Below are 57,671 nucleotides of genomic sequence, written 5' to 3'. Positions count from 1 at the left end.
CGTTCCGCACCGAGCGCTTCCCGGACTACAAGGGTGGGCGCGAGTCGACGCCCGAGCCCTTCAAGGGGCAGGTCCCGCTCATCCGTGAGGTGCTCGACGCGATGCGGATCACCCACTACGAGCGCGACATGATCGAGGCGGACGACATCCTCGCGACCTGGTCCAAGCAGGCCGGGGCGAAGGGTTGGCAGGTGCTCGTCTGCTCGGGTGACCGGGACTCGCTCCAGTTCGTGACCCCTGACGTCACGGTCCTCTACCCGGTCAAGGGCGTCTCCGAGCTCGCCCGGATGACCCCGGAGGCCGTCGAGGCGAAGTACGGCGTCACCCCGGAGCGGTACCCGGACCTCGCGGCGCTCGTCGGCGAGTCCGCCGACAACATCCCCGGCGTGCCGAAGGTCGGTCCGAAGACGGCCGCCAAGTGGCTGGCCCAGTACGGCGACCTCGACGGCGTCCTCGCTCACGCCGACGAGATCGGTGGGGTCGTCGGCCAGAACCTTCGCGACCACCTGGACCAGGTCCGGCTCAACCGTGAGATCAACCACCTCCTGACCGACCTCGACCTGCCGCACTCGCCCGAGGACCTCGCCGTCCAGCCGTGGGACCGTGAGGCGCTCCACCAGGTGTTCGACACGCTCCAGTTCCGGACGCTGCGCGACCGCCTGCTCGCGATGATGCCCGCGGAGGACCGCGAGGACGCACCCGCCGACGCGGCCGTCGTGGAGATCGACGTGCTCGCGCCCGGGACGCTCGGTGACTGGCTCGCGGCGCGCCGTGGCCAGCCGATCGGCCTCGAGGTCCGCGGCTCGTTCGTGCCCGGCGCCGGTGATGCCGACATGGTCGCCCTCGGCGACCTCGAGGGGCACGCCGTCGTCCTCGACCTCGCTCAGCTCGACCCCGCCGACGACACGGCCCTGGGGCAGTGGCTCGCCGCCGAGGACGCCCCCGTCGTCGCGCACGGCGGGAAGGCACGCGCCCATGCGCTGCGCGGGCGCGGCTACACGCTGCGCGGCGTCGTGCTCGACACGGAGCTCGCCGCATACCTGTGCCACCCCGACCAGCGCAGCTACGACCTCGAGGACCTCGCGGTGCGTAACCTGCACCGCGAGATCGGGGCGTCGGGCCCTGCCGGGGGGCAGGGCGCGCTCGAGCTCGACCTCGAGGGGGAGCCGGGAGCCGGCGCCGATCTTGCCGAGCGTGCCGCCGTGCTGCCGGTTCTCGCCGCGGCGCTCGAGAGCGACCTCAAGGACCGCGGGTCGTACGACCTGCTGACGACCCTCGAGCTGCCGCTCGCCGACGTGCTCGAGGGGATGGAGGCGCGCGGCGTCGCGGTCGACGTCGAGATGCTCCGCGAGCTCGAGTGCGAGTTCGGCCAGCAGGTCCAGGGAGCCGCGCAGGAGGCTTACCAGGTGATCGGCCGGGAGGTGAACCTCGGCTCGCCGAAGCAGCTCCAGGAGGTGCTCTTCGACCAGCTGGACATGCCGCGCACCAAGAAGATCAAGACGGGGTACACGACGGACGCCGCGTCGCTCGCGGACCTGTTCGCGAAGACGCAGCACCCGTTCCTCGAGCACCTGCTCGTGCACCGCGACGTCACGAAGCTGAGGCAGACGGTCGACACGCTCCTGCGCTACGTCGCGAGCGACGGCCGGATCCACACGACCTTCCAGCAGACGGTCGCGGCGACAGGGCGCCTCAGCTCGGCGGACCCGAACCTCCAGAACATCCCCATCCGGACCGCGGCTGGCCGCCGCATCCGTCAGGCGTTCCGCGTCGGGGAGGGCTACGAGACGCTCCTGACGGCGGACTACAGCCAGATCGAGATGCGGATCATGGCTCACCTCTCCGGCGACGAGGGGCTGATCGCGGCCTTCCGCTCCGGGGAGGACCTCCACAGCTACGTGGCGTCGCGGGTGTTCGGCGTCGCGACCGACGAGGTCTCCGCCGCGCAGCGCTCCAAGATCAAGGCGATGAGCTACGGCCTCGCGTACGGCCTCTCGGCGTTCGGCCTGTCGAAGCAGCTCAACGTCGCCGTCGGCGAGGCCCAGGCGCTCATGGACGACTACTTCACCCGTTTCGGTGGCGTGCGGACGTACCTCCACGAGGTCGTCGAGGAGGCGCGCGCGACCGGCTTCACCGAGACCATCCGCGGCCGTCGCCGGTATCTTCCCGACCTGACGAGCGACAACCGCCAGCGCCGCGAGATCGCCGAACGGGTCGCGCTGAACTCGCCGATCCAGGGCTCTGCCGCAGACATCATCAAGGACGCGATGCTCGGCGTGCAGCGCGAGCTCGACGCCCGGGGCCTCAGGTCCCGCATGCTCCTCCAGGTCCACGACGAGCTCGTCCTCGAGGTCGCGCCGGGCGAGCTCGAGACGGTCGAGGAGCTGCTGCGTACCCAGATGGCCGGGGCCGCGGACCTGTCTGTCCCGCTCGAGGTGTCCGTCGGCCGCGGTCAGACCTGGCACGACGCCGGCCACTGAGCCGCCCCGGACGCCGCGGCAGGCCTCGGCTCAGCGGCGCTCGCACACGAAGATCGCCGTGCCCGGGAGCAGCCGTCCGCGCAGGGGGCTCCAGCCGCCCCACGTCCGGTCGTGGCCCTCGGGCCACTCCGGCTCGACGACGTCGAGCAGCGTGAGGCCCGCGCCCACGACGTCGCGCACGTGGTCGCCGACGGTCCGGTGGAACTCCGCGTACGTCAGCCGGCCTGCCTCGTCACGCTCGGCGTATGGCGTCCGGTCGAAGTACGAGCGGTCCGCCGTGAGCCCGCGCTCCGACGGGTCGTCGGGGAACGACCAGCGGACCGGGTGCGTGACCGAGAAGACCCATCGGCCGCCCTGGCGCAGCACGCGCGCGACCTCGCGGTGGACCAGCTCCGCGTCCGCGACGAAAGGGATCGCGCCGTACGCCGTGAAGACGACGTCGAACGACGCGTCCGCGAAGGGGAGACGCCGGGCGTCGGCCTGGACACGGCTGGGGCCCGGCACGCCGACGGGCTGACGTGCCATGAGCATGGCTGCGCTGATGTCCGTCGCGACGACGTGTGCGCCCTGGCGGGCGAGCCATCGCGAGCACTGGGCCGCGCCGGCCCCGAGCTCGAGGGCCCGCGCCCCGGCGACGTCGCCGAGGAGGTGCGCGTCGGCCTCCCGCAGACCTTCGGGGCACCAGCAGAAGTCCTCGTCCCCGAGGAACTCGCCGTGCTCGGCGAGGTACTCGGCGGCGTTCTCGTCCCACCACGAGCGACCCGCACGGTGGGGAGCCTCGTCAGGGATGGGCTGGTATCCGGCGCGTCGAAGGTCCACGAGCCCCATTGTGCCGGGCGCCGTCCGCGCACCGGGAGCCCGCCCACGATGCCCGGGCAGGACCAACGGCTGAGACCGACGCGTGGACGGTCGGTAGGCTCATCGAGGTTTGTCGGTCAGGATGCAGACGCGAGACGTCTGCCGCACCGGCGGACCGCCGACAAGCGACGACGAGGGAGTGTAGGCATGCGCATCGGTCTTCTCACCGGCGGTGGGGACTGCCCGGGGCTCAACGCGGCGATCCGAGCGGTCGTCAAGCAGGGGCTGGGGGAGTACGGCCATTCGATCATCGGCTTCCGCAACGGCTGGAAGGGCGTCGTCGACGGCGACGTCATGCCCCTCGAGCGGCAGCACATCCGCAACGTCCTTCCCGTCGGTGGCACGCTCCTCGGCACCGCTCGGTTCCACCCGCGCGAGGAGGACGGCTCGATGGAGGCCGTGCTCGCGACCCTCGAGGCAGAGCGCATCGAGGCGCTCATCTGCATCGGCGGTGACGGCACGCTCCACGCCGCGAGCCGCGTCGCCGACGCGGGGGTCAAGATCGTCGCGATCCCGAAGACGATCGACAACGACGTCGCCGGGACCGACCTGTCCATCGGCTACCACACCGCGGTGAACATCGCCGCGGAGGCGATCGACCGCATCCACACGACGGCCGAGTCCCACAACCGCGTCATGGTCATCGAGGTCATGGGGCGCCACGCGGGCTGGATCGCGGTCAACGCGGGCATCGCGGGCGGCGCGGAGATCGTCCTCGCCCCCGAGGAGCCGTTCGACATGGACAAGATCATCAAGTTCCTCAAGCACCGGCACAAGGCGCACGCGAACTTCTCGATCGTCGTCGTCGCCGAGGGCGCGCACGCTGTCCCCGGCAGCTCCATGGAGTACGAGGTCCAGCTCGGCAAGTACGGCGAGATCGTCGCCGGTGCGATCGGTGAGCGCGTGGCGACCGAGATCCAGACCCGCACGGGCTTCGACACGCGCCTGACGGTGCTCGGTCACGTCCAGCGTGGCGGCAGCCCGACGACGACCGACCGCATCCTCGGCTCGCGCTTCGGCGTCGCCGCGGTCGACGCGATCACCCGTGGCGAGTCCAACGTGATGACCGCGCTGCGCGGCGAGGAGGTCGTGCTGGTGCCGCTGCCCGAGGTCGCGGGCAAGGTCAAGGCCGTCCCGGCCGACCTCCTGCGGACGGCTCGCGCGCTCGCCTGACGGCTTGCCCAGGCGCTCGGCTCCCGGGCGGGGCCCCACGGTCCCGCCCGGAGATCTTCTTTGCCCAGGCTCGGTGCATCGGATAGGGTGAACGCGGTGTGTCGTGGCGTCAGGACCGAACAGGTCGTGACCGACCGGCGACCGGCAGCACGGCCCAGCCCGTGTCCTGCCTGCAAGCCTTCCTGTTCGAACTACTTCCTGTCCGCATCGGAGCAACTGACTCAATGACCATCTCTACCCCCTCGAAGTCCACGCCGCAGGTCGCGATCAACGACATCGGCAACGAAGAGGACTTCCTCGCCGCCATCGACGCCACCATCAAGTACTTCAACGACGGTGACATCGTCGAAGGCACCATCGTCAAGGTGGACCGCGACGAGGTCCTTCTCGACATCGGCTACAAGACCGAGGGCGTCATCCCCTCCCGCGAGCTGTCCATCAAGCACGACGTCGACCCCGGTGAGGTCGTCAAGGTCGGCGACGCGGTCGAGGCCCTGGTTCTCCAGAAGGAGGACAAGGAAGGTCGCCTGATCCTGTCGAAGAAGCGCGCCCAGTACGAGCGCGCCTGGGGCACGATCGAGAAGGTCAAGGAGGAGGACGGCGTCGTCACCGGCACCGTCATCGAGGTCGTCAAGGGTGGCCTCATCCTCGACATCGGTCTGCGTGGCTTCCTGCCCGCGTCCCTCGTGGAGATGCGTCGCGTCCGCGACCTCCAGCCGTACGTCGGCAAGGAGATCGAGGCGAAGATCATCGAGCTCGACAAGAACCGCAACAACGTCGTCCTGTCGCGCCGTGCCTGGCTCGAGCAGACGCAGTCCGAGGTCCGCTCCACCTTCCTGCAGACGCTGCAGAAGGGCCAGGTCCGCCCCGGTGTCGTCTCCTCGATCGTCAACTTCGGTGCGTTCGTGGACCTCGGGGGTGTCGACGGTCTCGTCCACGTCTCCGAGCTGTCCTGGAAGCACATCGACCACCCGTCCGAGGTCGTCGAGGTCGGCCAGGAGGTCACCGTCGAGGTTCTCGACGTCGACTTCGACCGCGAGCGCGTCTCCCTGTCGCTCAAGGCGACGCAGGAGGACCCGTGGCAGGCCTTCGCCCGCACGCACGCCATCGGCCAGGTCGTGCCGGGCAAGGTCACGAAGCTCGTCCCGTTCGGTGCGTTCGTGCGCGTCGAGGACGGCATCGAGGGCCTCGTGCACATCTCCGAGCTCGCCGTGCGTCACGTCGACCTGCCTGAGCAGGTCGTCAACGTGGGCGACGACGTCTTCGTCAAGGTCATCGACATCGACCTCGAGCGTCGCCGCATCTCGCTGTCGCTGAAGCAGGCCAACGAGGGTGTGGACCCGGAGTCCGAGGACTTCGACCCCGCGCTCTACGGCATGGCTGCCGACTACGACGAGGCCGGCAACTACAAGTACCCGGACGGCTTCGACCCCGAGACGAACGAGTGGCTCGAGGGCTACGAGGCGCAGCGTGAGGAGTGGGAGGCGCAGTACGCCAAGGCCCACGCACGCTGGGAGGCGCACCGCAAGCAGGTCGCCGAGGCTCTCAAGGCCGACTCCGACGCTGCCACCGCGGGCGAGTCGAGCGGCTCGGCTCCGTCCACTTACTCCTCGACCCCGGTCCAGGAGGAGGTCGCGGGCACGCTGGCGTCCGACGAGGCTCTCGCTGCTCTGCGCGAGAAGCTCACGGGCAACTGATCCCGGCGCCGTCAGGCGCAACGGTCCGAAGGCCGGTCACCGCACGCGGTGGCCGGCCTTCGGCGTGCCCGGCCTGGCTTGGCGTGCCCGAGGTGCACTCGAGCTTCCCGAGGTGCGCTCGAGGCGCCCGAGGCGCACTCCCCGTGCCCGGGGGTGCGCTCGGCGTGCACGGTGTGCGGGCGACGTGGCCAGTGCACTCGACGCGCCCGGGGCACGTGGTCACGTGTCGCAGTGTCGGTGCGTGAGGGTCTAGCCCTCGGAGAACTGTCGACGGTACAGCTCGGCGTACAGGCCACCGTGACCGAGCAGCTCGTCGTGGGTGCCCTGTGCGACGACGCGTCCCGCCTCGAGGACGACGATGAGGTCCGCGTCGCGCACGGTCGACAGCCGGTGGGCGATGACGATCGCGGTGCGGCCGTCGAGAGCGGTGTCGAGCGCCGCCTGCACGGCCGCCTCCGACTCGGAGTCGAGGTGCGCGGTCGCCTCGTCGAGGATGACGACGGGTGGCGCCTTGAGCAGCAGCCGCGCGATCGCGAGGCGCTGGCGCTCCCCGCCCGACAAGCGGTACCCGCGGTCGCCGACGACGGTGTCGAGGCCGTCGGGCAGGCTCTCGACGAGGTCGAGGATGCGTGCGGAGCGCAGCGCCTCGACGATCTCCGCGTCGGTCGCGTCCGGGCGGGCGTAGCGTAGGTTTCCCGCGACCGTGTCGTGGAAGAGGTGCGCGTCCTGCGGGACGGAACCGACGACGTCGTGCACCGACTGCTGCGTGACGCCACGCAGGTCCCGACCCGCGATGCGAACCGCGCCGGCGGTCGGGTCGTAGAAGCGGGCCAGGAGGTGCCCGATCGTGGTCTTGCCGGCGCCCGACGGTCCGACGAGCGCGACCGTCGCGCCGGCGGGCACCGAGAACGTGACGTCGACGAGCGTGTCCTGCGGCTCGGTGTCGTCGAGTGTGGCAACCGACTCGAGCGACGCGAGCGACACCTCGCTCGCGGAGGGGTAGCGGAACGTCACGTGGTCGAGCTCGACGCTCGCACCGACCGCGGCGACGTGCTCGGTCAGGTTCGTCGCGTCGTCGGCGTCGCGCACCGTGGGCTCGAGGTCGAGGACCTCGAAGACCCGCTCGAAGCTGACGAGCGCCGTCATGACGTCGACCTGGACGTTCGAGATGGCCGTCAGGGGTCCGTACAGGCGGTTGAGGTATGCGGTGAGCGCGACGACGACGCCGACGCTCAGCCGGCCCTCGATCGAGGCGAGCCCGCCGAGCGCGTAGACGACCGCGACCGCGACCGCCGCGACCGTCGTCAGGGTCACCCGGAAGACGGTCGCGTACATGGCCTGGCGCACGCCGATGTCGCGCACGCGGGAGGCAGCGGCGACGTAGGTGCGGGACTCCTGCTCAGGTCGGCCGTAGGACTTCGCGAGCTGCGCCCCCGCGACGTTGAACCGCTCGTTCATGATCTGGGCCGTGTCCGCGTTGATCGCGTAGCTCTCTCGCGTGATGTGCGCGAGGCGCGGGCCGATCCACCGCGCGGGGAGCACGAACGCGGGCAGCAGAGCGAGAGCGACGAGGGTGAGCTGCCACGACATCGAGAACATCGCCGCGAGCACGAAGACGATCGTCAGCGCGTTCGAGAAGACGTTCGACAGTGTCGAGGTGAACGCCTGCTGCGCTCCGAGCACGTCGCCGTTGAGGCGCTGCACGAGCGAGCCGGTCCGGGTGCGGGAGAAGAACGCCAGCGGCATGCGCTGCACGTGGTCGAAGACCGCGGACCGCAGGTCGAGGATGAGGCCCTCGCCGACGCGTGCCGAGCACCAGCGCTGGCCGAGCGACAGCGCGCCCTGCGAGAGCGAGAGCAGCGCTGCGACGCCTGCGAGCTGCAGGACGACGTCCTTGCGCCCTTCCGCGATGCCGTCGTCGATGATCGCCCGGAAGAGCATCGGGATGGCCGCGCCGATCGCGGCGTCGATCGCGATCAGGAGCAGGAACACGGCGAGGGTGCGGCGGTACGGCTTGGCGAACGAGAGCACGCGGCGCATCGTGCCGCGGCCGAGGCGGTGACCGCGGACGCTCGGGTCCTGACGGAACGAGCGCAGTCCTGCCGGACCGCTCCCGCCGTGCATGCCTGCCATGCCTGACATCGTCATGCGTCCTCCCGGTCGTGCACGGTCGCGTCGGGTGCGCTCCGGCACCCAGGGCACCGAGCCTAGACCGGCCTAGGGGATACGGCCCGATTGCCGCCGTCGGGGGACGGGGGCAGGATGAGGCACATGCTTCGCATCGGGCTCACGGGTGGTATCGCGGCCGGCAAGTCGACCGTCGCCGCGATGCTGCGCGAGCGGGGAGCTGTCGTCATCGACCACGACGCGATCGCCCGCGAGGTGGTCGCCCCGGGGACGCTCGGCCTCGACCGGGTCGTGGAGCGCTTCGGCGAGGAGGTGCTCGCTGAGGACGGCTCGCTCGACCGCACGGCGCTCGGCCACATCGTGTTCAACGACCCTCAGGCGCGCGCCGACCTCGGTGCCCTGCTGCACCCCGAGATCGCCCGCGTCTCCGCAGAGCGCGAGGCCAAGGCGGTCGCGGCCGACGGCGACGCGCTCGTCGTGCACGACATCCCGCTGCTCGTGGAGACCGGTCAGGCGGAGGCCCACCACATCGTGGTGGTCGTCCACGCACCGGCAGACCTGCGGATCCGCCGCCTCGTGGAGGAGCGAGGGAGCTCGCTGCCCGACGCACGGCGTCGTGTCGCAGCGCAGGCGACGGACGAGGAGCGCGCGGCGGCGGCCGACGTCATCATCGACGGGTCCGGCTCGGTCGAGGGGCTGCGGGCGCAGGTCGACGAGCTCTGGACGCGGCTGCAGGCCGAGCTGGCCGAGCAGCACGGCTGACCCAGGTGCCGCCGGTGCGCCGGTGTCAGTGGGGCGGCCTATCGTGGACGCATGCGTCCAGTCACCGATCTGCAGCGAACCGTCGCCCCGTTCGAGGTCGTCTCGGAGTACACGCCCTCGGGTGACCAGCCCGCCGCGATCGCCGACCTGACGGCGCGCCTGAAGGCGGGGGAGAAGGACATCGTCCTGCTCGGCGCCACTGGGACGGGCAAGAGCGCCACGACCGCGTGGTTGATCGAGCAGGTGCAGCGCCCGACACTCGTCATGGCACCGAACAAGACGCTCGCAGCCCAGCTCGCGACCGAGTTCCGCGAGCTGCTGCCCAACAACGCCGTCGAGTACTTCGTCTCGTACTACGACTACTACCAGCCCGAGGCGTACATCGCGCAGACGGACACCTTCATCGAGAAGGACTCGTCCATCAACGACGAGGTCGAGCGCTTGCGCCACTCGGCGACGAGCAGCCTGCTCACCCGGCGCGACGTCGTGGTGGTGTCGTCTGTGTCCTGCATCTACGGGCTCGGGACGCCGCAGGAGTACGTCGACCGCATGCAGCGGCTCGACGTCGGGCAGATGATCAACCGCGACGACCTGCTCCGGCAGTTCGTGGGCATGCAGTACACCCGCAACGACATGGCGTTCACGCGCGGCACCTTCCGCGTGCGCGGCGACACGGTCGAGATCATCCCGGTCTACGAGGAGCTCGCGATCCGCATCGAGTTCTTCGGCGATGAGATCGAGGCGATCCACACGCTGCACCCGCTCACGGGCGAGGTCGTGCGCTCGGAGCCGAGCATCCACATCTTCCCGGCGACGCACTACGTCGCCGGACCAGAGCGCATGGAGCGCGCGATCGCCTCGATCGAGGCGGAGCTGGAGGAGCGGCTCGCACAGCTCGAGCAGCAGAACAAGCTGCTCGAGGCGCAGCGACTGCGCATGCGCACGACGTACGACATCGAGATGATGCGCCAGATCGGGTCGTGCTCAGGGATCGAGAACTACTCCCGTCACATCGACGGGCGTGCACCTGGGTCTGCCCCGAACACGCTCCTCGACTACTTCCCGGACGACTTCCTGCTCGTCATCGACGAGTCGCACGTCACCGTCCCGCAGATCGGGGCGATGTACGAGGGCGACATGTCGCGCAAGCGGAACCTCGTCGACTACGGCTTCCGCCTGCCGAGCGCGATGGACAACCGTCCGCTCCGCTGGGAGGAGTTCGTCGAGCGGATCGGCCAGACCGTCTACCTCTCCGCGACGCCCGGCGACTACGAGCTCGGCCTGTCTGACGGCGTCGTCGAGCAGATCATCCGTCCCACCGGGCTCGTGGACCCGGAGGTCGTCGTGAAGCCGACCAAGGGCCAGATCGACGACCTGCTCGAGGAGATCCGCCAGCGCGTCGAGAAGGACGAGCGCGTGCTCGTCACCACGCTGACCAAGAAGATGGCTGAGGACCTCACGGACTACTTCCTCGACAAGGGGGTGCGCGTCCGCTATCTGCACTCCGACGTCGACACGCTCGCCCGCGTCGAGCTGCTCCGGGACCTGCGCCTCGGCGTCTACGACGTCCTCGTCGGCATCAACCTCCTGCGCGAGGGGCTCGACCTGCCCGAGGTGTCCCTCGTCGCGATCCTCGACGCCGACAAGGAGGGCTTCCTCCGGTCGGGCAAGTCGCTCATCCAGACGATCGGTCGTGCCGCCCGCAACGTCTCGGGCCAGGTCCACATGTACGCGGACAAGATCACGCCCGCGATGGCCCTCGCGATCGAGGAGACCGAGCGCCGCCGTGCGAAGCAGATCGCCTACAACACCGAGCACGGGATCGACCCCACCCCGCTGCGGAAGAAGATCGCCGACGTCACGGACATGCTCGCCCGCGAGGACCTCGACACCCAGGAGCTCCTCGCCGGGGGTTACCGGAAGCCCGCCCGTGGCGGCAAGGCAGCTCCCGCCACGCCCGCACCCGCAGGCGACCGGCCGGGGGTCGCGGCCGCGACCGACCTCGCAGGACTCATCCAGGAGCTCACCGACCAGATGCACGCCGCAGCGGCAGAGCTGCAGTTCGAGCTCGCCGCGCGCCTGCGTGACGAGATCGGGGGCCTCAAGAAGGAGCTGCGACAGATGAGGAGCGCCACCGCTTGACACGCGCCGCTGCCAGGCGCGCGCCCATGGATTACAGTGGGCGAGTTGTTGGAGGGGAGTATCCCTGACACGGTGGCGTCGTCACCACGGCGGGCTCGGTAGCCCTCCCGGTGCCATCGGTCCGAGCACGGTCACGCGAGACGTGGCCCGGGCGGGAGAGACCTCCGGTACACCGCTACGCGTACCGGAGGATCATCGGTGCTTGATATCCACATGTCCGTCTGGCTGATCTCAGCCGCTGCCGTCCTCGGCCTCGTCATCTTCGACTTCTACGCGCACGTGCGGACGCCCCACGAGCCCACGTTCCGCGAGTCAGCGATCTGGTCGTCGATCTACATCGCGCTCGCCGTGGTCTTCGGCGTCGTCTTCCTCATCGTCATCGGGCCCGAGCACGGCGGCGAGTTCTTCGCCGGGTACATCACCGAGAAGAGCCTCTCGGTCGACAACCTGTTCGTGTTCCTGATGATCATGACGTCGTTCCGCGTGCCGCGGGCGTACCAGCAGAAGGTCCTGCTCGTCGGCGTCGTGATCGCCCTCGTGCTCCGCACCGTGTTCATCCTGCTCGGCGCGGCCGCGCTCAACACGTTCTCCTGGGTCTTCTACATCTTCGGGGCGATCCTGCTGTGGACCGCCTGGAAGCAGGTCATGCCCGAGGAGGAGTCGGACGACTCGATCCCCGGCGGCAAGGCCGTGGCCCTCCTCAAGCGGTTCGTCCCGACGACCGACGAGTACAACGAGGACCGGCTGACCGTGAAGATCGACGGCAAGCGGTTCATCACGCCGATGCTCGTCGTCATGGTCGCGATCGGCTTCACCGACGTTCTCTTCGCGCTCGACTCGATCCCCGCGATCTACGGCCTCACGCAGGAGCCGTACATCGTCTTCATGGCGAACGCCCTCGCGCTCCTCGGGCTGCGCCAGCTCTACTTCCTCATCGGTGGCCTGCTCGACCGGCTCGTCTACCTCGCGCAGGGGCTCGGTGTCATCCTCGCCTTCATCGGCGTGAAGCTCGTCTTCCACGCGATGCACGTCAACGAGCTGCCGTTCATCAACGGCGGTGAGCACATCACCTGGGCGCCCGAGATCTCGACCGCGACCTCGCTCATCGTCATCATCGGCACGCTCGTCGTCGTGACGGTCGCGAGCCTGCTGAAGAACAAGCACGACCGCAAGACGGCCGCGCAAGCCGAAGCGGCCGAGCGCTCCGGTCAGGCCTGACGCGCGACCGACGTCCACGTGCGCCCGACCACCTGGACGGTGGTCGGGCGCACGTCGTCCAGGTCGCTCGGCCCCGTCAGGAGGCCCACGGACCGATGACCGGGTCCCACTCGCGCACGACCACCGACTCGATCACGCCGGCCGAGGCGAACGGGTCGCCCGCGAGCAACGCGTCGAGCGCGCCACGGGACGCGGCGGAGAAGAGCAGCAGCGCGCCGCCCTCGGTGAAGGGGCCCGAGGCGAGCAGGTCCCCAGCCTCGAGCCTCGATCGCAGGTAGGCGCGGTGCTCCGGCCGGACGCGGTCGCGCGTCTCGGTGTCGTTCGTGTACGTGTACTCGACGGCGTAGACAGTCATGAGGACATCCAAGCAGGGCGCGTGTCCGCGCCGCGCGGGACCACCGGTACGTGAACGTCGCGGTCCGCCGTCACCAGCCGCGTGCCTCCCACTCCGCGAGGTGCGGACGCTCGCGCCCGAGAGTCGTGTCGTCGCCGTGTCCGGGCCGAACCACGGTCTCGTCGGGGAAGCGGTCGAAGAGACGTGTCCGGACGTCGCCGAGGAGCGACCGGAAGTCGTCGGGCGACGACGTCTTGCCGACGCCACCGGGGAAGAGCGAGTCGCCGGTGAACAGCTGCACGGCCACACCGGGCACCGCGAGCACGAACGTCATGGATCCCGGGGTGTGGCCGCGAAGCTCCACGGCCTCGAGGGTGAGCGCACCCACCCGCACCGTGTCGAGGTGGCGCAACCGTCTGGCGACGACGACGTCGCAGCGGTGGGCGACGTCGTCCGCGTCCGCGTCGCCCACCGCGACGGGCGCGCCGGTCACGGCGTGCATGTCCCACAGGGCCCCGACGTGGTCGCGGTGGCGGTGCGTCACGAGGATCGCGTCGAGACGAGCGGAGCCGCTGCCCTCGCGGACGAGCGCCAGCAGGGCGTCCGAGTCGGCCGCAGGGTCGACGAGAGTCTGCGCACCCGTCGTCGTGCACGTCACGAGATAGGCGTTGTTGTCCATCGGTCCGACGGCGAGCTTGCGCACGACGGCGCCTGGCAGCTCGCGGACGTGCGCCGGTCCGCCCACGACGACGTGCGCGCGATCGGGTGTCATGTCGGCCTGGCTCATGCTGTTCAACATGCTCGTCGCTCGTGCGCGGCGTCCAGCGCCTGCGCGGCACCCACGAGGGCGAGGTGGGAGAGTGCCTGCGGCGTGTTGCCTAGCTGCGCGCGAGCGTCGGGGTCGTACTCCTCAGCCATGAGCCCGACGTCGTTGCATGCCTCGAGCGCACGCTCGAAGAGGGCCTCGGCCTCGTCGAGCGCGCCGATCGCGCACAGCGCCTCGACGAGCCAGAACGTGCACGCCACGAACGTTCCCTCTCCACCGGGGAGGCCGTCGTCGGTCAGGTCCGTGGCGTAGCGGCGCACGAAGCCCGACGGCGTCGACAGGTCCCGCTGGACGCGCCGGACCGTACCGACCGCTCGCGGGTCCTCCGGCGGGAGGAACCCGACCCGGAGCAGGGACAGGAGGCTCGCGTCGACGTGGTCGGCGCCGTAGTGCTGGACGAACGAGCCGAGGCCGTCGGACCAGCCGCGCTCGAGGACCTCGGCCCGCACCTCGGCTCGGCAGCGGCGCCACAGCTCGAGGTCGCGCTCGTGGCCCGTCATGTCCTGCCCGTGCTCCTCCACGGCGCGGACGGCGCGGTCGAACGCGGCCCACGCCATGACCTTGGACTGCACGAAGTGCTGGACTGGTCCGCGCACCTCCCAGATGCCGTGGTCCGGCTGGCGCCACCGGTGCACGAGGTCGTTGACGAGCGCTCGTTCGACCGCCCACGACGTCGCGCTCCGAGGTAGGCCCGCGTGCGCCGCGACGTCGAGAGCGCAGAGCACCTCGCCCAGAGCGTCGTGCTGGACCTGCCTGACAGCACCGTTACCCGTACGCACAGGCGCGGAACCCTCCCAGCCTGGCAGGTGCTCCCGGACCCGCTCGACCAGCTTGTCGTCGCGCGAGCCGTCGAGCGCGTACATGATCTGCATGTCCGCGGGGCGGCCTGCGAGGGCGCGCACGAGCCAGTCGCGCCACTTTCTCGCCTCGTCGACCGCGCCTGCTCGGGCGAGCGCGGTGACGGCGAGCGCGGCGTCGCGCAGCCAGCAGAACCGGTAGTCCCAGTTGCGCGCGCCACCGGGGAGCTCGGGGAGTGACGTGGTCGCGGCCGCCGCGATACCGCCGGTGAGCGAGTGGGTCAGCAGCCGGAGGGCGAGGAGTGACCTGACGACCGGCTCGCGGTGACGTTCGCCGACGGCGAGCCCTGACGTCCACCGCTCCCAGTCGACGCGCGTGGCCTCCGGCCCGCGGCCGGGCAGGGCGGGCGGGACGGGCTCCCACGACGGTGTCCACGTGCAGGTCGCCTCGAACGTCTCGCCAGCGTGCAGGACGAAGGTGTCGGCGTGCCGGTGGCGCGGGCCGCGAGGGTGCTGAGGGAGGCGGTCGGCACGGAGCGTGAGCGAGTCGGGTCCCGCGACGGCGCGCAGCACCTGCCCGTCGGACGTGACCCACGGTTCGACCGCGCCGTAGTCGAAGCGGACGACCAGCTCGTGCTCGACGGTGACCGCGCCCTCGAGGACTTCGATCTTGCGGGAGATGTCGGCGCGGCCGTCCCGGGTGGGCATCCAGTCGAGCGCGCGCGCCACCCCGCCAGCGGTCCGGTACGTCGTCTCGAGCACGAACGAGTCTCCGACGTAGCGCCGTGACACCTGGGTCGCCCCGCGGACGCCGAGCAACCAGCGTCCGTGGTCGGGCGTGCCGAGAAGCGCGGCGAAGCACGCGGGGGAGTCGAGGTCGGGGAGGCAGAGCCAGTCGACCGAGCCGCTGCGGCTCACGAGCGCGACGGTCCGGCCGTCGCCGAGGGCGGCGTAGTCCGCGATGGGTGTCGACACGGCCTCATCGTCCCCCGGTGACGGGACCTGCGCATCTGAGACGTCGAACACATGTGCGAAATCGCCTGCTTTGGCCCTAGGATGGACCGGTGAACGAACGACTTGTGGTGCAAGGTGCCCGGGAGCACAACCTGCGCAGCGTCGACCTCGACCTGCCGAGGGACAAGCTCATCGTCTTCACCGGTCTCTCAGGCTCGGGGAAGTCGTCGCTCGCGTTCGACACGATCTTCGCCGAGGGGCAGCGCCGCTACGTCGAGTCGCTCTCGGCGTACGCTCGCCAGTTCCTCGGGCAGATGGACAAGCCCGACGTCGACTTCATCGAGGGTCTGTCGCCGGCGGTCTCGATCGACCAGAAGTCGACCAACCGCAACCCGCGCTCGACCGTCGGCACCATCACCGAGGTCTACGACTACCTCCGCCTCCTGTTCGCCCGCGCAGGTACGCAGTACTGCCCGGTCTGCGGCGAGCGTGTCGCGTCGCAGACCCCGCAGCAGATCGTCGACCGTCTCCTCGCACTGCCCGAAGGCACGCGCTACCAGGTTCTCGCGCCTGTCGTGCGCGGCCGCAAGGGCGAGTACGCCGAGCTCTTCACCGAGCTGCAGGGCAAGGGATTCGCGCGCGCTCGGGTCGACGGCGAGATCGTCCAGCTCTCCTCGCCCCCGACGCTCGAGAAGAAGCTCAAGCACACGATCGAGGTCGTCGTGGACCGCCTCGTCGCGCGCGAGGGTGTGCGGCAGCGGCTGACGGACTCCGTCGAGACCGCGCTCGGCCTCGCGGGCGGTCTGCTCCTCGTCGACATGGTCGACCTCGACGCGGACGACCCGGACCGCGAGCGCAGGTTCTCGGAGCACCGTGCGTGCCCGAACGACCACGTGCTCACGCTCGAAGAGGTCGAGCCGCGCACCTTCTCCTTCAACGCGCCCTACGGCGCGTGCCCCGAGTGCACGGGTATCGGCGTGCGCCTCGAGGTCGACCCGGACCTCGTCGTGCCTGACGACGAGAAGACGCTGCGCGAGGGCGCGGTCGCGCCGTGGGCGCAGACCTCGTCCGAGTACTACGAGCGGGTTCTCACCGCGTTGGCCGCCGACATGGGCTTCTCGATGGACGTACCGTGGCGTGCGCTCCCGGAGCGTGCCCGCAACGCCGTGCTGCACGGCCAGAACCACCAGGTGCACGTGAAGTACCGCAACCGCTGGGGGCGCGAGCGGCAGTACTCGACCGGCTTCGAGGGCGTCATCGCGTTCATCGAGCGGCGCCATTCCGAGACCGAGTCCGACTGGTCCAAGGAGAAGTACGAGTCGTACATGCGTGAGGTCCCGTGCCCCGTCTGCGAGGGGGCACGGCTCAAGCCCGAGGTGCTCGCGGTCAAGGTCGGCGGTCGCTCGATCGCTGAGGTGTGCGAGATGCCCCTGCGCGAGGCTCGGGAGTTCCTCGAGACGCTCGAGCTCGGGGTCCGGGAGCGGCAGATCGCGGTCCAGGTGCTCAAGGAGATCGACGCGCGCCTCGGGTTCCTGCTCGACGTCGGCCTCGACTACCTCACGCTCTCGCGTGCCGCGGGGACCCTCTCGGGCGGAGAGGCGCAGCGCATCCGCCTCGCGACCCAGATCGGGTCCGGTCTGGTCGGCGTGCTCTACGTGCTCGACGAGCCGAGCATCGGCCTGCACCAGCGTGACAACCGCCGTCTGATCGAGACGCTCACCCGGCTGCGGGACCTCGGCAACACGCTCATCGTCGTCGAGCACGACGAGGACACGATCCGCGCGGCCGACTGGATCGTCGACATCGGTCCAGGAGCGGGGGAGCACGGAGGCCGCGTCGTCCACACGGGCGACTACCGCGGCCTGCTCGAGGCGCCGGAGTCCGTCACCGGCGCGTACCTCGCCGGCCGCCGCGTCATCCCGATGCCGCAGCACCGCCGCCGCGTCGACAAGGCGCGCCAGATCAAGGTGATCGGCGCACGCGAGAACAACCTCAAGGACGTCGACGTCTCGTTCCCGCTTGGCGTGTTCACCGCGGTCACGGGTGTCTCGGGATCGGGCAAGTCGACGCTCGTCAACTCGATCCTGTACACGGTCCTCGCGAACGAGCTCAACAACGCGCGTCAGGTTCCCGGCCACCACCGGCGCGTCGAGGGCCTCGAGGAGCTCGACAAGGTCGTGCACGTGGACCAGGGGCCGATCGGTCGTACGCCGCGGTCCAACCCCGCGACGTACACGGGCGTGTGGGACCACGTGCGCAAGCTCTTCGCGCAGACGACCGAGGCGAAGGTCCGCGGCTACACCCCGGGGCGCTTCTCCTTCAACGTCAAGGGCGGCCGCTGCGAGGCGTGCTCCGGTGACGGCACGATCAAGATCGAGATGAACTTCCTCCCGGACGTCTACGTCCCGTGCGAGGTGTGCCAGGGGGCGCGGTACAACCGCGAGACGCTCGAGGTGCACTACAAGGGCAAGACGGTCGCCGACGTGCTGCACATGCCGATCGAGGAGGCGGCCGAGTTCTTCGAGGCGGTACCCGCCATCTCGAGGCACCTGAAGACGCTCGTGGACGTCGGTCTCGGCTACGTGCGGCTCGGCCAGCCCGCGCCGACCCTCTCGGGCGGCGAGGCCCAGCGCGTCAAGCTCGCGAGCGAGCTGCAGAAGCGGTCGACCGGACGCACCGTCTACGTGCTCGACGAGCCGACGACGGGCCTCCACTTCGAGGACATCCGACGCCTGCTCGCCGTCCTGCAGTCGCTCGTCGACAAGGGCAACACCGTGCTCGTGATCGAGCACAACCTCGACGTCATCAAGAACGCCGACTGGATCATCGACATGGGTCCCGAGGGAGGATCGGGCGGCGGCACCGTCGTCGCGCAGGGTCCGCCGGAGCTCGTCGCGACCGTCGAGGCGAGCCACACCGGCCGTTTCCTCGCCGAGGTGCTCGGTGACGGCGTACCGCTCGCCCCCGCCCCGAAGAAGAAGGCGGCAGCCGCGGCGACCAAGGGCGCGAGCGGGACGACCGCGAAGTCCTCGACGGTCAAGCGGAAGCGTGCTGGTGCGAGCTGACGTGCCCCTGCTCAGCGACCGCCCAGCCCGGCTCCGCGAGGGCGGGGGGAGCTCGACCGCCGTCGGCTCCGCGACGTCGGGCGGTCCGGGGCGTCGGACCGCCGGAGCCTGTCGCGTCGGTGGCCCCGACTACCCTCGTCACCATGACTGACCCGAGGACCTACCGGCCGAAGCCGGGCGAGATCCCTACCGACCCTGGGGTCTACCGGTTCCGCGACGAGCACGGGCGGGTCATCTACGTCGGCAAGGCCCGCAACCTCCGCGCCCGGCTCGCGAACTACTTCCAGGACCTGAGCTCGCTCCACCCGCGCACCGCGACCATGGTCACGACGGCCGCGAGCGTCCAGTGGACGGTAGTGCGCACCGAGGTCGAGGCGCTCGCTCTCGAGTACTCGTGGATCAAGGAGTTCGACCCGCGGTTCAACGTCAAGTACCGCGACGACAAGTCGTACCCCTACCTCGCGGTCACGATGGGCGAGGAGGTGCCCCGCGCCCAGGTCATGCGCGGTGCCAAGCGACCGGGCACGCGCTACTTCGGTCCGTTCGGGCACGCCTGGGCGATCCGCGAGACCCTCGACCTGCTCCTGCGCGTCTTTCCCGTCCGCACCTGCTCGGCGGGCGTCTACCGCCGTGCCGCGCAGACCGGCCGCCCGTGCCTGCTCGGGTACATCGACAAGTGTTCCGCGCCGTGCGTCGGGCGGATCAGCACCGACGAGCACCGAGCCCTCGCCGAGGACCTCTGCACCTTCATGAGCGGCGACGCCTCCCGGTTCATCAAGGCACTCACCGCCCAGATGAACGAGGCCGCCGCCGACATGCAGTACGAGCAGGCAGCCCGGTACCGCGACGCGATCCAGGCCCTGCAGCGGGCGCTCGAGAAGAACGCCGTCGTCCTCGCCGACGGCACCGACGCCGACATCTTCGGCCTCGTCGGCGACGAGCTCGAAGCGGCCGTCCAGGTGTTCCACGTGCGCGGTGGACGCATCCGGGGCCAGCGGGGCTGGGTCGTCGAGCGCGTCGAGGACGTCACCGACGCGGGGCTCGTCACCCACCTGCTCCAGCAGGTGTACGGCGACGTCGACACGTCCGACCCGGACGCCCGCCGCAGCGTCCCGCGCGAGGTCCTCGTCCCGGAGCTGCCCGAGGACCTCGACCAGGTGCGCACGTGGCTGTCCGGCATCCGCGGCGCGGCCGTCGACATCCGCGTGCCCCAGCGGGGTGAGAAGCGCGAGCTCGCCGAGACCGTGCGCAAGAACGCGGAGCAGGCGCTCGCGCTGCACCGCTCACGCCGTTCGGGTGACCTCACGACGCGCAGCCGCGCGCTCCAGGAGATCCAGGAGGCGCTCGACCTGCAGTCCGCACCGCTGCGGATCGAGTGCTACGACATCTCCAACACGCAGGGGACGTTCCAGACGGCGTCGATGGTCGTCTTCGAGGACGGCCTCGCACGGAAGTCCGAGTACCGCCGCTTCACGATCCGCGGCCCCGAGGGCAAGGGTGCGGCTGACGACACGGCAGCGATGTACGAGGTCATCACGAGGCGCTTCAAGCGCTACCTGACCGACCGGTCCGAGTCCTCCGACCTCGAGCTCGACCTGACCGACGGCGACCGTCAGGAGCTCGCCGAGCACAGTTCGGGCGAGGTCGACGCCCTCGTCGACGAGGAGACGGGTCGCCCCAAGCGCTTCGCCTACCCGCCGAACCTCGTGGTCGTCGACGGCGGTCAGCCGCAGGTCGCGGCCGCGGCCCGCGCGCTCGCCGACCTCGGCATCGACGACGTCGCGCTCTGCGGGCTGGCCAAGCGCCTCGAGGAGGTGTGGCTCCCGGGCGACGACTACCCGGTCATCCTCGAGCGCAGCTCGGAAGGTCTGTACCTGCTCCAGCGCGTCCGCGACGAGGCGCACCGCTTCGCGCTCGCGCACCACCGCAAGCGGCGAGGCGCCGCGATGACCGCGTCGGAGCTCGACGGAGTGCCCGGCCTGGGGCCGGCGCGCAAGGCGAAGCTGCTCAAGCACTTCGGCTCTCTCAAGCGCCTGCGGGCCGCCTCCGTCGAGGAGATCGCGACGGTGCCGGGGATGGGGGAGAAGCTCGCCCGGAGCGTGCTCGAGGCGCTCGCACCGCCTGCCAGTGCGGAGACCTCGCCGGCGCCAGCAGCGGCGTCGACGCCCGCCGACGACGCCTGACCCGCAAGGCCGTTCTGGCCTGGCATGCTGGGACCATGAGCGAGGACAAGAACCCACTCACCGTCCCTCAGGGCATCCCCGCGCTCGAGGCCGCAGCCTCCGCGCCCGAGCCCGAGCGGTCGCAGGTGGTGATCATCACCGGCATGTCGGGTGCCGGCCGCACGCGTGCGGCCGCCGAGCTCGAGGACCTGGGCTGGTTCGTCATCGACAACCTCCCCCCGCAGATGCTGACCCCGCTCATCGAGATGTCCGTGCACGCCGGACAGACCCTCACCCGGTTCGCGGCCGTCGTCGACGTCCGCGGCCGGCAGTTCTTCGACCAGCTCCAGGACGTCATCGAGCAGATGAAGCAGCGTGACGTCGACTACCGCGTCATGTTCCTCGACGCCTCCGACGACGTCCTCGTGCGTCGGTACGAATCCGTGCGTCGACCGCACCCGCTGCAGGGCGACGGCCGCCTCCTCGACGGGATCACCGCCGAGCGGACGCTCTTGCGGACGATCCGGGCGCAGGCCGACGTCGTCATCGACACGAGCGATCTCAACGTGCACGACCTCGGGCGCGAGGTGCGCGCCGCGATCGCGAGCGAGGAGGAGCACCCGCTGCGCATCCACGTCGTGTCGTTCGGGTTCAAGTACGGCCTCCCCATGGACGCCGACCTGGTCGTCGACATGCGCTTCCTGCCGAACCCCTACTGGGTGACGGAGCTGCGCCACCTGTCGGGCCGCGACGAGCCCGTGCGCGACTACGTGCTCGGCCTGCCGGGAGCGCAGCAGTTCATCGACCGCTACGTCGAGGCGCTCGAGCCCGTCCTCAAGGGCTACCTCGAGGAGGAGAAGCGGTTCGTCACGCTCGCCGTCGGGTGCACGGGCGGGAAGCACCGCTCGGTCGCCGTGTCGGAGGAGATCGGCCGTCGGCTGCGCCAGGCCGGCCACCGCGTCGTGGTGACAGCGCGTGACCTCGGCAAGGAGTGAGCGCGGGCGCGCCGCTGACGCGCGCTCGGGCCCTGCTGTCGTCGCCCTCGGCGGCGGTCACGGCCTCTCCGCGAGCCTCTCGGCGCTGCGCCTGATGACGGAGCGCCTCACCGCGGTCGTCACGGTGGCCGACGACGGCGGGTCGTCGGGTCGTCTGCGCTCCGAGCTCGGCGTGCTGCCACCCGGCGACCTCCGCATGGCACTGTCGGCGCTGTGCGACGAGTCGGCGTGGGGTCTGACCTGGCGCGACCTGCTCCAGCACCGCTTCCGCAGCGACGGCGACCTCGACAACCACGCCGTCGGTAACCTGCTCATCGTCGCGCTCTGGGAGATCCTCGGCGACACGGTCGACGGCCTCGACTGGGTCGGACGTCTCCTCGGGGCGCACGGCCGCGTGCTGCCGATGGCCGCCGTGCCGCTCGAGATCGAGGCGGACGTCCGGGTCGGGGGAGAGGCACGCACGATCCGTGGCCAGAGCACGGTGGCGACGTGCGAGGCGCACATCGACCGCGTCCGGCTCGTCCCGGACCAGCCGCCGGCGTGCGGGGAGGCGGTCGCGGCCGTGCGCGCCGCCGACTGGGTCGTGCTGGGACCGGGGTCCTGGTACACGTCCGTGATGCCGCACCTGCTCGTGCCCGACCTCGCGCTCGCGCTCCAGGAGACCGAGGCGCGCCGCTGCGTCACGCTCAACCTCGACCCCGAGGGTGAGACGTCGGGGCTCTCTGCGACCGACCACCTGGCCGCGCTCCACGAGCACCATCCCGACCTGCGCGTCGACGCCGTCCTGGCAGACCCGAGCGCGGTCGACGACGTCGAAGGGCTCACGCGTGCGGCCTCCGCGATGGGGGCACGCACGGTGATGCGCCAGGTCAGGCGCGGTGACGGTACGCCAAGGCACGACCGCCTGCGGCTCGCCGCCGCCTACCGCGACGTGTTCGACGACTTCCTGGGCGACGTCGGGACGCGCGCCTGAAGATGGCAGGATGACCCCATGGCACTGACGGCACAGGTGAAGGACGAGCTCGCGCGGCTCAGGGTGGACAAGATCAGCTGCCGCAAGGCGGAGGTCTCTGCGCTCCTGCGGTTCGCGGGCGGACTGCACATCGTGTCGGGCCGCATCGTCATCGAGGCTGAGGTCGACACGGGCGTCGTCGCGCGGCGTCTCAAGCAGGCGATCACCGAGGTCTACGGGCACTCGAGCGACGTCATGGTGATCCAGCCGGGCGGCCTGCGCCGCGGGAACCGCTACGTCGTGCGCGTCGCGCGGGAAGGCGAGTCGCTCGCCCGCCAGACTGGCCTGCTCGACAACCGGGGCCGCCCCGTGCGCGGCCTGCCGCCGCAGATCGTGTCCGGCGGCGTCGACGAGTCAGCCGCGGCATGGCGCGGCGCGTTCCTCGCGCACGGCTCGCTCACGGAGCCGGGCCGCTCGTCGGCCCTCGAGATCACCTGCCCCGGTCCCGAGGCTGCCCTCGCCCTCGTCGGGGCGGCGCGGCGCCTGGGCGTGCCGACGAAGGCTCGAGAGGTCCGTGGGGTGGACCGGGTCGTCGTGCGCGACGGCGAGGCGATCTCGACGATGCTCACGACCCTCGGCGCGGTCGAGGCGGCCAAGGTCTGGGACGAGCGCCGGGCGCGCCGCGAGGTGCGCGGCACGGCGAACCGTCTCGCCAACTTCGACGACGCGAACCTCCGCCGGTCCGCCCGCGCGGCCGTCGCCGCCGGCGCGCGCGTCGAGCGTGCGTTCGAGATCCTCGGCGAGGACCTGCCGGAGCACCTTCGCGAGGCCGGCGAGCTGCGGCTCGCGCACAAGCAGGCGTCGCTCGAGGAACTCGGCCAGCTCGCCGACCCGCCGCTGACGAAGGACGCTGTCGCCGGGCGCATCCGCCGCCTGCTCGCGACGGCGGACAAGCGGGCGCAGGAGCTGGGCATCCCGGACACCGAGGCGGGTCTTGCGTCGGACCTGCTCGACCTCTGAGCGCCCGAGGCCCAGGTGGTCGGACGTTCGTCCCATCGCCGCGCCGCCGGACGGTATAGGCTAGGGACGTTCGGTGATGCGGGACACAACCCCTCAGGGCTGTGACTCGTGTCTCATCCGCGTACATCGACGTACGTACAGTTCGTCAACAACCGTGTGCGTCGGTGCTAGCCGACGCGCCCCGAGGAGGGCATAGTGACCATCCGCGTCGGAATCAACGGCTTCGGCCGCATCGGACGTAACTTCTTCCGCGCCATCATCGCGTCGGGAGCTGACATCGAGATCGTCGGTGTCAACGACCTGACGGACAACAAGACCCTGGCGCACCTGCTCAAGTACGACACGGTTCTCGGCCGTTTCCCGCAGAGCGTCGCGTACGACGACGAGAACATCATCGTCGACGGCAAGAACATCCGTGCCCTCGCCGAGCGCGACCCCGCGAACCTCCCCTGGGGCGAGCTGGGCGCTGACATCGTCATCGAGTCGACCGGCTTCTTCACCGACGCGACCAAGGCTCAGGCCCACATCGCTGCGGGCGCCAAGAAGGTCATCATCTCCGCCCCGGCCTCGAACGAGGACGCGACCTTCGTCGTCGGTGTCAACCACACGCAGTACGACCCGGCGAAGCACAACGTCATCTCGAACGCGTCGTGCACCACGAACTGCCTCGCGCCCGTCGCGAAGGCGCTCAACGACTCGGTCGGCATCGTCCGTGGCCTCATGACCACGATCCACGCCTACACGGGTGACCAGAACCTCCAGGACGGTCCGCACAAGGACCTGCGTCGTGCCCGCGCGGCCGCGCAGAACATCGTCCCGACCTCGACCGGTGCTGCGAAGGCTGTCGCCCTCGTCCTGCCCGAGCTCAAGGGCAAGCTCGACGGCTTCGCCATGCGCGTGCCGACGATCACGGGCTCCGCGACCGACCTCACGTTCGAGGCCTCGCGCGACGTCACCGTCGAGGAGGTCAACGCCGCGGTCAAGGCTGCCGCCGAGGGCCCGCTCAAGGGTGTTCTGGAGTACGTCGAGGACGACATCGTCTCCTCCGACATCGTCACGAACCCGCACCAGAGCATCTTCGACTCGAAGCTCACCAAGGTGATCGGCAACCAGGTCAAGATCGTCGCCTGGTACGACAACGAGTGGGGCTACTCCAACTCGCTCGTCGCCCTCACGAGCTACGTGGGCGAGCGTCTCTGACGCCGCCCTGCTGACTCGCTGATCGCATGACGTCCGCGTGCGCGCCCACGGCTCGTCCGGGGCGCGCACGCGGACGTCTTTGCGTCGCGGCACGCTGACCTTTCCACCCGAACCTCACGCACTACGGAGTGCCCCCTGTGAAGACCATCGCTGACCTGGGCGACCTGCGCGGCAAGCGCGTCCTCGTTCGTTCCGACTTCAACGTCCCGCTCGACGGCACGACCATTACCGACGACGGTCGCATCCGCGCCGCGCTCCCGACGCTCAAGCGTCTGGTCGACGCCGGCGCCAAGGTCGTCGTGACCGCCCACCTCGGCCGCCCGAAGGGCGAGCCGGACGCCAAGTACTCGCTCGCCCCCGTCGCCGCCCGCCTGGGCGAGCTGCTCGGCGCCCCCGTGACGCTCGCGGGCGACACGGTCGGCGCGAGCGCGAAGGCCACCGTCGCCGCGCTCGGCGAGGGCGAGGTCGCCCTCCTCGAGAACATCCGCTTCGACGCTCGTGAGACCTCGAAGGTCGACGAGGAGCGTGCGTCGCTCGCCGCCGACCTCGCCGAGCTCGCCGACGCGTACGTGTCCGACGGCTTCGGCGTCGTGCACCGCAAGCAGGCTTCGGTCTACGACATCGCCAAGGTCCTCCCGGCGGCCGTCGGTGAGCTCGTCCTCAAGGAGGTCGACTCCCTGAAGAAGGCGACCGAGGACCCCGCCCGCCCGTACGCGGTCGTGCTCGGTGGCTCCAAGGTGTCCGACAAACTCGGTGTCATCGCGAACCTGCTCGAGAAGGCGGACCGTCTCCTCATTGGTGGCGGCATGGTCTTCACGTTCCTCGCGGCCCAGGGCTACCAGGTCGGCAAGTCCCTCCTCGAGGAGGACCAGATCGAGACCGTCAAGGGTTACCTCGCGACCGCCAAGGAGCGCGGCGTCGAGATCGTCCTCCCGACGGACATCGTCGCCGCCGACTCGTTCGCGGCCGATGCCCCGCACGACGTCGTCGCCGCTGACGCGATCCCGGCGGACCGCATGGGTCTCGACATCGGCCCCGAGTCGGCGAAGCTCTTCGCCTCGAAGCTCGCCGACGCCAAGACGATCGTCTGGAACGGCCCGATGGGCGTGTTCGAGTTCGACGCGTTCGCCGGTGGCACCCGCGCTGTCGCGCAGGGCATGATCGACGCGACGGCTGACGGCGCGTTCTCGATCGTGGGCGGTGGCGACTCCGCCGCGGCGGTCCGCATCCTCGGCTTCGACGAGGCCGGCTTCAGCCACATCTCGACCGGTGGCGGCGCCAGCCTCGAGTTCCTCGAGGGCAAGACGCTCCCCGGCATCGCCGTCCTCGACGCCTGACCTACCTGACGAACGGAAGACACTGACGTGGCAAACCGCACCCCGCTGATCGCGGGCAACTGGAAGATGAACAAGGACCACCTTGAGGCGGTCCACCTGGTGCAGAAGCTCGACTGGGCTCTCAAGGACGCGAAGCACGACTTCGAGGCCGTCGAGGTCACGGTCCTCGTGCCGTTCACCGACATCCGTTCCGTGCAGACCCTGGTCGACGCGGACGGCTCGCAGGTCTCGTACGGGGCACAGGACCTCTCGGCGCACGTGTCGGGCGCGTACACCGGCGAGATCTCGCCCGTGTTCCTCGAGAAGCTCGGCGTGAAGTACGTGGCTGTCGGCCACTCCGAGCGCCGTCAGTACCACGGCGAGGACGACGCGCTCGTCAACGCCAAGACGAAGAACGCGCTCGCGCACGGCCTCGTGCCGATCGTGTGCGTCGGTGAGGGCCTCGACGTCCGCAAGGCCGGCGACCAGGTCTCGTACACGCTCGCCCAGGTCGACGGTGCGTTCGAGGGCATCTCTGCCGAGGACGCCGCCAAGGTCGTCGTCGCGTACGAGCCCGTCTGGGCGATCGGCACGGGCGAGGTCGCGACCCCCGCTGACGCGCAGGAGGTCAACGGTGCGATCCGCGCCCGCCTCGCCGAGCTGTACTCGGCCGAGGTGGCCGACGCCGTGCGTGTTCTCTATGGCGGTTCCGTGAAGTCCTCGTCGATCGCCGAGCTCATGGCTGAGCCCGACGTCGACGGCGCCCTGGTCGGCGGTGCGAGCCTCGACCCGGAGGAGTTCGCGAAGATCGCCCGGTTCCAGGCGCAGGCCTGACCGAACCGTCTCGACGTCTGTCCTGGGCCGACGCCCCGCTGCGGCGGGGCGTTTGGCCCAGGGTGGGCGGCGTGACCTATCCTTGACCCGGCGGCCGCCGTGCCGCGTGCGGTTTCCAGGGGAACCGCAGAGCCCGGGCACGAGCCCAGGCTGAACAGCGACGAAGAGGGACACCGTCTAGTGGACGCGATCGGTATCATCCTGCAGGTCATCCTTGTCATCACGAGCCTGGTGATGGTGCTTCTCGTGCTCCTGCACAAGGGCAAGGGCGGCGGCATGTCCGACATGTTCGGAGGCGGTATCGCCAGCTCGGTCGGTTCGTCCGGCGTCGCCGAGAAGAACTTGAACCGCCTGACGGTGGCCTTCGTGATCGTCTGGGTGCTGACGATCGTGTTGCTGGGCCTCCTCGCCAAGGTCGGCTGACCTCCGGGGAACTCCGCCGGGCACTGAGACAGGGGAAAGACAGTGGCTGGAGCTAGTGCAATCAGGGGATCGCGCGTCGGTGCCGGTCCGATGGGGGAGTCCGAGCGCGGTGACGTGGCCGCGCGGGTGTACGTGTCGTACTGGTGCGCCAACGGCCACGAGACGCGTCCCAGCTTCTCGGACGAGACCGCGATCGAGATCCCGAGCGAATGGGACTGCCCGCGCTGCGGCTTCCCGGCGGGACAGGACCGCGCGAACCCGCCTGCTCCGTCGCGCAACGAGCCGTACAAGACGCACCTCGCCTACGTGAAGGAACGTCGCTCCGAGGAGGACGGCGAGGCCCTCCTCGACGAAGCACTCGCAGCGCTGCGCAAGCGCCGCGGCGGCTGAACGACCACCAGGCACGCACAGCAACGGCTGAGGCCGCCGTCCCGCTCGGGACGGCGGCCTCAGTCGTTCGCGCTCGTCGGCGGGGTCAGGCGCCGCCCTCGACGGCCTCGGCCGCCTCGCCGGCTGCCGCGGCGTCGACCAGCCAGAGCGTCAGGTCCTGCCCGACGGCGCCCGCGACAGGAGACTCGACGACGGGCGCACCGGAGAGTCCTGCTCGCACGCCCGCCGCCTTCTCGGCGCCGGCCGCGACGATCCACACCTCGCGGGCCCTGCGGATCGCGTCGAACGTGAGCGAGACGCGCAGCGGCGGAGGCTTGGGGGAGTCAGCGACACCCGTCGTCGCGACCCCGCTCACCTCGAGCGCCGGGTGGCCCGGGAAGAGCGATGCGACGTGGTGGTCGGGACCCATGCCGAGCATGAGCACGTCGAACTGCGGGGCTGCGTCCCCGGGCTCGGCGAAGCGCGCGAGCTCGGCAGCGTAATCGCGGGCAGCGTCGTCCTCGGTGAACGCGGGATCCTCTGGCCGCGCTGCCGGCATCGCGTGCACGTTGCCGGCCGGCAGGGTCGGCAGGTGGTCGAGGAGGGCGTCGCGGGCCTGCTGGACGTTGCGGTCGGCGTGCCCCTCGGGGACGAAACGGTCGTCGCCCCACCACAGGTGCACCGCACCCCAGTCGACGGCGTCGCGCACCGGGTGCGCCGCGACGTCGGCGAGCACCTTGATGCCGACCGTGCCGCCCGTGAGGACGACGTGCACGGGTGTGCGCACCGACTGGAGGTCGAGCAGGCGTGTCAGCAGACGCGACGCGGTCGCCTGGGCGAGGACCTCGGCGTCCGGGTGGACGACGACGCGACGCGCGCTCATGCGCGGATCCTCTCGAGACCGCGCGTGAGGACCTCGCCGTACATCTCGTCGGGGTCGAGGCGCCGCAGCTCCTCCGCGATGCACTCGTGGAGCTGGCGCACGGGGAGCGCGATCCGGTGGTCCGGCTGACCCGTCTGGGAGAGCGTCGCGACCTTGCCGCTCGGCCGCGACAGCGAGATCTGGCCGGAGGGCCGCTCGAGCGTGATGCGGGTGACGGCCTGCGCACCGGGCGTCCGGCGGATCTCGACCTCGGTGTCGAGCGCGTGGCCGAGCCACGCACCGAGCAGGTCGACTGACGAGTGGTCCGGCACGCCCTCGACGACGACCTTCTCGACGGGCTCGAACGGCGGCTGGTCGAGCGTCGCGGCGATGAGGCCGCGCCAGATCGTCGAGCGGGTCCACGCGAGGTCGGTGTCGCCCGGCGTGTACGCCTGGGCGAGGCGGCGCAGCGTGCCGCACGGGTCGGCGCTCGAGTACGAGTCGGTGATCCGGCGGCTCGCCATCGCCCCGACGATGTCCTTCGCCGGGTGCGCGGGAGCCTCGTGCGGCCACCACGCCACGATCGGGGCGTCCGGCAGCAGGAGCGGCATGATGAGCGTGTCAGCGTGCTCCATGGTCGACGCGGGGCCCTTGAGGACGACGACCTCGCTCGCGCCCGCGTCCCCGCCGAGGCGGATCTGCGCGTCGAGCGAGTTCTCCGACGTGCCCGTGGTCGACGCCAGCACGATGATGCGGCACGGGTGCTCGCGCGACGCGTCGTTCGCGGCGTCGATCGCCTCGTCGGCGTCCTGCTCGTCCGTGATGATCAGGAGCGTGAGCACGCGGCCGAGGGCGACCGCGCCGCCCTCCTGGCGCAGCTTGATGAGCTTCTTGGCGACCGTGCTGGTGGTCGTCTGGGGAAGGTCGATGATCACTGGTGCTCCTGTGTCGGGAGGTGCGGTGCGAGCGTGCGGGTCGGGGACGGCGCGGGCCTCACGGGCGCCGCCAGGCGCGTCCGTCGCGCGCGAGCATCTCGTCGGCGCTCGCTGGGCCCCACGTGCCGGAGCGGTACGGGTCGGGCCTCCCGGAGGCGGCCCACACGTCGAGGATCGGGTCGAGGATCTTCCACGAGAGCTCGACCTCCTCGTGGCGCGGGAACAGCGGCGGCTCGCCGAGCAGCACGGAGAGGATCAGACGCTCGTAGGCCTCGGGGGAGGACTGCGTGAACGCGTGCCCGTACCCGAAGTCCATCGTGACGTCGCGGACCTCCATGGCCGTGCCGGGGACCTTGGCGCCGAAGCGGATCGTGACGCCCTCGTCCGGCTGGACGCGGATGACGATCGCGTTCTTGCCGAGCTCGGACGTCTCCGTCGAGTCGAACGGTAGGTGCGGGGCCGACTTGAAGACGACGGCGATCTCGGTGACGCGACGACCGAGCCGCTTGCCGGCGCGCAGGTAGAACGGGACGCCCGCCCAGCGGCGGTTGTCGATGTCGACGCGGATCGCGGCGAACGTCTCCGTCGTCGACTCGGGGTCGGTGCCGTCCTCGTCGAGGTAGCCCTTGACCTCGGCGCCGGCCTGCCAGCCGGCGGTGTACTGGCCGCGTGCCGTGTGCCGTTCGAGGTCCTCGGGGAGGGTGACCGCGTTGAGGACCTTGATCTTCTCCGCGATGAGGTCCTCTGCGGCGAACGACGCCGGCTCCTCCATCGCCGTGAGGGCGAGGAGCTGGAGCAGATGGTTCTGGATGACGTCGCGCGCGGCGCCGATGCCGTCGTAATACCCGGCGCGGCCACCGATGCCGATGTCCTCGGCCATCGTGATCTGGACGTGGTCGACGTAGTGGTTGTTCCAGATGGGCTCGTACATCTGGTTCGCGAACCGCAGCGCGAGCAGGTTGAGGACCGTCTCCTTGCCGAGGTAGTGGTCGATGCGGAACACGGACTCCGGCTCGAACACCTCGGAGACGACGTCGTTGAGCTCGCGTGCGGTCTCGAGGTTGTGCCCGAACGGCTTCTCCACGACGACGCGGCGCCACGGGTTCTCGGCGCCGTCGCCCTCGTCCGTGCGGGACAGGCCCGAGCGGGAGAGCTGGCGGCACACGACGGGGAAGGCGCTCGGCGGCACCGACAGGTAGAAGGCGTGGTTGCCGCGGGTGCCCCGTTCGATGTCGAGCTCGTGGACGGTCTGCGCGAGGCGTTCGAACGCCTCGTCGTCGTCGAACGAGCCCTGGACGAAGCGGATGCCCTCGGAGAGCTGCGCCCACGTCTCCTCGCGGAACGGGGTGCGCGCGTGCTCCTTGACGGCGTCGTGCACGACCTTGGCGAAGTCCTGGTCGTCCCAGTCGCGGCGCGCGAAGCCGGTCAGCGCGAAGCCCGGCGGCAGGAGGCCGCGGTTGGACAGGTCGTAGACCGCCGGCATGAGCTTCTTGCGGGCGAGGTCGCCCGTGACGCCGAAGATGACGAGGCTGCACGGTCCCGCGATGCGGGGCAGGCGCAGGTCGCGTGCGTCCCGAAGCGGGTTGTTCTCGGCGCTCACCACGGCAGGGCTCACTGGCCGTCCTCCTGGGGTTCGGTCCTGGCGGGTGTCGGGGCCCGCGACCGAGGTCTGCGGGCCCGTCCGGCTCACCGGGAACGGTTCGACGCCCACGCGCTCGAGACGGTCGGCGGCCTCGTCCGGACCGGGCGGTCCGAGCGTGGCTGCGACGCGCGCCAGGGCGCGGGGCAGGGCTGACGTGATCGTATCCACGCCGCAGGGCGTGGTGCGACCGTGTTCCACGGACGGGTCAAGGGACTTGTGGGGCACCGCGTCAGCGGGGCCGCGTGACGGGACGGGAACGGCGCCGGCGGCGCGTCCCGGTGCCCTGAGACGGCTGTGGGCGCCGCAAGAGCGGCGCCCACAGCGTGGTCGGGTCGGGTCGTCAGGCCTGGGCGGCCTGGACCGACGCGAGGGACTCCTTGGCGTGCGCGACGACGTTCTCGGCGGTGAAGCCGAACTCCTCGAAGAGCTTCTCCGCGGAGGCGGAGGCGCCGTAGTGCTCGAGGCTGACCGCGCGGCCGTGCTCGCCCAGGTAGCGGTACCAGGAGAGCGCGAGGCCCGCCTCGACGGAGACGCGGGCGCGGACGGACGACGGGATGACCGACTCGCGGTACGCGGCGTCCTGCTCCTCGAACCACTCGAGGCAGGGGAGCGACACGACGCGCGTGGGGACGCCCTCGGCCTCGAGGGCCTCGCGAGCGGCGACGGCGACCTGGACCTCGGAGCCCGTGGCGAGCAGCAGCACCTCGGGTGCGCCGTTCGACGCGTCGAGGAGCGTGTACGCGCCGCGCGCGACGCCGTCGGCCGTGGCGTAGCCCTGCTCGCCGCGCGGGAACGTCGGGACGTTCTGGCGGGTGAGGATCAGGCCGACGGGGCCGTTGTCACGCTCGAGGATCGCCTTCCATGCCTGGGCGGTCTCGTTGGCGTCCGCGGGGCGGACGATCGAGAGGCCCGGGATCGCGCGGGTCGCCGCGAGGTGCTCGACCGGCTGGTGGGTCGGGCCGTCCTCGCCGAGGCCGATCGAGTCGTGCGTCCACACGTACGTCGCCGGGGTGTTCATGAGGGCGGCGAGGCGGACGGCGCCGCGCATGTAGTCGCTGAACTGGAAGAACGTGCCACCGTAGGGGCGCGTCAGGCCGTGCAGGGCGATGCCCGAGAGGATCGCGCCCATGCCGTGCTCGCGGATGCCGAAGTGCAGCGTGCGGCCGTACTGGTCGCCGGCGAACTCGTGGCTCGAGCGGTGCGCGGGGATGAACGATGGCTGCCCGTTCATGGTCGTGTTGTTCGAGCCGGCGAGGTCGGCAGAGCCGCCCCAGAGCTCGGGCAGGGTGTCGGCGAGAGCCGTGAGGATCTTGCCGGACGCGGCGCGCGTCGCGACGGAGGAGCCGGCCTCGAAGACGGGGAGCGCGGAGTCCCAGCCCTCGGGCAGCTCACGGGCGGCGAGGCGGTCGAGCAGCGCGGCGCGCTCGGGGTTGGCGGCTCGCCACTCGGCTACCTTCGCGTCCCACTCGGCGTGCAGCGCCTTGCCGCGCTCCTGGAGCTCGCGCGTGTGCGCGATGACCTCGGGCTCGACGTCGAACGACGTGTCGGTCTTGAAACCGAGGAGCTCCTTGAGCGCCGCGATCTCCGTGCCGCCGAGCTTCGAGCCGTGCGACGCGTGATCGTTCTGCTTCGTGGGCGACGGCCACGCGATGATCGTGCGCAGGCGGATGAACGACGGCTTCGTGGTCTCGGCGACGGCGGCGGCGATCGCGGCGTCGAGCGCCTCGATGTCCTCCTCGTAGCCGTTCTCGCCCTTGATCCAGTCGACGGTCTGGACGTGCCAGCCGTACGCCTCGTAGCGGGCCGCGACGTCCTCGGTGAACGCGATCGAGGTGTCGCCCTCGATCGAGATGCGGTTGTCGTCCCAGATGACGACGAGGTTGCCGAGCTCCTGGGTGCCGGCGATCGAGCAGGCCTCGGAGGTCACGCCCTCCTGGAGGTCGCCGTCGGACGCGAGCACGAAGACGCGGTGGTCGAACGGGCTCTCACCGGGGGCGGCGTCCGGGTCGAGGAGGCCGCGCTCACGGCGCTGGGCCATCGCCATGCCGACCGCGGACGCGAGGCCCTGTCCGAGCGGGCCGGTCGTGATCTCGACGCCCTTGGTGTGGTGCACCTCGGGGTGGCCCGGCGTCAGGCTGCCCCACGTGCGCAGCGCCGCGATGTCGTCGATCTCGAGGCCGAAGCCGCCGAGGTAGAGCTGGATGTACTGCGTGAGGCTCGAGTGGCCGCAGGACAGGACGAAGCGGTCGCGTCCGATCCACCCGGTGTCGGTGGGGTCGTGGCGCAGCCAGTTCTGGTAGAGCAGGTAGGCCACCGGCGCGAGGGAGATAGCAGTCCCGGGGTGCCCGTTGCCGACCTTCTCGACCGCGTCGGCGGCGAGGATGCGTGCCGTGTCGACGGCGCGGCGGTCGAGGTCGTTCCAAGGCAGGGGACGTGCGGGGGTGAACGTGTTCACCGAACCTCTTTTCCGCCCCGGTGACTCGTCGTGCCGGGGCATCGTGGGATGCGACAGAACTCCTGTGTCGGCGTCGAGGTCTCTCCGGTCCGCTGCGTCGCGCGCACGAGAGCCGGGGTCCTCGGGGCGCGCATCGCGCCCAGGGAGTGAATGTGAACGCTCACTCTCGGGCGGCAGGACGCAGGCCCCGCTCCGGACCGACGTGGCAAGCCTAACGTTCGGGCCGTCCGGAGGGGCGGATGACCACCACGTGAGCGTCGGCGTGGACGGGATTCTCCTGTGGCACAGGCAACGGGCCTGCCACCTGCCACGGCGCGCGGGAAGCACTACCATGGAGTGACCTGCGCCGTGCGGGACCTAAGGCCGGGCCCCACCGGAACAGGGACCGCGCGCGCCTGCCCTGGCAGGCGCCGGCGCACTGACGAGGAACGGATACCAGACCAGCGTGCACCACTCGACGGCTTCACGGCCCAGCGACGTCGCCAACCCCGCGGAGAGCGCCGGCTGGCGCGCCACCGTCGGCGCGTACGTCTCCCTGACGAAGCCGCGCATCATCGAGCTGCTCCTCGTGACCACGGTGCCGACGATGTTTCTCGCCCAGGGCGGCCTCCCGTCGCTCGCGCTCATGCTGCACACGCTCTGCGGCGGCGCGCTGGCCGCTGCGAGCGCGAACGTCTTCAACTGCTACATCGACCGTGACATCGACGAGCTCATGGTCCGCACCCGCAAGCGGCCGATGGTCACGGGCGCGATCTCCGGGCGAGCAGCCCTCACGTTCGGCACCGCGCTCGGCGTGGCCGCGCTGCTGTGGCTCGGCCTCGGCGCCAACTGGCTCTCGAGCCTGCTCGCAGGCGCCGCGATCCTTCTCTACGTGGTCTTCTACACGCTGATCCTCAAGCGCCGCACGTCGCAGAACATCGTGTGGGGCGGCGTCGCCGGCTGCATGCCGGTCCTCATCGGGTGGTCCGCGGTGGCGGGTCGCCTCGACTGGGCGCCTGTCGCGCTGTTCGGCGTCGTGTTCTTCTGGACGCCGCCGCACTACTGGCCGCTGTCGATGAAGTTCCGCAAGGACTACGCGAACGCGGGGGTGCCGATGCTCCCCGTCGTCGCGTCCGACCGTCGCGTCGCGGGGGAGATGATCGCCTACACCGTCGCGATGATCGCGTGCTCGCTCGTCCTCGTCCCGCTGAGCACGCTCGGCTGGGTCTACGGGATCAGCGCGGTCGCGCTCGGCGCCTGGTTCCTCGCGGACTGCGTGACCCTGCTGCGACGCACGGTCGACCCGTCGCGCGGCAAGCCCAAGGCGATGCGTGTCTTCCACGCGTCCATCACGTACCTCACGCTGCTGAGCCTCGCCGTCGTCGTCGACGTGCTGCTCCCGTTCTGACGCGCCCTCGCCGCTTCCCGCGGCGCAGGCCAGGATCGGCGTAGCCTGGCGCCCATGACCGACGACGCCGCCCGTGCGACCGGCGCCGACGCACTTGTCGAGGTGCCGCCCGGTCTCGACCGCGCCGTCCGGCAGTACCTCGCGCACCTGCGCGTCGAGCGTGGCCTGTCGCCGAACACCCTCGCGGCCTACCGGCGCGACCTCGAGCGCCACGTCGCCTTCCTCGCCGACCGCGGCGTCCAGACGCCCGACAGCGTGACCCCGGAGGACCTCGAGGCGTACGTGGCCGCGGTGCGCACCGGGGGCGACGGCGGCACGACGCTCTCGGCGTCGTCGACCGCCCGCTCGATCGCGGCCGTGCGAGGCTGGCTGCGGTTCTGCGAGCTCGAGGGAACGGTGCGCGTCAACCCGGCCACCGCGCTGCGCCCACCCGCGCAGCCGCGACGCCTGCCGAAGGCGATCAGCGTCGAGGACGTCACACGCATCATCGAGGCGGCAGGCACCGGCGACGGGCCCGTGCCGCTCCGCGACCGCGCTCTCCTCGAGCTCGTCTACTCGACCGGCGCGCGCATCTCGGAGGCGGTCGGTCTCGTCGTCGACGACCTCGACCTGACGCGGGGAGCAGCGAGCGTTCGGCTCTTCGGCAAGGGCCGCAAGGAGCGCATCGTCCCGCTGGGCTCGTACGCGTGCGACGCGATCGAGGCCTACCTCGTGCGAGCGCGGCCAGCGCTCGCCAGCGCGGGCAGGGGAGTCCCCACCGTGTTCCTCAACACGCGCGGCAACCCGCTTTCCCGGCAGAGTGCGTGGGCCGTGCTGCGCAGCGCGTCCGAACGTTCAGGCATCGAGTCGCCCGAACGGGTGTCTCCCCACACGCTGCGGCACTCGTTCGCGACGCACCTGCTCCAGGGCGGTGCGGACGTGCGGGTCGTCCAGGAGCTCCTGGGGCACGCCTCGGTGACGACGACGCAGATCTACACGCTCGTGACGCCGGACGCCCTGCGTGAGATGTACGTCGCGGCACACCCGCGCGCGCTCGGGCGCAGATGAAGCGGGCCGCCGGGGTGCGCTGCGATACCGTAGGCACGTGAACAGCCAGGCCCAGAACCCCGTCCTCTCGGCAACCCTGGACGCCGTGGGTCGGCCTCTGCCCGTCTTCCGGGCGCCCGCCCCGCTCGCGAGCCACGGCCCGGCGCGCATCATCGCGATGTGCAACCAGAAGGGCGGCGTCGGCAAGACGACGACGACCATCAACCTCGCGGCCGCGCTCGCCGAGTACGGCCGCCGCGTGCTCATCGTCGACTTCGACCCGCAGGGCGCCGCGTCCGTGGGCCTGGGCATCAACGCGCACGAGCTCGACCAGACGATCTACAACCTGCTCATGGAGCGGGGGGCGGACATCCGGTCGATCATCCGGCAGACCGCTGTCGAGAACCTCGACCTGCTGCCCGCTAACATCGACCTGTCCGCCGCGGAGGTCCAGCTCGTCGGCGAGGTCGCCCGTGAGAACGTCCTCGCGCGGGTGCTGCGTCCGGTCCTCGACGACTACGACGTCGTGCTGATCGACTGCCAGCCGTCGCTCGGCCTGCTCACCGTCAACGCCCTGACCGCGGCGCACGGCGTCGTCATCCCGCTCGAGTGCGAGTTCTTCGCGCTCCGCGGCGTCGCGCTGCTCATCGAGACGATCGACAAGGTTCGCGACCGCCTCAACCCGCGCCTCGAGGTCGACGGCATCGTCGCGACGATGTATGACCCGCGCACGCTGCACTCCCGCGAGGTCGTCCAGCGCGTCCACGAGGCGTTCGGCGACCGGCTCATGCACACGGTCATCGGCCGCACGGTGAAGTTCCCGGACGCGTCGGTCGCGGCAGAGCCGATCACGACGTACGCGCCTCACCACTCGGGTGCGGCGGCGTACCGCCAGCTCGCTCGTGAGCTCGTCGCGCGTGGCGACGCCGCCTGACGCGACCGGAGCGGCCGCGTCCCAGCCCGCACCGGCAGGCACCTTCGAGGTTCACCTCGAGAACTTCTCGGGGCCGTTCGACCTGCTGCTGTCGCTCATCGCGAAGCACCGGCTCGACATCACCGAGGTGGCGCTCGCGCGCGTGACGGACGAGTTCATCGCCTACATCCGCGCAGCCGAGAGCGCGTCGCACGACGGCGCGACGAGCTCGTGGGACCTGAGCACCGCGTCGGAGTTCCTCGTCGTCGCGGCGACGCTGCTCGACCTCAAGGCCGCCCGGTTGCTGCCCACCGGGGACGTCGAGGACGAGGAGGACCTCGAGCTGCTCGAGGCTCGCGACCTGCTCTTCGCGCGTCTCCTGCAGTACCGGGCGTACAAAGACGTGTCGCGGACGATCGCGGAGCGTCTCGCCGACGAGGGGCGCCGGTTCCCCCGGTCCGTCTCGCTCGAGCCGCAGCACGCGAGCCTGCTGCCCGAGCTCGTGTGGACGCTCGGACCTGAAGGGCTCGCGGCGATCGCTGCGAAGGCGCTGCGCCCGCAGGCGCCGCCGCCCGGCGTCGATCTGTCGCACCTGCACGCGCCGGCGGTCAGCGTGCGCGAGCAGGCAGCGATCGTCGTCGCGCACCTCAAGCGCCGCGGTACGACGTCGTTCCGCGCCCTCGTGGCGGACGCCGTCGACACCCTGGTCGTCGTCGTGCGGTTCCTCGCGCTGCTCGAGCTGTTCCGCGACGGGAGCATCGCGTTCGACCAGGCGAGCCCGCTCGGCGACCTGACGGTCCGCTGGGTCGCGGGGGACAGGGAGGCCGACGTGTCATCGATCGACGAGTTCGAGGGGGCGCCCGTGCCGGTCGTCGCCGGAGCGCAGGAGGACGAGTCATGAGCGAGACCGACGCCGGAGGGGCAGACGCGCTGGAGGGGGAGGTGCCACCTGCGCCCGGCACGGACGGTCAGGTCGACGTGCGCGACCTCCCGGGCGGCCTGCGGGGCGCGCTCGAGGCGGTGCTGATGATCGTCGACGAGCCTGTCTCCGTCGAGCGGCTCGCCCAGGTGACGGGTGTCCCGGTCGTCGAGGTCGCCGTGACGCTCGACACGATGGTCGCGTCCTACCGCGACGAGCAGCGCGGCTTCGAGCTGCGCCAGGTCGGGGGAGGGTGGCGCGTCTACTCTGCGCCGGCGTTCGCCGACGTCGTGGCGCAGGTCGTCCTCGAGGGGCAGACTGCCCGCCTCACGCAGGCGGCGCTCGAGACTCTCGCCGTCGTCGCCTACCGTCAGCCGGTCACGCGCGGGCAGGTTTCGGCGGTGCGCGGTGTGAACGTCGACGGCGTCATGCGTACCCTGGTAGCACGAGGCCTGGTCGCGGAGGTCGGGACAGAGCCCAGCGGGGCCCATCTCTACGGCACGACCGCCTCGTTCCTCGAGCGCATGGGATTCACCTCGCTCGACCAACTTCCGCCGCTCGCGCCCTACCTGCCGGACATCGACGGTCTCGACGACCTCGGCCCGCAGACCCGCGTGACGACGGTCCCCGGTGAGCCCAGCTCGCCGACCAGCATGAAGGAGCAGCAGTGAGCAGCAGCGGGAACGGCCGTGGCGGTCGTCAGAACGGTGCAGGACGGTCTCGCGGCCAGGGCGGCGGCCAGCCCGCGCGGGGCGGCACGGGCGGGCGGCCGCAGGCCGGACGCGGCGCAGCCCGCGGCCCCGCACGTGGTGCGCGCAACGAGCCTCCGCGCGGAGCGCGCCCCGAGGCCGCCCGCCGGGAGCCGCGCGAGGCGAAGCCCGACATCGACGTGCACACCGCGGACGGCGTGCGTCTGCAGAAGGTGCTCGCCCAGGCGGGCCTCGGCTCGCGCCGCGCGTGCGAGCAGCTGATCGAGCAGGGCCGCGTCGAGGTCGACGGTCAGATCGTCCTCGAGCTCGGCGTGCGCATCGACCCGAACGTGCAGTCCGTGCACGTCGACGGCTTGCGCATCCAGCTCGACGACTCGAAGATCACGATCATCTTCAACAAGCCGCTCGGCGTCGTCTCCTCGATGGACGACCCGGAGGGGCGCCCCTGCCTCGCGGACTTCTTCAAGAACCGCTCCGAGCGTCTCTTCCACGTCGGTCGTCTCGACCAGGACAGCGAGGGCCTGCTGATCCTCACGAACGACGGCGAGCTCGCCAACCGTCTGACGCACCCCAAGTACGGGATCGCGAAGACGTACCTCGTCGAGGTCGAGGGTCGTGTCACGCCGCGTGTCGGTGACGCGCTCGTCCACGGTGTCGACCTCGACGACGGCCTCGCTCGCCTCGACCGCTACCGGGTCGTCGACTCGACGCCGCAGGCGAGCCTCGTCGAGGTGATCCTGCACGAGGGGCGCAACCGCATCGTGCGTCGCATGTTCGACGCGGTGGGCCACAAGGTCACGCGCCTCGTGCGCGTCCAGATGGGCCCGATCCGTCTGAACGACCTGCCGCCGGGCCGGCACCGCGTGCTCGGCAAGACCGAGCTCGGCACGCTGATGTCCGCCGTCGGCCTCTGACGCGCACGTCCCTGGACCACCACTGATGGAGAGCACGAGCATGCAGCACGAGGAGCGCCACCCCGTCGTCATCGCGGTCGACGGACCGTCCGGGTCAGGCAAGTCGAGCGTGTCCAAGGCGGTGGCCCGCCGTCTCGGCCTCGCGTACCTCGACACGGGTGCGACGTACCGCGCGGCGACCTGGTGGTGCCTGCACCTCGGTCTCGACCTCGCCGACCGTGACGCGGTCGCCGAGGCCGTGCGCACGATGCCGCTCGAGATGGGCGTGGACCCGTCGGTCGAGTCGGTGCTCATCGACGGGCACGACGTCCGTGAGGACATCCGCACGACCCGGATCTCGGAGAAGGTCAGCGCGGTCGCGACGAACCTCGAGGTCCGCGCCGAGCTCGGCCGTCTGCAGCGTGCGCTGATCGACGCGCAGAAGGCCGTCGGCAGCTTTTCGGGCGGCCGTGGCGTCGTCGCGGAGGGACGTGACATCACGACCGTCGTCGCTCCCGACGCCGACGCGCGCGTCCTGCTCACCGCGAGCGAGGAGGCGCGCCTCGCACGTCGCGCGCTCGAGCTGCATGGTGATGCTGGCACGGAGGCCGTCGAGGCGACCAAGGACCAGGTGCTGCGGCGCGACCGTGACGACTCGACCGTCGTCGAGTTCCAGGTCGCGGCTGACGGCGTCGTGACGGTCGACTCGTCCGACCTCGACTTCGAGCAGACGATCCAGGCGGTGCTCGACGTCGTCGCGCAGGTCGCGGGGGTGCGCGAGGTCGCGCCGGCAGACACGTCCACCGTCCTGTGAGCACGGCGGCGTCCCTGCGTGCAGCGCGCCGGGCCACGCCGCTCGGCTGGCTGTTGTCGCGGGTCGTCTGGCGTACCCGCGTCGTGGGCGCCGAGAACATGCCGGCCGAGGGCCCGGTCATCGTCGCGGCCAACCACACGGGTGTCATCGATGGTCCCATCGTGTTCGGCGTGAGCCCGCGGCCCGTGCACATGATGATCAAGGCGTCGATGTTCCGAGGGCCGATCGGCTCGTTCCTGCGGTGGTCGGGTCAGATCCCGGTCGACCGCGAGAACGGTCGCCCAGCGCTCGCCGCAGCGCTATCGGTGCTCAAGCGCGGTGACGTCGTCGGGATCTTCCCGGAGGGGCGCCGCGGGCGCGGCGACCTGTCGGAGGTGCGCGGGGGCGTGGCGTGGCTCGCGCTCGCGTCCGGGGCTCCCGTCGTTCCCGCTGCCGTCCTCGGGACGCGGCGGACGGGCGAGGGGGCAGGTCGGCTGCCCGGCTTCCGGCGTCGTCTGTTCGTCCTGATCGGTGAGCCCGTCTCGATGGAGCGTGCGCCGGGCACGACCGGGAAGCAGGCACAGGAGCAGTATGCGCAGCTCGTCGCGAACGCACTGAAGGCCACGGTCGAGGCTGCGGTCGAGCTCTCGGGCATCGCGCTCCCGCTGGACGACCCGGGTGCTGTGGCACCCGGACGCGGGACGGCCGTCCAGGCGGACTGACGTCCTGCGTGAGCGTCACCCGGGGTGGTGTGACCGAGCAGGTCGCGGCGATGGTCGCCCCGGGCGCGCAAGCCTGGGATGATAGGGCCATGACTTCGCCCGACGAGACCCGGCCCGACGCTGCCCTCACGCACCAGGACACCGACGAGACCGCGGCTGTCGCCGACCAGGTGCCCGCGTACTCCGAGGATGCCGAGGCCGACGCCGCGCGCGAGGAGATGCTCCGCAGCGGCCTCGCCGACTACGAGCTCGGTGAGGACGACCTGGCTCTCCTCGACCTCGACGAGGACGACCTGGACGACCTCCACGGGCCCGCTGCGCTTCCCGTCCTCGCGGTCGTCGGTCGCCCGAACGTCGGCAAGTCGACCCTGGTCAACCGCATCATCGGCCGGCGCGAGGCCGTCGTCGAGGACAAGCCGGGCGTGACCCGCGACCGCGTGTCGTACCAGGCCGAGTGGTCGGGCCGGCAGTTCACTCTCGTCGACACGGGCGGCTGGGAGACCGACGTCATGGGCATCGACGCCTCGGTCGCCAAGCAGGCCGAGATCGCGATCGACCTCGCCGACGCCGTGCTGTTCGTCGTCGACGCGACCGTCGGACCGACGGCGACCGACGAGCATGTCGTGCGTCTGCTGCGCCGAGCGAAGAAGCCCGTCGTGCTGTGCGCCAACAAGGTCGACGGCCCACGCTCCGAGGCGGACGCGACCGAGCTGTGGAGCCTCGGCCTCGGCGAGCCGCACCCCGTGTCGGCGCTGCACGGCCGTGGCACGGGCGACCTGCTCGACGCCGCGATGAAGGCGCTGCCGACCGAGACGGCTCATGGCGTCGCCCGTGCGGACGGCCCCCGACGGGTCGCGCTCGTCGGGCGCCCGAACGTCGGCAAGTCTTCCCTGCTCAACAAGGTCGCGGGCTCGAACCGCGTCGTCGTCGACGAGCTCGCGGGCACGACGCGCGACCCGGTCGACGAGCTCATCGAGCTCAAGGGCGTGCCGTGGTGGTTCGTCGACACCGCCGGTATCCGGCGCCGCGTGCACCAGACGTCCGGTGCCGACTTCTACGCGTCGCTGCGCACCCAGGCCGCGATCGAGAAGGCTGAGGTCGCCGTCGTGCTCGTCGACGCCTCCGTGCCGATGACGGAGCAGGACACGCGCGTCATCCAGCAGGTCGTCGACGCGGGCCGCGCCCTCGTCATCGCGTACAACAAGTGGGACCTCATGGACGAGGACCGCCGCAAGTACCTCGAGCGTGAGATCGAGAAGGACCTCGTCCAGATCCAGTGGGCGCCGCGCGTGAACCTCTCGGCGAAGACCGGCTGGCACGCGGAGAAGTTGGTGCCGGCGCTCGAGCACTCCCTCGAGAACTGGGAGCGGCGCATCCCGACCGGCCGTCTCAACGCGTTCCTCGGCGAGCTCGTGGCCGCGCACCCGCACCCGCTGCGCGGCGGCAAGCAGCCGCGCATCCTGTTCGCGACCCAGGTCTCGACGCGCCCGCCGCGCTTCGTGATCTTCGCGTCCGGCTTCATCGAGGCGGGCTACCGTCGCTTCGTCGAGCGTCGCCTGCGCGAGACCTTCGACTTCGAGGGCACGCCGATCGAGATCTCGGTGCGCGTGCGCGAGAAGCGCAAGCGCTGACCCGACGAACTGCCGGCACGAATGTGCGCGATCTGCTGCTCTGGGCAGCAGATCGCGCACATTCTCGCTTCCGGGGGCGGGTGCTAGGATCGCTGGATGAGCAGGGACGGGCACACGGGGCACGATCACGGGGCAGGGCTCGATCCCGCTGACCAGCGGGGCCGCCTGACCGTCGCGTTCACTGTCACGGCGACGATCCTCCTCGCTCAGGCGGTCGGGGCGGTGCTCACGGGCAGCCTCGCGCTCCTCGTCGACACGGCGCACATGCTCACCGACACCGCCGGGCTCGGCATGGCCCTCGGCGCCGCCGCACTCTCGGCCAGGCCCGCGACGTCGCGCCGGACGTGGGGCTGGCGCCGGATCGAGGTCGTCGCTGCCGCCGCGCAGGCGACGCTCCTGCTCGTCGTCGGCGTGTACGTGCTCGTCGAGGGCGTGCAGCGGTTCTTCGACCCGCCCGAGGTGCCGTCGACCGAGCTGCTCGTCTTCGGCGTCATCGGCCTGGTCGGCAACCTGGTGTCGATCGCGGTGCTCGCCGGTGGGCGACGGTCGAGCTTCAACATGCGGGCCGCGTTCCTCGAGGTGCTCAACGACGCCCTCGGGTCCGTCGCGGTGATCGTTGCTGCGATCCTCATCCGGACCACGGGATGGCTGCAGGCCGACGCGGTCGCCGGCCTCGTCATCGGTGCGCTCATCCTGCCGCGTGCGCTGCGGCTCCTGCGGGAGACGGGCGACGTGCTCCTCGAGTCCGCGCCGCCCGGCCTGGACCTCGACGACGTCCGCGCGCACATGCTCGAGGTCGAGCACGTGCTCGACGTGCACGACCTGCACGCCTCGCTCGTCGCGACCGGCCTGCCGGTGATCTCCGCGCACGTCGTGGTGGAGGACTCGTGCTTCGCGGACGGGCACGCGCCGCGCATCCTCGATGCGCTCCAGGAGTGCGTCGCGTCCCACTTCGACGTCGCCGTCGACCACTCGACGTTCCAGCTCGAGCCAGCGGGCCACGTGGACCACGAGCACCACCCGTACTGCTGACCAGCGCAGACGGGCGGCCTCACCGTTGATTCTCGAGCGTGCCGCCCACCGTCCCGTCCACGAGGTACCAGGTCACGGAGTACCGGGCGTGCTGCGAGTCCTGCGGCCACCACGCCCCGAACCAGCCTCCGGCGACGCTCGCAACCACCGTTCGCGACTCGGCGCCCGGGCGGTCCACCACGAGCACCACGCGAGCGACCTCGTCCCCGGCATACCCGCCGACCGACGCCCACGTCGGGTCCCAGCTGGAGAAGACCGGTGTCACCTCGTCGGCAGCGGGACGATCCCACGGCCCCTCCGCGCCGATGACGGCTCCCTCGATCGGGAGCTCGGCGTCGCCCGTGCGACGGACGAGGCACGCGGACACAGCCATCTCGGTCCCGGAGGCACGGGCGAACAGGGCATAGACCCAGTCGCCACGCTGCTCGAGGAGCACCGGCTCGGCAGGTGTGCCCTGTTCCTGGGCTCGGACGGAGCAGTGGGCGATCTCGTCGGTGACCTTCGCCGGATCGACCGGCGTGGCCGACGACGTCCAGGTCGCGAAGGCGGTCGAGTCCCCACCCTGCGGCAGGCCGAGGACCATGGCGATGCCGAGGACGAAGCAGGCCGCTGCCAGTAAGGTGCCGCGTGTACGGCGGCGCCGACGTGCGAGGTCGAACGGCAGAGGCTGAGTGTCCTGCTCCTGCTGCGCCCCGGCAGCAGCGGCGTGGTCGTCCGGGATCGCTGCGAGCACGGCCGCGTGCGCGGCGTCGAGGCGGACGGGGTCGAGGGGCTCAGGCCTGGGCGCGAGTGCCGCGAGGCGCGAGTCGACGGAAGTGGCGCTCATGAGGACCTCCTGGTGGCGCTCGGGTTCGCAGGTCCCCCGCACACGTCAGGGACGGGGGGCGGGGAGCCGAGTGCTTCGGCGGCGGTGTCTTCGGCGCCTGAGGCCGGCGACGGGTCGGCTGACTGTGCGGGGCCGTCCACGAGCGTCTCGAGCCGCCGTCGGGCCCGGTGCAGCCGGACGTGAAACGTCGCCGTCGACACGCCGAGCACGGCGGCCGCCTGACCGGGGGAGAGCCCGTCCCATGCGACGAGGAGCAGCGCCTCGCGCTGCTCCTCGCTCAGGGCTGCGAGCCCGCGCAGCATCGTGTCCCGGTCGAGGGCGACGTCGTCAGCGCCCGACGTGGTCGGCCGTGCGACGGCCGCGAGCCGCGCGAGCTCGACGTCGAGCGCGCGCACGCGACGCTCGGACCTCCGCGCGTTCGCGATCGTGTTGCGCGCGACGACGATCAGCCACGGCATCGGCTCGCCGGGCACGTGCTCCAGGCGCCGCCACGCGACGAGGAACGTCTCGGAGACCACCTCCTGGGCCGTGTCAGGGTCGACGTGCCGCATCGCGTACGCCTGGACCCGGGGCGCGCACGTCGCCCACAGGTGGGCGAAGCGTTCGCCCGGCGTCGGCCCGGTCGGGGGAGTGCTCATACCGAGAAGTGTCCGGCTTCGCGCAGTCCTTACCGAGGACCTCGTCGGAAGGTCGCGCGTGATCCGGCGAGAATAAGCGGATGGAGCCTGCACCCGACGCGATCGCGCGCCTTCTCGCGAACCCGGGCGGCCTGCCAGCGGCCGCGGTGCTGCCCGCGCTCCGCGAGGCGCTGCGCGCACGCGGGGTCGCCGTGGTCCAGGCGCCGCCGGGTACGGGCAAGACGACGCTCGTCCCGCCCGCGGTCGCGTACGAGGTCGGCGGCCGGGTGGTCGTGACGCAGCCGCGTCGGGTCGCAGCACGTGCGGCCGCCCGTCGGCTCGCGTGGCTCCTCGGGGAAGAGGCGGGGCAGACTGTCGGCTACTCCGTCCGTGGTGACTCCCGGACGTCGAGGGCGACGCGCGTCGAGGTCGTGACGACCGGGGTGATGCTGCGGCGCCTGCAGCGCGACCCCGAGCTGGCGGGCGTGTCCGCCGTCGTGCTCGACGAGGTCCACGAGCGCCACCTGGACTCTGACCTGGTCCTTGCGATGCTCGTGGACGTGCGCGCCGCGCTGCGCCCGGACCTTGCCGTCGTCGCGATGTCCGCGACCGTCGAGGCAGGCCGCACCGCCGCGCTGCTCGGGGACGACGCCGCACCCGCAGTGGTCGTGTCCGCGGAGGCCGCGCTGCACCCGGTCGACGTCGAGTGGCGCCCGCTCCCGGCCCGCGCGAGGAGGATGGACGAGCGTGGGGTGACCCCGGCGTTCCTCGACCACGTCGCCGCGACCGTCGTCCAGGCCGCGGCGGAGCGCGAGGGGGACGTGCTCGTGTTCGTGCCGGGCGTGCGCGAGATCGACCAGGTCGTGCGACGCCTCACGAGCGCGGGGCTCGACGCCGCCGTCCTGCCGCTGCACGGCCGCCTGCCGGCCGATCGGCAGGACGCCGCGCTCATGCCGGGCGGCCGCCGCCGCGTCGTCGTGTCGACCGCTGTCGCCGAGTCGTCGCTGACCGTCCCGGGCGTGCGTGTCGTCGTCGACGCGGGGCTCTCGCGCGAGCCGCGCACGGACCTGCGGCGTGGGCTCGCCGGGCTCGTCACCGTCTCGGTGAACCGCTCCTCCGCCGAGCAGCGCGCGGGCCGCGCCGGCCGCGAGGCGCCCGGCGCGGTGTACCGCTGCTGGTCGCCCGAGGACCATGCCCGTCTGCCGGAGCACCCGACGCCCGAGATCCTCACGGCGGACCTCACGTCGTTCCTCCTCGAGACGGCGTGCTGGGGGAGCGAGCTCACGTCGCTCGCGCTCCTCGACCCGCCACCCGAGGCGGCCGCAGCCGTGGCCCGCGAGACGTTGACGATGCTGGGCGCGCTCGACGACGCCGGGCGCGTCACCGAGCGTGGACGGCGCGTCGCGTCGGTCCCGACGGACCCGCGGCTCGCGCGTGCCCTGCTCGACGCGAGCGACGTCGTCGGGCCGAGGCGTGCGGCTGAGGTGGTCGCGCTGCTCGATCAGGACGTCCGCCGGGGCGACGCCGACCTCGTCGCGGCGCTGCGCGACGTCCGCCGAGGCGGCCCGGGAGCGCACGAGTGGCGTGCTTCTGTGCGGCGGCTCGAGGAGCACGGCCGGGCAGCGCGGGGGAGGGGTGAGGGCAGCGGGTCCGAGCGCCTGACCGACGACCTCGCGACCGGCCTCGTCGTCGCGCTCGCGCACCCCGAGCGCGTCGCCCGGCGTCGCCGGGCCGGTGGTACGTACCTCATGGTCGGCGGCACGGGCGCGGCGCTGCCCGACGGAGCAGGTCTCGCCGCGTACGAGTGGCTCGCCGTTGCAGACGCGGACCGCGCCCCCGGGCGCCGCGACGCGTACGTGCGCGGTGCCGCACCGCTCGACGAGGACCTCGCGCTCGCCGCAGCCGGGGCCGCACTCGCGGAAGACGCGTCGGTCGCGTGGACGGACGGCCGCGTCGTCGCGCGGCGCACGACGTCCCTCGGCGCGATCGAGCTGACGAGCGAGGCCTGGAAGCCGTCCCCCGAGCAGGTCGCCGGCGTCGTGCGGGATGCGATCGCACGGGACGGCCTCGACGTGCTGCCGTGGAGCGTTGCAGCGCGCTCGCTGCGTGCGCGGCTCGCCGTCCTGCACGGCGCGCTGGGCGAGCCGTGGCCCGACATGTCCGACGCCGCGCTCCTCGACTCGCTCGACGCGTGGCTCGGACCGTCGCTCGCGCGTGTCCGCACGGCCGGCGACCTGCAGCGCGTCGACGTGCTCGGCGGGCTGCGCACCCTCCTGCCGTGGCCGCAGGCCGGACGGCTCGACGAGCTCGTGCCCGAGCGGATCGAGCTGCCCTCGGGTTCGACGGCGAGCGTCGACTACGCGGTCGTCGACGTCGCGAGCGGCGACGCCGCGTCGCAGCAGCCCGTTCTTGCCGTCAAGGTCCAGGAGGTCTTCGGCTGGAGCGAGACGCCGCGCCTCGCCGACGGCCGTGTCCCGCTCCTGCTGCACCTGCTCTCGCCGGCGCGTCGGCCCGTCGCCATCACCGCGGACCTGCGGTCCTTCTGGGACGGTCCGTACCGCGGCGTGCGCGCCGACATGCGCGGCCGCTACCCGAAGCACGACTGGCCCGAGGACCCGTGGACCGCCGTGCCGTCGACCGGCGTGCGCCGCACCCGACCCTCAGGTCGGTAGCATCTAGGGGTGTGCGTCTCGCGACGCACGCACGCACACCGGTGAGCGATCACCGCCGATCCAGCACCGCGCCCCGCAGCGCGCCCGCACCCGAGGAGAACCCTGTGTCCGAGTCACCGCTCGAGAACGTCACCCTGACCGTCGACGGCGTCGAGACCACGGTGACCACGGGCACGACGGGCGCGGACCTGTTCGCCGACCGCCGCGAGGTCGTCGTCGTCCGCGTCGACGGTGAGCTCAAGGACCTCGACACGGTCCTCGTGGGCGGCACGGCCGTCGAGGCCGTGACGATCGACTCCGAGGACGGCCTCGCCGTGCTGCGGCACTCCGCCGCCCACGTCATGGCCCAGGCAGTCCAGCAGGTCAACCCGGACGCGAAGCTCGGCATCGGCCCGCCCATCAAGGACGGCTTCTACTACGACTTCGACGTCACCGAGCCGTTCACCCCCGACGACCTCAAGGCGCTCGAGAAGGCCATGATGCGGATCGTCAAGGAAGGTCAGACCTTCCGCCGCGTCGAGGTCACGGACGCCGAGGCGCTCGAGCAGTGCGCCGCCGAGCCGTACAAGATCGAGCTCATCGGCCTGAAGTCCTCGAGCGCCGACGCCGCCGAGGGCGCCTCGGTCGAGGTCGGCGAGGGCGGCCTGTCCATCTACCAGAACCTCCGCCGGGGCGGCGAGGTCGCCTGGCAGGACCTGTGCCGCGGCCCGCACCTGCCGTCGACCAAGCTCATCGGCAACGGCTTCAAGCTCATGCGCTCGGCGGCCGCCTACTGGCGCGGCTCGGAGAAGAACCCCCAGCTGCAGCGCATCTACGGCACCGCGTGGCCGTCGAAGGACGAGCTCACCGCCTACCTCGACCGACTCGCCGAGGCCGAGCGTCGCGACCACCGCCGTCTCGGGGCGGAGATGGACCTGTTCTCGTTCCCGGACGCGATCGGCTCCGGCCTGCCGGTGTTCCACCCCAAGGGCGGCATCATCCGCACCGAGATGGAGAACTACTCGCGCCGCCGCCACATCGAGGCGGGGTACTCGTTCGTCAACACGCCCCACATCACCAAGGGGCACTTGTACGAGATCTCGGGTCACCTCGACTGGTACCGCGACGGCATGTTCCCCGCGATGCACGTCGACGAGGAGGTCGACGACGACGGCGCCGTGACGAAGCCGGGCCAGGACTACTACCTCAAGCCCATGAACTGCCCGATGCACAACCTGATCTTCGACGCGCGCGGCCGCTCCTACCGCGAGCTGCCGCTGCGGCTGTTCGAGTTCGGGACGGTGTACCGCTACGAGAAGTCCGGCGTCGTGCACGGTCTGACGCGCGTGCGCGGCCTGACGCAGGACGACGCCCACATCTACTGCACCAAGGAGCAGATGAAGGACGAGCTGGCGAGCACGCTCACGTTCGTCCTCGACCTGCTCGCGGACTACGGCCTCGACGACTTCTACCTCGAGCTGTCGACCAAGAACCCCGAGAAGTTCGTCGGCGACGACGCGATCTGGGAGGAGGCGACCCGCACGCTCGAGGAGGTCGCGACGGAGTCAGGCCTCGAGCTCGTCCCCGACCCGGGTGGCGCGGCGTTCTACGGCCCGAAGATCTCCGTCCAGGCGCGCGACGCGATCGGCCGCACGTGGCAGATGTCGACGATCCAGCTCGACTTCAACCTGCCCGAGCGCTTCGACCTCGAGTACGCGGCCGCGGACGGCACGCGCCAGCGGCCCGTCATGATCCACCGCGCGCTGTTCGGCTCGATCGAGCGCTTCTTCGGCGTGCTCCTCGAGCACTACGCGGGCGCCTTCCCGGCGTGGCTCGCGCCCGTCCAGGTGCTCGCCGTCCCCGTCGCCGAGCCGTTCAACGACTACCTAGCGGACGTCGTCGCCCAGCTGCGCGCGCAGGGCATCCGCGCAGAGATCGACGACTCGAGCGACCGCTTCGCCAAGAAGATCCGCACCGCGTCGACGCAGAAGATCCCGTTCGTGCTCATCGCCGGCGGCGAGGACGTCGAGGCGGGCGCGGTGTCGTTCCGCTTCCGCGACGGGAGCCAGGAGAACGGCATCCCGGTCGCCGACGCGATTGAGCGCATCGTCGCAGCGGTGCGCGACCGGGCGGAGGTCTGAGCTCGTCGTGGACATGACGGACGCGACCGCGGCGTCGGGAGCCCAGGCTCCCGACGCCGCGAGCGACCTCCCCGGCGCTCCCGACGGCTTCGGCCGGCTGTGGACCCCGCACCGGATGGTGTACATCCAGGGCGAGGGCAAGCCTGCCGACTCGACGTCGGGCAGCTGCCCGTTCTGCCTCGCCCCGGGGCGTTCGGACGAGGACGGGCTGATCGTCGCGCGCGGCGAGTCCGCGTTCGTCGTCATGAACCTCTTCCCCTACAACGGCGGCCACCTCCTCGTGTGCCCGTACCGCCACGTGAGCGACTACACCGAGCTCGACGACGCCGAGACCGCCGAGGTCGCGGCGCTCACCAAGCGCGCGATGACGGTGCTGCGCGAGGTGTCCGGCGCCCAGGGCTTCAACCTCGGCATGAACCAGGGCGAGGTCGCCGGCGCGGGCATCGCCGCGCACCTGCACCAGCACGTCGTGCCCCGCTGGTCGGGCGACATGAACTTCCTGCCGGTCGTCGGCAGGACCAAGGCGCTGCCCGAGCTGCTCGCCGACACGCGCGCGCGTCTCGCCGCGCGGTGGGCGCACGGGGCAGACTGACCCACGGCGACGCCGCGCGTCGCCACGTCCCGGACGGGACGACACCAGGGGCTTCACGCTCCGAGAGGAAGGACCACCGTGCTCGACCACCTGCGATCCGGAGTGACCAAGGTGCTGGGACCGCTCGCGCGGCTCCTGCTGCGGATCGGCGTGACGCCGGACATGGTGACGATTGCGGGCACCCTGGGTGTCGTCGCCGTCGCGCTGTGGCTCTTCCCGACCGGCCACCTCGTCGCGGGCACCTGGACGATCGCGGTCATCGTGTTCACCGACGCTCTCGACGGGATCATGGCCCGCGAGTCCGGCCGCGCCGGGCCCTGGGGCGCCTTCCTCGACTCGACGCTCGACCGGCTCGCCGACGCGGCGATCTTCGCGGGCCTGCTCCTGTTCTTCCTCGACCAGGACGACCGCGCGGGTGTCCTCGTGGCCCTCGCGTGCCTCGCGCTCGGCGCCGTCGTGCCGTACGCCCGCGCACGCGCCGAGGGGCTCGGCATGACGGCCGCGGTCGGCATCGCCGAGCGCGCCGACCGCATCGCGCTCGCGCTCGTCGCGACGCTCGCCGTCGGCTACGGTGCGCCGCGCGTCGTCCTCGTCGTGGCGCTCGGCGTCCTCGCGGCCGCCGCAGCGGTGACGATCGTCCAGCGCATGGCGCACGTCCACGGCCAGGTCCGTGCGGGCGGCGGCCGTCTCCCGGGCGCACCCGTGAGCGACGCCGAGGCAGGCCGATGAGGGTTCTCGACGCAGGCCGGGCCTTCCAGCTCGCGTGGGACGTCCTCGGGCACCTGCCCGGCGGGCTCGTGCGCGGCATGTTCGACGTCGCAGGTGTCGCCGCGTGGGCGCTGCACGGGTCCGGAGTCCGTCGGCTGGAGGCCAACTACGCGCGCGTCCGCCCGGAGATGTCGCCGCGCGAGGTGCGTCGTCTGTCTCGTGCGGGGATGCGGGCGTACATGCGCTACTACGCCGAGGTGTTCACGCTGCGCGCGATGACGCCGGAGCAGCTCGAGGCTCGCGTGCGGCTCGTCGACGAGGAGAACGTGTTCGGCCCGCGCGCCGAAGGGAGGTCCGTCGTCGCCGCGCTCGCACACATGGGCAACTGGGACCTCGCGGGCGCGTACTCGGGCTCGCACATCATGCCCGTCGTCACGGTTGCCGAACGGCTCGAACCACCGCGGCTCTACGAGGAGTTCCTCGAGTTCCGGCAGAGCCTCGGCATGACTATCCACACGCTCGGGGACGACGGCGTGTTCGGCCGTCTTCTGCGGGCCACGCAGGCGGGCGGCTCGCTCGTCCCGCTGCTCGCCGACCGTGATCTCACGGCCCGCGGGCTCGAGGTGGACATGTTCGGACGCCGCGCACGTGTTGCCGCGGGGCCTGCGGCCCTCGCCGTCGCGACGGGCGCCCCGCTCCTGCCGATCGCGATGTGGCACGAGCGGCTCACGGGGGAGCGGCGTCGTCGCGCAGGCACCCCGTGGGGGCTCGTCATCCAGTTCCACCCGGCGGTCGAGGTCGACGCGGAGCTGCCGCGCCGCGAGCGCACCCTCGCCATGACGCAGGCATGGGTCGACGCCCTCGCGTCGTCGATCGCCGAGCGCCCCGAGCAGTGGCACATGCTGCAGCGCGTCTTCGTCGAGGATCTCGACCCCGAGCGCTACGCCCGCACGACCGCGGCCGCCGCCTCCACCGAGGCCGACGCCGCCGAGACGCAGGAGGAACGATGACCGAGAGCCCCCAGGGGGTCGTCCCCGGCCGCAGGCTGCGGATCGGGATCGTCTGCCCGTACTCGTTCGAGGCGCCGGGCGGTGTGCAGTTCCACGTCCGCGACCTCGCGGAGGCGCTCATCGCGCAGGGGCACGAGGTCGGTGTCCTGGTCGCGGCCGACGACGACACCGAGCTCGCGCCCTACATGACCTCGGCCGGCGGGGCGATCCCGCTGCGCTACAACGGCTCGGTCGCCCGCATGACGTTCGGCCCCGTCGCGGCTGCGAAGGTGCGCCGCTGGCTCGTGCAAGGCGACTTCGACATCCTGCACCTGCACGAGCCCGTCACGCCGTCGCTCAGCATGCTCGCGCTGTGGATCGCCACGGGTCCGATCGTCGCGACCTTCCACACGTCGATGCCTCGCTCGCGCGCCCTCCAGGTCGCGTACCCGTTCGTGCGGCCTGGCCTCGAGAAGATCGACGCCCGCATCGCCGTCTCGGAGGACGCGCGTCGCACCTCGACGGAGCACCTGGGCGGCGACGCCGTCGTCATCCCGAACGGCGTGTACGTCGAGCCGTTCGCGAACGCCCAGCCCGACCCGCGATGGACCGGCACCCCGGAGCGTCCGACGATCGCGTTCCTCGGCCGGCTCGACGAGCCGCGCAAGGGCCTGCCCGTGCTCACCTCGGCGATCCCCGCGGTGCTCGAGAAGATCCCCGGCGCGCGCTTCCTCGTGGCCGGTCGCGGCGACCAGGGCAAGGCCGACGCGATCGCGGCGCTCGGCGAGCACGCGAGCGCCGTCGAGTTCCTCGGCGGCATCTCCGACGAGGAGAAGGCCGCCCTGCTGTCGTCCGTCGACGCGTACGTCGCCCCGCAGACCGGTGGCGAGAGCTTCGGCATCGTCCTCGTCGAGGCGATGAGCGCAGGCACGTGCGTCGTCGCGAGCGACCTGGGCGCATTCCGCCGCGTCCTCGAGGAGGGCGAGGCCGGCGTCCTGTTCCGCAACGGCGACGGCGCGCACCTCGCGGAGGTGCTCGTCGGCGTCCTGCGCGACCCCGAACGGCGCAAGAAGGTCGTCGCCGTCGCGTCCGAGGCCGTCCAGCGTTACGACTGGTCGGTCGTCACCCGCGAGGTGCTCACCGTCTACGAGATGGTCCTCGCCGCGTCCGAGGCCACGGTCCGCGTCACGGAGGACCCGCGCTCGCGCCGAGCCGGACGTCTCACCAGGGAGGTCGGATCATGACGTGGTCCGAGGTCGTCGTCATCCTCGTCGCGATCATCACGATCGGCGTCGTCGTCGCCTGGCAGGCTGCGACGCGTCTCGACCGGCTGCACCGCAAGGTCGTCGCGTCGCGCATCGCGCTCGACGCGCAGCTCGTGCGCCGGGCAGGCGCCGCGCACGCCCTCGCGACGTCCGGCGTGATCGACCCCGTGAGCGCCCTCGTGCTCGCGGACGCCGTCATCGCGACCGACGCCGCGCAGGGGGACCGCGAGCTGCTCGTCGCGGTCCCGGACCTCGCTGAGCTCGTCGACGAACGCTCCCGCCGCGGGGCCGACGTCGAGGGAGAGCTCGTCCACGGTGCGGCTCCTCCGCGCGTGATCGGCGAAGCCCTCGCCGAGGGCCTCGGCGAGGTGCGCACGCACGCCGAGTCGAACCTGTCCGCCGCGCTGCGCGCCGTCCTCGCTGACAGCGACGAGGTCGCAGAGCTGCGCTCGACGGTCGAGGGCGCCGAGATCCTCGACGACCTGGCGTCCGCCTGGTATCGCGTCCAGCTCGCTCGCCGCTTCCACAACGAGGCGGTCGCCCAGGCGCAGCGCGTGCGCGCCAAGCGCGGGGTGCGCGTCCTGCGGCTGGCGGGTCGTGCGGCGATGCCGGAGATGGTCGAGTTCGACGACGTCTGGCCCGCGGAACTTCCCCGACCCGGCCGCGGAGCGGTGTCCGCCGGCAGGTAGTATGACGCGCCGGCCCGACCGGGCCGGATTCAGGTCGAAATGTGATGAGGTGTGCTGTGCCCAGCGAAACGTTTGCTGACTCGGGTGCTTCGCCGTCGGTCGGTTCTGCTCGCGTCAAGCGCGGCATGGCCGAGATGCTCAAGGGCGGCGTCATCATGGACGTCGTCACGGCCGAGCAGGCGAAGATCGCCGAGGACGCCGGAGCGGTCGCCGTCATGGCGCTCGAGCGAGTCCCCGCGGACATCCGTGCGCAGGGCGGCGTGTCCCGCATGAGCGACCCCGACATGATCGAGTCGATCATCGACGCGGTGTCGATCCCCGTCATGGCGAAGGCCCGCATCGGCCACTTCGTCGAGGCGCAGGTGCTGCAGTCGCTCGGCGTCGACTACATCGACGAGTCCGAGGTGCTCACGCCCGCCGACTACGCGAACCACATCGACAAGTGGCAGTTCACCGCGCCGTTCGTGTGCGGCGCGACGAACCTGGGTGAGGCGCTGCGGCGCATCACCGAGGGCGCCGCGATGATCCGCTCGAAGGGCGAGGCCGGTACCGGCGACGTCTCGAACGCGACGACGCACATGCGCACCATCCGCGCCGAGATCAAGCGTCTGTCGAGCCTCCCCGAGGACGAGCTGTTCGTCGCCGCCAAGGAGCTCGCAGCGCCGTACGAGCTCGTCAAGGAGGTCGCGGAGGCGGGCGCGCTGCCCGTCGTGCTGTTCACCGCAGGCGGCATCGCCACCCCGGCCGACGCCGCGATGATGATGCAGCTCGGCGCGCAGGGCGTGTTCGTCGGCTCCGGCATCTTCAAGTCCGGCAACCCCGCGCAGCGCGCGGCGGCGATCGTCAAGGCGACGACGTTCTACGACGACCCCGACGTCATCGCGCAGGTGTCGCGCGGCCTCGGCGAGGCCATGGTCGGCATCAACGTCGACGACATCCCCGTCCCGCACCGCCTCGCCGAGCGCGGCTGGTGACCTCGGAGCCCGACGCCACCGTGGCCAACGTCGACAACGACGGCGGTCGCGGCGGCACCACCTCGCTCGGGGCCGACTGGACCGTCGGCCCCGACGGGGTGCGCTTCCGACGCGCCGCGCGCGTCCTCGTGATCGACGACGAGGGCCGCGCGCTCCTCGTCCGCGGTCACGACCTCGACCAGCCCGAGCGCTCGTGGTGGTTCACCGTCGGCGGCGGCATCGACGCGGGCGAGTCGCCACGCGAGGCGGCTGCACGAGAGCTCTGGGAGGAGACCGGCATGCGGGTCGCCCCGGGCGACCTCGTCGGACCCGTCGTCGAGCGTGACGCCCTCTTCCACTTCCTGCGTGAGAGCTGCCGCCAGCAGGAGGTCTTCTTCCTCGTGCGCGTGCCTGGACACGGCGTCGACCCGTCGGACGCCGGCTGGACCGACACCGAGCGCGAGCTTCTCGACGAGCTTCGCTGGCTCACGACGGCGGAGCTGCGCGCCCAGGACGTCGAGGTGTTCCCCGAGTCGCTCGCCGACCTCGTCGACGAGCTCGCCGCCGGGTGGGACGGCGTCGTGCGGAGCCTCGGGATCCAGAGCGAGGGCTGAGGCCGCTCGCTCCTCTCAGGCGGCTCGGTCCGTCAGGGCGACGCCCTGACCGGACCGGCGGCTCTTGATCTCGTACGCCACGAGGAGCAGCCCGATCCACAACGGTCCGACGACGACGGCCGTGCGGTAGTCCGGCGACAGTGCCATGAGCACGACGACGCCTGCGAGGAACACGAGCACGACCCACGTCGTCACCCTGCCGCCGGGCAGCGGGAACGCGAGCCGGCGGGCTGCGTCAGGGCCGATGCGACGTCGGAACTTGCGCTGCGTGACCACGATCATCGACCAGTTGACGACGCCCGCGATCGTGGCGATCGCCATGAGGTAGCGGAACGCGAAGTCGGGCCAGACGGACACGACGACGACCGCGACGGCCGTGACGGCCGACGAGACGAGGACGCCGTAGACCGGCACCCCGTTGCGCCCGACGCGTCCGAGGAACGCTGGTGCGCTGCCCTGGTGCGCGAGCGTGTGCAGCATGCGGCCGTTCGAGTACAGCGCCGAGCTGTACACCGACATGACGGCCGTGAGGACGACGAGGTTGAGCACGTGCGCCGCGCCCGCGACGCCGACGCTGTCGAAGATCTGGACGAACGGGCTCGTCGTGCCGTCGATCGTCGCCCACGGCACGACCGCCATGATCACCGCGAGCGCGAGCACGTAGAACAGCAGGATGCGCCAGATGACCTGGTTGATCGCGCGCGGGATCGTGCGGCCCGGGTTAGCGGCCTCGCCGGCCGTGATGCCGACGAGCTCCGCACCGCCGAACGAGAACATGACGACGACGAGCGCCAGCACGGTCCCGGTGACGCCGTTCGGGAAGAGGCCGCCGTCGTCCACGAGATGGGCGAACGTCGGGTCGGGCAGGGCGGGGTTGTCGTTGATCGACATCACGACCACGACCACGCCGAGGACGATCATCCCGATGACGGCGACGACCTTGATGAGCGCGAACCAGAACTCGAACTCCCCGAACGCCCTGACGCCCACGAGGTTGATCGCGGTGATCGTGACGAGGAAGAACGCGGCGGAGACGGCGTTCGGCACCGAGGGCAGCCAGTAGGCGACGAACTTGCCGACCACGGCGAGCTCGACCATCGCGACGGCCACGTAGTTGAACCAGTAGTTCCACCCGGAGACGAAGCCCGCGCGCGGGCTCCAGTGCTTGTACGCGTAGTACGAGAACGCGCCGGTGCGGGGCTCGTCGACGGACATCTCGCCGAGCGCGCGCACGACCGCGAAGATGATGAGCCCGCCGACCAGGTAGGCGAGCAGGATCGAGGGACCTGCGAGGGAGATCGACTCGGCGGAGCCGTAGAAGAGGCCCGTGCCGATCGCGCCGCCGAGCGCGATCATCTGGATGTGCCGGTTCTTCAGCTCGCGGCGGAAGGTGCCGGGCTGGTCCGTACCGGGTCTGCCGGTCTCGTCGTGCTGTTCGCTCACGACGTCGCGCGAGCCCTTCATCCGCGCGGCGCCGGGGTGCCCGGCGCGTACGGGTCGACGGACCGGCGGTCCTTGTTCGCGGAGACGATCCACCAGACGGCTCCGGCGATGCCGAGCGTGACGCCGAGGCTCCCGAGGGCCGCCGCCACGAAGACGAGCCCGATCCCGGTGAGGAGCAGCGTCGCGAACGTCGGGACCGGGACGGCCTCGGTCACGAGCAGGTGGCCGATCGGGCCCGTCGTCTCCGTGGCCTCGAGAGAGATGAGGTAGGTGCCCGCGACGGACGGCGTGAAGTCCGCGACCGAGACTGCCCGGACACCTGCCCGCTGGGTCGTCGCGCTCACGCCCGTGGTCGTCCGCTGCGGCGCCCCGTCGGCGGACCGGACCTCGACCTTCCAGCTCGGGCCCTGGCCCCGGTCGATGCTCGTCGCCCAGATCGTCACGGGCTCCTCCGCTGCGAGCGTGATCGAGATCTCGCCAGGGGCCTCTGCGGAGGCGATCGTGTCGGGCCCGGGCTCGCCGTCGCCGTCGAGGATGCCGAGCGGGAGGGTGCGCGTGA

Annotated in this window: 48 protein-coding genes (2 of these 48 only partly in view); 35 read left to right on the top strand and 13 right to left on the bottom strand. The window is 71.3% G+C overall.

The genetic code is table 11. From position 1 onward, the window contains the following. A protein-coding gene (polA, locus tag ATL41_RS02085) for a DNA polymerase I (RefSeq protein WP_098456987.1) crosses the window boundary here: on the top strand, window positions 1–2,480 show its 3' portion. Its footprint begins 229 nt before the window's first position; 2,480 of the gene's 2,709 nt are visible here — the last part of the coding sequence; its start codon lies beyond the left edge, outside the window; it ends in the stop codon at window positions 2,478–2,480. A 30-nt stretch (window positions 2,481–2,510) separates the two neighbouring features. Here the strand turns inward: polA and ATL41_RS02080 are convergent, their stop codons facing one another. Next, the gene (locus ATL41_RS02080; RefSeq protein WP_098456986.1) at window positions 2,511–3,308 is read right to left on the bottom strand and encodes a class I SAM-dependent methyltransferase; all 798 of its coding nucleotides are present in this window, start codon (window positions 3,306–3,308) and stop codon (window positions 2,511–2,513) included. 177 nt (window positions 3,309–3,485) lie between these two features. Here ATL41_RS02080 and ATL41_RS02075 point away from each other — a divergent pair, with 177 nt between their 5' ends. Together ATL41_RS02075 and rpsA are read left to right on the top strand one after the other, a co-directional pair. Continuing rightward, window positions 3,486–4,511, top strand: a complete 1,026-nt coding sequence (locus tag ATL41_RS02075) for a 6-phosphofructokinase (protein WP_098456985.1) — start codon at window positions 3,486–3,488, stop codon at window positions 4,509–4,511. A gap of 224 nt (window positions 4,512–4,735) precedes the next feature. Then, window positions 4,736–6,208, top strand: coding sequence for a 30S ribosomal protein S1 (gene rpsA, locus ATL41_RS02070; protein ID WP_098456984.1), 1,473 nt, complete (start codon window positions 4,736–4,738; stop codon window positions 6,206–6,208). A 249-nt stretch (window positions 6,209–6,457) separates the two neighbouring features. Here the strand turns inward: rpsA and ATL41_RS02065 are convergent, their stop codons facing one another. Next, window positions 6,458–8,341 (bottom strand): ABC transporter ATP-binding protein, encoded by a 1,884-nt coding sequence (locus ATL41_RS02065; protein ID WP_425432644.1) that lies wholly within the window; start codon window positions 8,339–8,341, stop codon window positions 6,458–6,460. Window positions 8,342–8,479: 138 nt separating this feature from the next. On the opposite strand from ATL41_RS02065, the gene coaE reads away from it, so the two are divergent. The 3 genes from coaE to ATL41_RS02050 all read left to right on the top strand — a co-directional run bounded on the left by coaE (window position 8,480) and on the right by ATL41_RS02050 (window position 12,457). Continuing rightward, entirely contained in the window at window positions 8,480–9,097 is a 618-nt protein-coding gene (gene coaE / locus ATL41_RS02060) for a dephospho-CoA kinase (RefSeq protein ID WP_098456983.1), read from the top strand. Between the two features lie 51 nt (window positions 9,098–9,148). Beyond that, the gene (uvrB, locus tag ATL41_RS02055) at window positions 9,149–11,239 is read left to right on the top strand and encodes an excinuclease ABC subunit UvrB (protein ID WP_098456982.1); all 2,091 of its coding nucleotides are present in this window, start codon (window positions 9,149–9,151) and stop codon (window positions 11,237–11,239) included. A 213-nt stretch (window positions 11,240–11,452) separates the two neighbouring features. After that, window positions 11,453–12,457, top strand: a complete 1,005-nt coding sequence (locus ATL41_RS02050; RefSeq protein WP_098456981.1) for a TerC family protein — start codon at window positions 11,453–11,455, stop codon at window positions 12,455–12,457. A 76-nt stretch (window positions 12,458–12,533) separates the two neighbouring features. Here the strand turns inward: ATL41_RS02050 and ATL41_RS02045 are convergent, their stop codons facing one another. The 3 genes from ATL41_RS02045 to ATL41_RS02035 all read right to left on the bottom strand — a co-directional run bounded on the left by ATL41_RS02045 (window position 12,534) and on the right by ATL41_RS02035 (window position 15,389). Continuing rightward, window positions 12,534–12,812: a YciI family protein gene (locus ATL41_RS02045; RefSeq protein ID WP_098456980.1), complete on the bottom strand. Its 279-nt coding sequence runs from the start codon at window positions 12,810–12,812 to the stop codon at window positions 12,534–12,536. A gap of 70 nt (window positions 12,813–12,882) precedes the next feature. Beyond that, window positions 12,883–13,578, bottom strand: coding sequence for an MBL fold metallo-hydrolase (locus ATL41_RS02040; RefSeq protein WP_245854570.1), 696 nt, complete (start codon window positions 13,576–13,578; stop codon window positions 12,883–12,885). 5 nt (window positions 13,579–13,583) lie between these two features. Beyond that, window positions 13,584–15,389, bottom strand: a complete 1,806-nt coding sequence (locus ATL41_RS02035; protein WP_098456979.1) for a glycoside hydrolase family 15 protein — start codon at window positions 15,387–15,389, stop codon at window positions 13,584–13,586. 89 nt (window positions 15,390–15,478) lie between these two features. Here ATL41_RS02035 and uvrA point away from each other — a divergent pair, with 89 nt between their 5' ends. The 10 genes from uvrA to ATL41_RS01985 all read left to right on the top strand — a co-directional run bounded on the left by uvrA (window position 15,479) and on the right by ATL41_RS01985 (window position 27,725). Further along, window positions 15,479–18,433: an excinuclease ABC subunit UvrA gene (gene uvrA, locus ATL41_RS02030; RefSeq protein ID WP_098456978.1), complete on the top strand. Its 2,955-nt coding sequence runs from the start codon at window positions 15,479–15,481 to the stop codon at window positions 18,431–18,433. Between the two features lie 143 nt (window positions 18,434–18,576). Further along, on the top strand, window positions 18,577–20,616 hold the full coding sequence (uvrC, locus tag ATL41_RS02025) for an excinuclease ABC subunit UvrC (RefSeq protein ID WP_098456977.1): 2,040 nt from the start codon (window positions 18,577–18,579) through the stop codon (window positions 20,614–20,616). A 35-nt stretch (window positions 20,617–20,651) separates the two neighbouring features. Next, window positions 20,652–21,590, top strand: coding sequence for an RNase adapter RapZ (rapZ, locus tag ATL41_RS02020; protein ID WP_098456976.1), 939 nt, complete (start codon window positions 20,652–20,654; stop codon window positions 21,588–21,590). Next, window positions 21,571–22,563, top strand: a complete 993-nt coding sequence (locus tag ATL41_RS02015; protein ID WP_098456975.1) for a gluconeogenesis factor YvcK family protein — start codon at window positions 21,571–21,573, stop codon at window positions 22,561–22,563. The genes rapZ and ATL41_RS02015 overlap by 20 nt, the downstream gene beginning before the upstream one ends. A gap of 18 nt (window positions 22,564–22,581) precedes the next feature. After that, window positions 22,582–23,562, top strand: coding sequence for a DNA-binding protein WhiA (whiA, locus tag ATL41_RS02010; RefSeq protein ID WP_098456974.1), 981 nt, complete (start codon window positions 22,582–22,584; stop codon window positions 23,560–23,562). A 195-nt stretch (window positions 23,563–23,757) separates the two neighbouring features. Beyond that, window positions 23,758–24,762, top strand: coding sequence for a type I glyceraldehyde-3-phosphate dehydrogenase (gene gap, locus ATL41_RS02005; RefSeq protein WP_098456973.1), 1,005 nt, complete (start codon window positions 23,758–23,760; stop codon window positions 24,760–24,762). 137 nt (window positions 24,763–24,899) lie between these two features. Continuing rightward, window positions 24,900–26,099, top strand: a complete 1,200-nt coding sequence (locus tag ATL41_RS02000; protein WP_098456972.1) for a phosphoglycerate kinase — start codon at window positions 24,900–24,902, stop codon at window positions 26,097–26,099. Window positions 26,100–26,126: 27 nt separating this feature from the next. Continuing rightward, window positions 26,127–26,912 (top strand): triose-phosphate isomerase, encoded by a 786-nt coding sequence (gene tpiA / locus ATL41_RS01995; protein ID WP_098456971.1) that lies wholly within the window; start codon window positions 26,127–26,129, stop codon window positions 26,910–26,912. A 180-nt stretch (window positions 26,913–27,092) separates the two neighbouring features. Then, window positions 27,093–27,335: a preprotein translocase subunit SecG gene (secG, locus tag ATL41_RS01990; protein WP_098456970.1), complete on the top strand. Its 243-nt coding sequence runs from the start codon at window positions 27,093–27,095 to the stop codon at window positions 27,333–27,335. A gap of 42 nt (window positions 27,336–27,377) precedes the next feature. Beyond that, a complete protein-coding gene (locus tag ATL41_RS01985; protein ID WP_098456969.1) occupies window positions 27,378–27,725 on the top strand; it encodes an RNA polymerase-binding protein RbpA in 348 nt (115 codons plus the stop codon). An 85-nt stretch (window positions 27,726–27,810) separates the two neighbouring features. Here the strand turns inward: ATL41_RS01985 and pgl are convergent, their stop codons facing one another. From pgl to tkt, 4 genes are all read right to left on the bottom strand, one after another. Next, entirely contained in the window at window positions 27,811–28,587 is a 777-nt protein-coding gene (gene pgl, locus ATL41_RS01980; RefSeq protein WP_098456968.1) for a 6-phosphogluconolactonase, read from the bottom strand. Beyond that, window positions 28,584–29,501 (bottom strand): glucose-6-phosphate dehydrogenase assembly protein OpcA, encoded by a 918-nt coding sequence (gene opcA / locus ATL41_RS01975; RefSeq protein ID WP_098456967.1) that lies wholly within the window; start codon window positions 29,499–29,501, stop codon window positions 28,584–28,586. Before opcA ends, pgl begins: the two co-directional genes overlap by 4 nt. Window positions 29,502–29,559: 58 nt before the next feature. Then, a complete protein-coding gene (gene zwf, locus ATL41_RS01970; RefSeq protein WP_098456966.1) occupies window positions 29,560–31,116 on the bottom strand; it encodes a glucose-6-phosphate dehydrogenase in 1,557 nt (518 codons plus the stop codon). Window positions 31,117–31,483: 367 nt separating this feature from the next. Beyond that, the gene (gene tkt / locus ATL41_RS01965) at window positions 31,484–33,640 is read right to left on the bottom strand and encodes a transketolase (RefSeq protein ID WP_098456965.1); all 2,157 of its coding nucleotides are present in this window, start codon (window positions 33,638–33,640) and stop codon (window positions 31,484–31,486) included. A 403-nt stretch (window positions 33,641–34,043) separates the two neighbouring features. Here tkt and ATL41_RS01960 point away from each other — a divergent pair, with 403 nt between their 5' ends. The 10 genes from ATL41_RS01960 to ATL41_RS01915 all read left to right on the top strand — a co-directional run bounded on the left by ATL41_RS01960 (window position 34,044) and on the right by ATL41_RS01915 (window position 43,624). Next, window positions 34,044–34,985 (top strand): heme o synthase, encoded by a 942-nt coding sequence (locus ATL41_RS01960; RefSeq protein ID WP_098456964.1) that lies wholly within the window; start codon window positions 34,044–34,046, stop codon window positions 34,983–34,985. A gap of 54 nt (window positions 34,986–35,039) precedes the next feature. Beyond that, complete coding sequence (locus tag ATL41_RS01955) at window positions 35,040–36,032, top strand: site-specific tyrosine recombinase XerD (RefSeq protein ID WP_098456963.1); 993 nt, start codon at window positions 35,040–35,042, stop codon at window positions 36,030–36,032. 37 nt (window positions 36,033–36,069) lie between these two features. Then, window positions 36,070–36,945, top strand: a complete 876-nt coding sequence (locus ATL41_RS01950) for a ParA family protein (protein ID WP_098456962.1) — start codon at window positions 36,070–36,072, stop codon at window positions 36,943–36,945. After that, a complete protein-coding gene (locus ATL41_RS01945) occupies window positions 36,929–37,825 on the top strand; it encodes a segregation and condensation protein A (protein ID WP_181010223.1) in 897 nt (298 codons plus the stop codon). The genes ATL41_RS01950 and ATL41_RS01945 overlap by 17 nt, the downstream gene beginning before the upstream one ends. After that, window positions 37,822–38,514, top strand: a complete 693-nt coding sequence (gene scpB, locus ATL41_RS01940) for an SMC-Scp complex subunit ScpB (RefSeq protein ID WP_098456960.1) — start codon at window positions 37,822–37,824, stop codon at window positions 38,512–38,514. The genes ATL41_RS01945 and scpB overlap by 4 nt, the downstream gene beginning before the upstream one ends. Next, window positions 38,511–39,467, top strand: coding sequence for a pseudouridine synthase (locus ATL41_RS01935; RefSeq protein WP_098456959.1), 957 nt, complete (start codon window positions 38,511–38,513; stop codon window positions 39,465–39,467). Before scpB ends, ATL41_RS01935 begins: the two co-directional genes overlap by 4 nt. 25 nt (window positions 39,468–39,492) lie before the next feature. Beyond that, window positions 39,493–40,260 carry a (d)CMP kinase gene (gene cmk, locus ATL41_RS01930; RefSeq protein ID WP_245854564.1) on the top strand — a complete coding sequence of 256 codons (768 nt, stop codon included), beginning with the start codon at window positions 39,493–39,495 and terminating at the stop codon, window positions 40,258–40,260. Then, complete coding sequence (locus tag ATL41_RS01925) at window positions 40,257–40,961, top strand: lysophospholipid acyltransferase family protein (RefSeq protein ID WP_245854562.1); 705 nt, start codon at window positions 40,257–40,259, stop codon at window positions 40,959–40,961. The genes cmk and ATL41_RS01925 overlap by 4 nt, the downstream gene beginning before the upstream one ends. 89 nt (window positions 40,962–41,050) lie before the next feature. Then, window positions 41,051–42,592: a ribosome biogenesis GTPase Der gene (gene der, locus ATL41_RS01920; protein WP_098456958.1), complete on the top strand. Its 1,542-nt coding sequence runs from the start codon at window positions 41,051–41,053 to the stop codon at window positions 42,590–42,592. A 96-nt stretch (window positions 42,593–42,688) separates the two neighbouring features. Then, window positions 42,689–43,624, top strand: coding sequence for a cation diffusion facilitator family transporter (locus ATL41_RS01915; protein WP_098456957.1), 936 nt, complete (start codon window positions 42,689–42,691; stop codon window positions 43,622–43,624). A gap of 19 nt (window positions 43,625–43,643) precedes the next feature. Here the strand turns inward: ATL41_RS01915 and ATL41_RS01910 are convergent, their stop codons facing one another. Further along, a complete protein-coding gene (locus ATL41_RS01910) occupies window positions 43,644–44,450 on the bottom strand; it encodes a hypothetical protein (RefSeq protein ID WP_098456956.1) in 807 nt (268 codons plus the stop codon). Next, window positions 44,447–45,088, bottom strand: coding sequence for an RNA polymerase sigma factor (locus tag ATL41_RS01905; RefSeq protein ID WP_098456955.1), 642 nt, complete (start codon window positions 45,086–45,088; stop codon window positions 44,447–44,449). The genes ATL41_RS01910 and ATL41_RS01905 overlap by 4 nt, the downstream gene beginning before the upstream one ends. A gap of 80 nt (window positions 45,089–45,168) precedes the next feature. Here ATL41_RS01905 and hrpB point away from each other — a divergent pair, with 80 nt between their 5' ends. The 9 genes from hrpB to ATL41_RS01860 all read left to right on the top strand — a co-directional run bounded on the left by hrpB (window position 45,169) and on the right by ATL41_RS01860 (window position 55,669). Further along, window positions 45,169–47,739: an ATP-dependent helicase HrpB gene (hrpB, locus tag ATL41_RS01900; RefSeq protein ID WP_098456954.1), complete on the top strand. Its 2,571-nt coding sequence runs from the start codon at window positions 45,169–45,171 to the stop codon at window positions 47,737–47,739. 104 nt (window positions 47,740–47,843) lie between these two features. Continuing rightward, window positions 47,844–49,859: a threonine--tRNA ligase gene (thrS, locus tag ATL41_RS01895; protein WP_098456953.1), complete on the top strand. Its 2,016-nt coding sequence runs from the start codon at window positions 47,844–47,846 to the stop codon at window positions 49,857–49,859. Window positions 49,860–49,872: 13 nt separating this feature from the next. Further along, a complete protein-coding gene (locus ATL41_RS01890; protein ID WP_098458870.1) occupies window positions 49,873–50,451 on the top strand; it encodes an HIT family protein in 579 nt (192 codons plus the stop codon). Between the two features lie 78 nt (window positions 50,452–50,529). Then, window positions 50,530–51,180: a phosphatidylinositol phosphate synthase gene (gene pgsA, locus ATL41_RS01885; RefSeq protein ID WP_098456952.1), complete on the top strand. Its 651-nt coding sequence runs from the start codon at window positions 50,530–50,532 to the stop codon at window positions 51,178–51,180. Then, window positions 51,177–52,169, top strand: coding sequence for a phosphatidylinositol mannoside acyltransferase (locus tag ATL41_RS01880; RefSeq protein WP_098456951.1), 993 nt, complete (start codon window positions 51,177–51,179; stop codon window positions 52,167–52,169). Before pgsA ends, ATL41_RS01880 begins: the two co-directional genes overlap by 4 nt. Window positions 52,170–52,204: 35 nt before the next feature. Continuing rightward, entirely contained in the window at window positions 52,205–53,392 is a 1,188-nt protein-coding gene (locus ATL41_RS01875; RefSeq protein WP_169924579.1) for a glycosyltransferase family 4 protein, read from the top strand. After that, a complete protein-coding gene (locus tag ATL41_RS01870) occupies window positions 53,389–54,102 on the top strand; it encodes a hypothetical protein (RefSeq protein ID WP_098456949.1) in 714 nt (237 codons plus the stop codon). The genes ATL41_RS01875 and ATL41_RS01870 overlap by 4 nt, the downstream gene beginning before the upstream one ends. A 44-nt stretch (window positions 54,103–54,146) precedes the next feature. After that, complete coding sequence (gene pdxS, locus ATL41_RS01865; protein WP_098456948.1) at window positions 54,147–55,076, top strand: pyridoxal 5'-phosphate synthase lyase subunit PdxS; 930 nt, start codon at window positions 54,147–54,149, stop codon at window positions 55,074–55,076. Next, a complete protein-coding gene (locus tag ATL41_RS01860; protein ID WP_245854561.1) occupies window positions 55,073–55,669 on the top strand; it encodes an NUDIX hydrolase in 597 nt (198 codons plus the stop codon). Before pdxS ends, ATL41_RS01860 begins: the two co-directional genes overlap by 4 nt. Before the next feature lie 15 nt (window positions 55,670–55,684). Here the strand turns inward: ATL41_RS01860 and ATL41_RS01855 are convergent, their stop codons facing one another. Both ATL41_RS01855 and ATL41_RS01850 read right to left on the bottom strand, forming a co-directional pair. Then, window positions 55,685–57,112, bottom strand: a complete 1,428-nt coding sequence (locus tag ATL41_RS01855; protein ID WP_245854559.1) for an amino acid permease — start codon at window positions 57,110–57,112, stop codon at window positions 55,685–55,687. A 17-nt stretch (window positions 57,113–57,129) separates the two neighbouring features. Beyond that, window positions 57,130–57,671, bottom strand: the 3' portion of a protein-coding gene (locus tag ATL41_RS01850; RefSeq protein ID WP_098456947.1) for a hypothetical protein. Its footprint extends 136 nt past the window's final position; 542 of the gene's 678 nt are visible here — the last part of the coding sequence; its start codon lies off the right edge, out of view — the gene reads right to left on this strand; the stop codon is at window positions 57,130–57,132.

The sequence above is a fragment of the Flavimobilis soli genome, assembly GCF_002564025.1.
Lineage (GTDB): Bacteria > Actinomycetota > Actinomycetes > Actinomycetales > Cellulomonadaceae > Flavimobilis > Flavimobilis soli.
Note: the sequence above shows the minus strand (reverse complement) of the source record. Positions and strands in the feature narration are given on the sequence as shown.

Excerpts from the sequence above, each read along its gene's own strand:
- ATL41_RS02065 (WP_425432644.1), bottom strand. The coding sequence starts at position 8,341 with ATGGCAGGCATGCACGGCGGGAGCGGTCCGGCAGGACTGCGCTCGTTC.
- ATL41_RS02075 (WP_098456985.1), top strand. The coding sequence starts at position 3,486 with ATGCGCATCGGTCTTCTCACCGGCGGTGGGGACTGCCCGGGGCTCAAC.
- pgl (WP_098456968.1), bottom strand. The coding sequence starts at position 28,587 with ATGAGCGCGCGTCGCGTCGTCGTCCACCCGGACGCCGAGGTCCTCGCC.
- ATL41_RS01905 (WP_098456955.1), bottom strand. The coding sequence starts at position 45,088 with ATGAGCACTCCCCCGACCGGGCCGACGCCGGGCGAACGCTTCGCCCAC.
- ATL41_RS01915 (WP_098456957.1), top strand. The coding sequence starts at position 42,689 with ATGAGCAGGGACGGGCACACGGGGCACGATCACGGGGCAGGGCTCGAT.
- ATL41_RS02045 (WP_098456980.1), bottom strand. The coding sequence starts at position 12,812 with ATGACTGTCTACGCCGTCGAGTACACGTACACGAACGACACCGAGACG.
- whiA (WP_098456974.1), top strand. The coding sequence starts at position 22,582 with ATGGCACTGACGGCACAGGTGAAGGACGAGCTCGCGCGGCTCAGGGTG.
- rpsA (WP_098456984.1), top strand. The coding sequence starts at position 4,736 with ATGACCATCTCTACCCCCTCGAAGTCCACGCCGCAGGTCGCGATCAAC.
- ATL41_RS01910 (WP_098456956.1), bottom strand. The coding sequence starts at position 44,450 with ATGAGCGCCACTTCCGTCGACTCGCGCCTCGCGGCACTCGCGCCCAGG.
- ATL41_RS01955 (WP_098456963.1), top strand. The coding sequence starts at position 35,040 with ATGACCGACGACGCCGCCCGTGCGACCGGCGCCGACGCACTTGTCGAG.
- scpB (WP_098456960.1), top strand. The coding sequence starts at position 37,822 with ATGAGCGAGACCGACGCCGGAGGGGCAGACGCGCTGGAGGGGGAGGTG.
- cmk (WP_245854564.1), top strand. The coding sequence starts at position 39,493 with ATGGAGAGCACGAGCATGCAGCACGAGGAGCGCCACCCCGTCGTCATC.
- tkt (WP_098456965.1), bottom strand. The coding sequence starts at position 33,640 with ATGCCCCGGCACGACGAGTCACCGGGGCGGAAAAGAGGTTCGGTGAAC.
- hrpB (WP_098456954.1), top strand. The coding sequence starts at position 45,169 with ATGGAGCCTGCACCCGACGCGATCGCGCGCCTTCTCGCGAACCCGGGC.
- der (WP_098456958.1), top strand. The coding sequence starts at position 41,051 with ATGACTTCGCCCGACGAGACCCGGCCCGACGCTGCCCTCACGCACCAG.
- ATL41_RS01880 (WP_098456951.1), top strand. The coding sequence starts at position 51,177 with ATGAGGGTTCTCGACGCAGGCCGGGCCTTCCAGCTCGCGTGGGACGTC.
- ATL41_RS01890 (WP_098458870.1), top strand. The coding sequence starts at position 49,873 with ATGACGGACGCGACCGCGGCGTCGGGAGCCCAGGCTCCCGACGCCGCG.
- rapZ (WP_098456976.1), top strand. The coding sequence starts at position 20,652 with ATGAGCGAGGACAAGAACCCACTCACCGTCCCTCAGGGCATCCCCGCG.
- ATL41_RS01870 (WP_098456949.1), top strand. The coding sequence starts at position 53,389 with ATGACGTGGTCCGAGGTCGTCGTCATCCTCGTCGCGATCATCACGATC.
- coaE (WP_098456983.1), top strand. The coding sequence starts at position 8,480 with ATGCTTCGCATCGGGCTCACGGGTGGTATCGCGGCCGGCAAGTCGACC.
- ATL41_RS02050 (WP_098456981.1), top strand. The coding sequence starts at position 11,453 with ATGTCCGTCTGGCTGATCTCAGCCGCTGCCGTCCTCGGCCTCGTCATC.
- uvrC (WP_098456977.1), top strand. The coding sequence starts at position 18,577 with ATGACTGACCCGAGGACCTACCGGCCGAAGCCGGGCGAGATCCCTACC.
- uvrB (WP_098456982.1), top strand. The coding sequence starts at position 9,149 with ATGCGTCCAGTCACCGATCTGCAGCGAACCGTCGCCCCGTTCGAGGTC.
- ATL41_RS02040 (WP_245854570.1), bottom strand. The coding sequence starts at position 13,578 with ATGAGCCAGGCCGACATGACACCCGATCGCGCGCACGTCGTCGTGGGC.
- pdxS (WP_098456948.1), top strand. The coding sequence starts at position 54,147 with ATGAGGTGTGCTGTGCCCAGCGAAACGTTTGCTGACTCGGGTGCTTCG.
- ATL41_RS02080 (WP_098456986.1), bottom strand. The coding sequence starts at position 3,308 with ATGGGGCTCGTGGACCTTCGACGCGCCGGATACCAGCCCATCCCTGAC.